The organism is Streptomyces sp. NPDC050121, assembly GCF_044460385.1.
In the GTDB taxonomy this organism is placed as follows: domain Bacteria; phylum Actinomycetota; class Actinomycetes; order Streptomycetales; family Streptomycetaceae; genus Streptomyces; species Streptomyces soliscabiei.
Genome location: NZ_JBITJV010000003.1, coordinates 57,672 through 115,342, shown reverse-complemented (window position 1 = coordinate 115,342; position 57,671 = coordinate 57,672). Strand labels below are relative to the sequence as shown.

The 57,671-nt window shown below is 71.3% G+C and carries 52 protein-coding genes (2 of these 52 cut by a window edge); 15 read left to right on the top strand and 37 right to left on the bottom strand.

Features of this window, described 5'->3' with window-relative positions; all coding sequences use genetic code 11:
- Together ACIBTS_RS05365 and ACIBTS_RS05360 are read left to right on the top strand one after the other, a co-directional pair.
- Positions 1–37: the end of a hypothetical protein gene (locus ACIBTS_RS05365; protein WP_399316753.1), read on the top strand. 1,280 nt of this gene lie to the left of the window's left edge; only the last 37 of its 1,317 coding nucleotides appear in the window; its start codon lies off the left edge, out of view; its stop codon occupies positions 35–37.
- 23 nt (positions 38–60) lie between these two features.
- Entirely contained in the window at positions 61–708 is a 648-nt protein-coding gene (locus tag ACIBTS_RS05360; protein ID WP_399316751.1) for a hypothetical protein, read from the top strand.
- Positions 709–725: 17 nt separating this feature from the next.
- Here ACIBTS_RS05360 and era read toward each other — a convergent pair whose 3' ends face one another.
- Positions 726–1,679, bottom strand: coding sequence for a GTPase Era (gene era / locus ACIBTS_RS05355; protein ID WP_319336798.1), 954 nt, complete (start codon positions 1,677–1,679; stop codon positions 726–728).
- Positions 1,680–1,852: 173 nt separating this feature from the next.
- Here era and ACIBTS_RS05350 point away from each other — a divergent pair, with 173 nt between their 5' ends.
- Together ACIBTS_RS05350 and ACIBTS_RS05345 are read left to right on the top strand one after the other, a co-directional pair.
- A complete protein-coding gene (locus ACIBTS_RS05350) occupies positions 1,853–3,163 on the top strand; it encodes an ammonium transporter (RefSeq protein ID WP_399316749.1) in 1,311 nt (436 codons plus the stop codon).
- The gene (locus tag ACIBTS_RS05345; protein WP_319672179.1) at positions 3,160–3,498 is read left to right on the top strand and encodes a P-II family nitrogen regulator; all 339 of its coding nucleotides are present in this window, start codon (positions 3,160–3,162) and stop codon (positions 3,496–3,498) included. The genes ACIBTS_RS05350 and ACIBTS_RS05345 overlap by 4 nt, the downstream gene beginning before the upstream one ends.
- A gap of 2 nt (positions 3,499–3,500) precedes the next feature.
- Here ACIBTS_RS05345 and ACIBTS_RS05340 read toward each other — a convergent pair whose 3' ends face one another.
- The 5 genes from ACIBTS_RS05340 to ACIBTS_RS05320 form a co-directional block, all read right to left on the bottom strand.
- Complete coding sequence (locus ACIBTS_RS05340) at positions 3,501–4,529, bottom strand: WxL protein peptidoglycan domain-containing protein (RefSeq protein ID WP_399317189.1); 1,029 nt, start codon at positions 4,527–4,529, stop codon at positions 3,501–3,503.
- Between the two features lie 106 nt (positions 4,530–4,635).
- On the bottom strand, positions 4,636–5,976 hold the full coding sequence (locus ACIBTS_RS05335; RefSeq protein WP_399316746.1) for a beta-xylosidase: 1,341 nt from the start codon (positions 5,974–5,976) through the stop codon (positions 4,636–4,638).
- Positions 5,977–6,148: 172 nt separating this feature from the next.
- Positions 6,149–6,625 carry a hypothetical protein gene (locus ACIBTS_RS05330; protein ID WP_399316744.1) on the bottom strand — a complete coding sequence of 159 codons (477 nt, stop codon included), beginning with the start codon at positions 6,623–6,625 and terminating at the stop codon, positions 6,149–6,151.
- A 248-nt stretch (positions 6,626–6,873) separates the two neighbouring features.
- Positions 6,874–7,227, bottom strand: a complete 354-nt coding sequence (locus ACIBTS_RS05325; protein WP_079662368.1) for a cytidine deaminase — start codon at positions 7,225–7,227, stop codon at positions 6,874–6,876.
- Between the two features lie 45 nt (positions 7,228–7,272).
- Positions 7,273–7,596 (bottom strand): hypothetical protein, encoded by a 324-nt coding sequence (locus tag ACIBTS_RS05320; RefSeq protein WP_399316742.1) that lies wholly within the window; start codon positions 7,594–7,596, stop codon positions 7,273–7,275.
- A gap of 77 nt (positions 7,597–7,673) precedes the next feature.
- Between ACIBTS_RS05320 and ACIBTS_RS05315 the strand changes: the two genes are divergently transcribed.
- Positions 7,674–8,153 carry a hypothetical protein gene (locus ACIBTS_RS05315; protein WP_399316741.1) on the top strand — a complete coding sequence of 160 codons (480 nt, stop codon included), beginning with the start codon at positions 7,674–7,676 and terminating at the stop codon, positions 8,151–8,153.
- Positions 8,154–8,156: 3 nt separating this feature from the next.
- Here ACIBTS_RS05315 and ACIBTS_RS05310 read toward each other — a convergent pair whose 3' ends face one another.
- The 7 genes from ACIBTS_RS05310 to ACIBTS_RS05280 form a co-directional block, all read right to left on the bottom strand.
- Positions 8,157–8,516: an MmcQ/YjbR family DNA-binding protein gene (locus ACIBTS_RS05310; RefSeq protein WP_079662366.1), complete on the bottom strand. Its 360-nt coding sequence runs from the start codon at positions 8,514–8,516 to the stop codon at positions 8,157–8,159.
- Entirely contained in the window at positions 8,513–9,817 is a 1,305-nt protein-coding gene (locus ACIBTS_RS05305) for a hemolysin family protein (RefSeq protein ID WP_399316738.1), read from the bottom strand. Before ACIBTS_RS05305 ends, ACIBTS_RS05310 begins: the two co-directional genes overlap by 4 nt.
- Entirely contained in the window at positions 9,814–10,311 is a 498-nt protein-coding gene (gene ybeY / locus ACIBTS_RS05300; protein WP_319672172.1) for an rRNA maturation RNase YbeY, read from the bottom strand. The genes ACIBTS_RS05305 and ybeY overlap by 4 nt, the downstream gene beginning before the upstream one ends.
- A 13-nt stretch (positions 10,312–10,324) precedes the next feature.
- Complete coding sequence (locus ACIBTS_RS05295) at positions 10,325–11,383, bottom strand: PhoH family protein (protein WP_399316737.1); 1,059 nt, start codon at positions 11,381–11,383, stop codon at positions 10,325–10,327.
- Between the two features lie 147 nt (positions 11,384–11,530).
- On the bottom strand, positions 11,531–12,673 hold the full coding sequence (locus ACIBTS_RS05290; protein WP_399317187.1) for a carbohydrate kinase family protein: 1,143 nt from the start codon (positions 12,671–12,673) through the stop codon (positions 11,531–11,533).
- A gap of 168 nt (positions 12,674–12,841) precedes the next feature.
- A complete protein-coding gene (locus ACIBTS_RS05285) occupies positions 12,842–14,137 on the bottom strand; it encodes a glucarate dehydratase family protein (RefSeq protein ID WP_399316735.1) in 1,296 nt (431 codons plus the stop codon).
- Positions 14,134–15,024, bottom strand: coding sequence for a 5-dehydro-4-deoxyglucarate dehydratase (locus tag ACIBTS_RS05280; RefSeq protein ID WP_399317186.1), 891 nt, complete (start codon positions 15,022–15,024; stop codon positions 14,134–14,136). Before ACIBTS_RS05280 ends, ACIBTS_RS05285 begins: the two co-directional genes overlap by 4 nt.
- Positions 15,025–15,200: 176 nt before the next feature.
- Between ACIBTS_RS05280 and ACIBTS_RS05275 the strand changes: the two genes are divergently transcribed.
- Together ACIBTS_RS05275 and ACIBTS_RS05270 are read left to right on the top strand one after the other, a co-directional pair.
- Positions 15,201–15,992 carry an IclR family transcriptional regulator gene (locus ACIBTS_RS05275; protein ID WP_399316733.1) on the top strand — a complete coding sequence of 264 codons (792 nt, stop codon included), beginning with the start codon at positions 15,201–15,203 and terminating at the stop codon, positions 15,990–15,992.
- A 208-nt stretch (positions 15,993–16,200) separates the two neighbouring features.
- The gene (locus ACIBTS_RS05270; RefSeq protein ID WP_399316731.1) at positions 16,201–17,487 is read left to right on the top strand and encodes an MFS transporter; all 1,287 of its coding nucleotides are present in this window, start codon (positions 16,201–16,203) and stop codon (positions 17,485–17,487) included.
- Positions 17,488–17,517: 30 nt separating this feature from the next.
- On the opposite strand, the gene ACIBTS_RS05265 is transcribed toward ACIBTS_RS05270, so the two are convergent.
- On the bottom strand, positions 17,518–18,204 hold the full coding sequence (locus ACIBTS_RS05265) for a glycoside hydrolase family 75 protein (protein ID WP_399316729.1): 687 nt from the start codon (positions 18,202–18,204) through the stop codon (positions 17,518–17,520).
- 247 nt (positions 18,205–18,451) lie between these two features.
- Here ACIBTS_RS05265 and ACIBTS_RS05260 point away from each other — a divergent pair, with 247 nt between their 5' ends.
- The 5 genes from ACIBTS_RS05260 (at position 18,452) to ACIBTS_RS05240 (ending at position 25,098) form a co-directional block, all read left to right on the top strand.
- Positions 18,452–19,651, top strand: a complete 1,200-nt coding sequence (locus ACIBTS_RS05260; protein ID WP_399316728.1) for a glycoside hydrolase family 105 protein — start codon at positions 18,452–18,454, stop codon at positions 19,649–19,651.
- A gap of 71 nt (positions 19,652–19,722) precedes the next feature.
- Entirely contained in the window at positions 19,723–20,511 is a 789-nt protein-coding gene (locus tag ACIBTS_RS05255; RefSeq protein ID WP_399316725.1) for a Tat pathway signal sequence domain protein, read from the top strand.
- A 12-nt stretch (positions 20,512–20,523) separates the two neighbouring features.
- Positions 20,524–20,817 (top strand): hypothetical protein, encoded by a 294-nt coding sequence (locus tag ACIBTS_RS05250; RefSeq protein ID WP_399316724.1) that lies wholly within the window; start codon positions 20,524–20,526, stop codon positions 20,815–20,817.
- Positions 20,814–23,060, top strand: a complete 2,247-nt coding sequence (locus ACIBTS_RS05245) for an alpha-galactosidase (protein WP_399316722.1) — start codon at positions 20,814–20,816, stop codon at positions 23,058–23,060. Before ACIBTS_RS05250 ends, ACIBTS_RS05245 begins: the two co-directional genes overlap by 4 nt.
- A gap of 10 nt (positions 23,061–23,070) precedes the next feature.
- A complete protein-coding gene (locus ACIBTS_RS05240) occupies positions 23,071–25,098 on the top strand; it encodes a PQQ-dependent sugar dehydrogenase (protein WP_399316720.1) in 2,028 nt (675 codons plus the stop codon).
- Between the two features lie 24 nt (positions 25,099–25,122).
- On the opposite strand, the gene ACIBTS_RS05235 is transcribed toward ACIBTS_RS05240, so the two are convergent.
- The 10 genes from ACIBTS_RS05235 to hrcA form a co-directional block, all read right to left on the bottom strand.
- The gene (locus ACIBTS_RS05235; protein WP_319675241.1) at positions 25,123–26,112 is read right to left on the bottom strand and encodes an adenosine deaminase; all 990 of its coding nucleotides are present in this window, start codon (positions 26,110–26,112) and stop codon (positions 25,123–25,125) included.
- 20 nt (positions 26,113–26,132) lie between these two features.
- Positions 26,133–27,038, bottom strand: a complete 906-nt coding sequence (locus ACIBTS_RS05230) for a ribonuclease Z (protein ID WP_319675240.1) — start codon at positions 27,036–27,038, stop codon at positions 26,133–26,135.
- A 6-nt stretch (positions 27,039–27,044) separates the two neighbouring features.
- Positions 27,045–27,398 carry a histidine triad nucleotide-binding protein gene (locus ACIBTS_RS05225; protein WP_399316718.1) on the bottom strand — a complete coding sequence of 118 codons (354 nt, stop codon included), beginning with the start codon at positions 27,396–27,398 and terminating at the stop codon, positions 27,045–27,047.
- A 126-nt stretch (positions 27,399–27,524) separates the two neighbouring features.
- On the bottom strand, positions 27,525–30,731 hold the full coding sequence (locus ACIBTS_RS05220) for a S41 family peptidase (protein ID WP_399316717.1): 3,207 nt from the start codon (positions 30,729–30,731) through the stop codon (positions 27,525–27,527).
- A 45-nt stretch (positions 30,732–30,776) separates the two neighbouring features.
- Complete coding sequence (locus ACIBTS_RS05215; RefSeq protein WP_399316715.1) at positions 30,777–31,274, bottom strand: hypothetical protein; 498 nt, start codon at positions 31,272–31,274, stop codon at positions 30,777–30,779.
- 73 nt (positions 31,275–31,347) lie between these two features.
- Positions 31,348–31,740, bottom strand: coding sequence for a VOC family protein (locus tag ACIBTS_RS05210; protein WP_399316713.1), 393 nt, complete (start codon positions 31,738–31,740; stop codon positions 31,348–31,350).
- A gap of 16 nt (positions 31,741–31,756) precedes the next feature.
- Entirely contained in the window at positions 31,757–32,527 is a 771-nt protein-coding gene (locus ACIBTS_RS05205; RefSeq protein ID WP_399316712.1) for a 16S rRNA (uracil(1498)-N(3))-methyltransferase, read from the bottom strand.
- Positions 32,524–33,651: a nitronate monooxygenase gene (locus ACIBTS_RS05200; protein WP_399316710.1), complete on the bottom strand. Its 1,128-nt coding sequence runs from the start codon at positions 33,649–33,651 to the stop codon at positions 32,524–32,526. The genes ACIBTS_RS05205 and ACIBTS_RS05200 overlap by 4 nt, the downstream gene beginning before the upstream one ends.
- A gap of 131 nt (positions 33,652–33,782) precedes the next feature.
- Complete coding sequence (dnaJ, locus tag ACIBTS_RS05195; protein WP_079662344.1) at positions 33,783–34,919, bottom strand: molecular chaperone DnaJ; 1,137 nt, start codon at positions 34,917–34,919, stop codon at positions 33,783–33,785.
- Positions 34,920–35,936 (bottom strand): heat-inducible transcriptional repressor HrcA, encoded by a 1,017-nt coding sequence (hrcA, locus tag ACIBTS_RS05190; protein WP_319336734.1) that lies wholly within the window; start codon positions 35,934–35,936, stop codon positions 34,920–34,922.
- Positions 35,937–36,095: 159 nt separating this feature from the next.
- Between hrcA and ACIBTS_RS05185 the strand changes: the two genes are divergently transcribed.
- Both ACIBTS_RS05185 and ACIBTS_RS05180 read left to right on the top strand, forming a co-directional pair.
- Positions 36,096–36,812, top strand: coding sequence for an MBL fold metallo-hydrolase (locus ACIBTS_RS05185; RefSeq protein ID WP_399316708.1), 717 nt, complete (start codon positions 36,096–36,098; stop codon positions 36,810–36,812).
- 33 nt (positions 36,813–36,845) lie between these two features.
- Positions 36,846–37,667, top strand: a complete 822-nt coding sequence (locus ACIBTS_RS05180; protein ID WP_319676218.1) for a DUF3097 domain-containing protein — start codon at positions 36,846–36,848, stop codon at positions 37,665–37,667.
- Between the two features lie 83 nt (positions 37,668–37,750).
- Here ACIBTS_RS05180 and hemW read toward each other — a convergent pair whose 3' ends face one another.
- From hemW to lepA, 4 genes are all read right to left on the bottom strand, one after another.
- Positions 37,751–38,983: a radical SAM family heme chaperone HemW gene (gene hemW / locus ACIBTS_RS05175; protein ID WP_399316706.1), complete on the bottom strand. Its 1,233-nt coding sequence runs from the start codon at positions 38,981–38,983 to the stop codon at positions 37,751–37,753.
- Positions 38,984–39,119: 136 nt separating this feature from the next.
- Positions 39,120–41,198 carry a SpoIIE family protein phosphatase gene (locus ACIBTS_RS05170; RefSeq protein ID WP_399316703.1) on the bottom strand — a complete coding sequence of 693 codons (2,079 nt, stop codon included), beginning with the start codon at positions 41,196–41,198 and terminating at the stop codon, positions 39,120–39,122.
- 201 nt (positions 41,199–41,399) lie between these two features.
- On the bottom strand, positions 41,400–43,277 hold the full coding sequence (locus ACIBTS_RS05165) for an AMP-dependent synthetase/ligase (protein WP_399316701.1): 1,878 nt from the start codon (positions 43,275–43,277) through the stop codon (positions 41,400–41,402).
- 205 nt (positions 43,278–43,482) lie between these two features.
- Positions 43,483–45,351, bottom strand: coding sequence for a translation elongation factor 4 (lepA, locus tag ACIBTS_RS05160; protein WP_319676435.1), 1,869 nt, complete (start codon positions 45,349–45,351; stop codon positions 43,483–43,485).
- Positions 45,352–45,547: 196 nt separating this feature from the next.
- Here lepA and rpsT point away from each other — a divergent pair, with 196 nt between their 5' ends.
- A complete protein-coding gene (rpsT, locus tag ACIBTS_RS05155; protein ID WP_020127768.1) occupies positions 45,548–45,814 on the top strand; it encodes a 30S ribosomal protein S20 in 267 nt (88 codons plus the stop codon).
- 198 nt (positions 45,815–46,012) lie between these two features.
- Here rpsT and ACIBTS_RS05150 read toward each other — a convergent pair whose 3' ends face one another.
- The 9 genes from ACIBTS_RS05150 to leuS all read right to left on the bottom strand — a co-directional run.
- Positions 46,013–46,411, bottom strand: a complete 399-nt coding sequence (locus ACIBTS_RS05150; protein ID WP_399316698.1) for a nuclear transport factor 2 family protein — start codon at positions 46,409–46,411, stop codon at positions 46,013–46,015.
- Positions 46,412–46,478: 67 nt separating this feature from the next.
- Positions 46,479–47,465 carry a DNA polymerase III subunit delta gene (gene holA / locus ACIBTS_RS05145; protein WP_319676437.1) on the bottom strand — a complete coding sequence of 329 codons (987 nt, stop codon included), beginning with the start codon at positions 47,463–47,465 and terminating at the stop codon, positions 46,479–46,481.
- A 51-nt stretch (positions 47,466–47,516) separates the two neighbouring features.
- Positions 47,517–47,762: a hypothetical protein gene (locus tag ACIBTS_RS05140; protein WP_079662337.1), complete on the bottom strand. Its 246-nt coding sequence runs from the start codon at positions 47,760–47,762 to the stop codon at positions 47,517–47,519.
- Between the two features lie 428 nt (positions 47,763–48,190).
- Entirely contained in the window at positions 48,191–49,072 is an 882-nt protein-coding gene (locus tag ACIBTS_RS05135) for a YceI family protein (RefSeq protein ID WP_319676439.1), read from the bottom strand.
- Positions 49,073–49,421: 349 nt separating this feature from the next.
- Positions 49,422–52,253: a ComEC/Rec2 family competence protein gene (locus ACIBTS_RS05130; RefSeq protein ID WP_399317184.1), complete on the bottom strand. Its 2,832-nt coding sequence runs from the start codon at positions 52,251–52,253 to the stop codon at positions 49,422–49,424.
- A 101-nt stretch (positions 52,254–52,354) separates the two neighbouring features.
- Positions 52,355–53,491, bottom strand: coding sequence for a helix-hairpin-helix domain-containing protein (locus ACIBTS_RS05125; RefSeq protein ID WP_399317183.1), 1,137 nt, complete (start codon positions 53,489–53,491; stop codon positions 52,355–52,357).
- A 381-nt stretch (positions 53,492–53,872) separates the two neighbouring features.
- A complete protein-coding gene (locus ACIBTS_RS05120) occupies positions 53,873–54,718 on the bottom strand; it encodes a DegV family protein (RefSeq protein ID WP_319672231.1) in 846 nt (281 codons plus the stop codon).
- Positions 54,719–54,881: 163 nt separating this feature from the next.
- A complete protein-coding gene (locus tag ACIBTS_RS05115) occupies positions 54,882–55,628 on the bottom strand; it encodes a hypothetical protein (protein ID WP_399316694.1) in 747 nt (248 codons plus the stop codon).
- A 225-nt stretch (positions 55,629–55,853) separates the two neighbouring features.
- On the bottom strand, positions 55,854–57,671 hold the 3' portion of the coding sequence (gene leuS / locus ACIBTS_RS05110; RefSeq protein WP_399316692.1) for a leucine--tRNA ligase. It continues 1,068 nt past the right edge of the window; 1,818 of the gene's 2,886 nt are visible here — the last part of the coding sequence; its start codon lies off the right edge, out of view; the stop codon is at positions 55,854–55,856.

Here is a 57,671-nt window from a genome sequence, read left to right as displayed (position 1 = left end):
ACGGGCCTGCCGCGCCGTTCCCGCTCCGCCGCGGTGAACGGCGCCGACGAAGTGAGGCGTGTGTTCTCGTACACCCCGGCGTCACCGGGACTGCGTGCGCTCATCGGCTACGCCCGAAGCCGAGGGGTGCCTCGCGCGGCGTTGGTCACGCTGGCCGTCGCCATCGCCGCCACGGTGTACGCCGGGCAGCAGCTGCCGCTGCCGCAGCTGCGCCATCTGACGGACTACAGCGTGCCGTTGGCGGCCGTCGTGCCCGTTGTGCACGCGGTGGTGCTCGCCACAACGACGTTCTCGCCGATGGCCGACCTGGAGCACACGGCGGCGCAGCCGATGCACCGGCACCGTGCGGTGCACATGACCGCCGTGCTGCTATACGCGACGCTGCTGGCCGTGCTGCCGATGGCGGCGGGCGCGTCCGCGGGGGTCACCGTGGCCGCCGTCCGCAACGTCGCGGGCTATCTCGGGCTGGCCATGATCGGTGCCCGGCTGTTCGGCAGCGGGCTCGCCTGGTTACCGCCGCTGGCGATGTTCGGGCCCACGCTGCTGGCCGGTGTGCGCTGGGACAACACGCCGGAGCCGTGGGCATGGTCCATCCACGGCCCGCACAGCGTCCCGGCCGCCGTGACGGCGACCGTGCTGTGCGCGGTGGGCCTGGTACTGGCGGCCACGACAACCCCACGCCGCGCGGAACGCGACGAACAGGGCTGACGGCCGGGCGACGCGTCTCAGAACCCCAGCTTGCGCAACTGCTTCGGGTCGCGCTGCCAGTCCTTGGCGACCTTCACATGCAGGTCGAGGAAGACGGGGGTGCCGAGCAGTGCCTCGATCTGCTTGCGGGACTTGATGCCGACGTCCTTGAGGCGCTTGCCCTTGGGGCCGATGATGATGCCCTTCTGGCTGGGGCGCTCGATGTAGATGTTCGCGTGGATGTCGAGCAGCGGCTTCTCCGCCGGACGGTCCGCGCGCGGGAGCATCTCCTCGACGACCACCGCGATGGAGTGCGGCAGCTCGTCCCGGACGCCCTCCAGCGCCGCCTCGCGGATCAGCTCGGCGACCATCACCTGCTCGGGCTCGTCCGTCAGGTCGCCCTCGGGGTACAGCGGCGGGCTCTGAGGCAGCATCGGGATCAGCAGGTCGGCCAGCAGCTCGACCTGCTGGTCACCGACGGCCGAGACCGGCACGATCTCCGCCCACTCGATGCCCAGCTCCTTGCCGAGCTGGTCGATCGCGATGAGCTGCTCGGCGAGCGTCTTGGAGTCCACCAGGTCGGTCTTCGTCACGACGGCGACCTTCGGCGTCCGCTTGATCCCGGCCAGCTCCTTGGCGATGAAGCGGTCGCCGGGGCCCAGCTTCTCGTTCGCCGGCAGACAGAAACCGATGACGTCGACCTCGGCCCAGGTGGTGCGCACGACGTCGTTCAGCCGCTCGCCGAGCAGGGTGCGCGGCTTGTGCAGGCCCGGCGTGTCGACCAGGATCAGCTGGGCGTCGGGGCGGTGCACGATGCCCCTGACCGTGTGCCTCGTCGTCTGGGGCTGGTTGGCGGTGATCGCCACCTTCTTCCCGACCAGAGCGTTCGTGAGGGTGGACTTGCCCGCGTTGGGGCGGCCCACGAAGCAGGCGAAGCCGGCACGGTGTACGGACTCGGCCGACTGCTCGGATGACTGGTTACGAACGCTCATGGCCCCCATTCTCCCTGATCCACGAAGCCCCGCCGTACACACGAGCGGCAGTGGCCCGCGCCGTGAGCTCCCGGAAACCTCCACGCAACGAAACGTCACGGAAACACATCCGTGCATTACCGGAAACGCGGGGCGGTGAACCTCTGACGAGCCCCCGCATCGTTGGAGACCCCGTGACTCTGGCCGCCGCCCAAGCGAACACCGGCGACACCGCCTGGCTGCTCGCCGCCACCGCCCTCGTCCTGCTGATGACGCCGGGCCTGGCCCTCTTCTACGGCGGCATGGTCCGCACGAAGAGCGTCCTGAACATGCTCATGATGAGCTTCGTGTCGATCGCGCTGGTCACGGTGGTGTGGCTGGCCGCCGGCTACTCGCTCGCCTTCGGCGACGACATCGGCGGCGGGCTGATCGGCGGCCTGAAGCACGCGGGGATGGCCGGTCTCGGTCCGGACAGCGTCCAGGGGACCGTCCCGACCCTGCTGTTCGCCACCTTCCAGCTCACCTTCGCGATCATCACGGCCGCGCTGATCAGCGGCGCGATCGCCGACCGGGCGAAGTTCGGCGCCTGGCTGGTCTTCGTCCCGGTCTGGGCGCTCCTCGTATACGTTCCCGTCGCCCACTGGGTGTGGGGGCCGGGCGGCTGGATCCTGGACCGGCTCGGCGCCCTGGACTTCGCCGGCGGTCTCCCCGTCGAGATCACCTCCGGCGCCTCCGGACTGGCGTTGTGCCTGGTCCTGGGCCCGCGCCTGGGCTTCAAGAAGGACGCGATGCGTCCGCACAACCTGCCCATGGTGATGCTGGGCGCGGGACTGCTCTGGTTCGGCTGGTTCGGATTCAACGCCGGTTCCGCCCTGGGCGCGAACGGCCTGGCGGCCGCCGCGTTCCTCAACACCCTCGCCGCCGGCTGCACCGGTCTGCTGGGCTGGCTCTTCGTCGAACAGAAGCGCGACGGCCATCCGACGACGCTGGGCGCGGCCTCGGGCGCCGTGGCCGGTCTGGTGGCGATCACCCCGTCCTGCGGCTCGGTCTCCCTGCTCGGCGCGCTGGTCGTGGGCCTGGCCGCCGGCGTCGTCTGCTCCTACGCGGTGGGCTGGAAGTTCAAGCTGAACTACGACGACTCCCTCGACGTGGTCGGCGTCCACCTGGTCGGCGGCGTCATCGGCACCCTCCTCATCGGCGTCTTCGCCGTGGACACCATGACCGGCGGCACCGAGGGCCTCCTGTACGGCGGCGGGCTCGCCCAGCTCGGCAAGCAGCTGGTCGCGGTGATCGTCGTGGCCGCGTACGCCTTCACCGTCACGTACGGCCTCGGCAAGCTGCTCGACAAAACGATCGGCTTCCGTGCGGACGAGGACCACGAGCACACCGGCCTGGACCTTACGGTGCACGCCGAGACCGCATACGATCACGGCGTCCTGGGCCATGGCGCCCCGGTCGGCTCGCACTCCGTCCTCTCCCCCCAGAAGGTCAAGTCACAGGAATGAAGCTCATCACCGCGATCGTCAAGCCGTACCGCCTCGACGAGGTCAAGACGGCACTCCAGGAGCTCGGCGTGCACGGCCTGACCGTGACCGAGGCCAGCGGGTACGGCCGCCAGCGCGGTCACACCGAGGTGTACCGGGGCGCCGAGTACCAGGTCGACCTCGTGCCCAAGGTGCGGATCGAGGTCGTCGTCGACGACGCGGACTCCGACGCCGTGATCGACGCGGTGGTGCTGGCCGCACGGACCGGGAAGATCGGGGATGGCAAAGTGTGGGCGCTGCCTGTTGAAACGGTCGTGCGGGTGCGGACCGGGGAGCGCGGGCCGGACGCGCTTTAGTTCTAGCCTCCGGCGGGGTGGCCGATTTTATTTGGCTGCGGGTGCGTTGTGGCTGGTCGCGCAGTTCCCCGCGCCCCTTTGGTACGTTTCCGCAGCCTGAGTAGCAGCCATACCCCTGCTGCCGTCATCGTCACCACAATCGCCACTACCAGCCAGGGCACCGCCACGAAGGACGCTGTCGCCGACTCGGTCGTGTCCTTGGCGCTGGCCGTCAGTTTCACGTCCGTCCAGTCGAGCTGGGGGGCGTGGCTCCAGCGTTCGGTGAGGTGGACTCGTTGGCCGGGGAGGAGCTGGGACGGGAGCTTCTTCAAGTCTCGGGTGAGGAGTGTGCGGCCGAACAGGCCGCTCGCGGTCAGCTCCACCTTGGGTTCCAGGGTGACGTTTCCTGTGTTGTGCAAGGTGTAGGAGATCGTCGCCGTGCTGTCGCCGAGGCCGGGGATCAGGGGCTGGTGGTGGCTGATGTGGACGTTCTCGACGGCGAGTGCGGGCAGGGTGGGGCCGCCGACCTGGAGGTAGACCCGGGCGCCGACGGCCCGCTGGACGCCGAGCGCGACCCCGCCGTCGCCCTTGTCGACCCGTTCGTCGAGCGCGACGATCGCGCCGGGATGGTCGCCGGGTTCGGCGCCCTCGGGGACCTTGATGCTGAACGGCACGGTGACGGTCTTGCCGGCGGGCACGGTGACCCGGTCCTTGGGGAGCTGGGCCCACGCGCCCACGCCCCGCATCTTCTCCCCGAGCGACTTCACGGCGAAACCGCCGTCGCGGGCGGTGTTGTAGGCGTCGGCCGCGTACAGCCGGAAGGTGAGGGGCTCGTCCGTCTTGTTGGCGACGACGACGTCGTCCTGGATCGTCTGCCCGGGATCGGCCGAGACATAGAAGTAGGGGCGCGCGGCGACGGCCGAGGAGACGGGGTAGACGGACCAGCTGCCGTTGTCGGCGGCGTGGACCGGTGCGGCGAAGAGCAGACAGAGCAGGAGTGGCAGGAGAAACGGCAGCAGGAACGGTTGGAGGAGGACGGGCGGTTTGCGCATGGGCATGGGTGCGGACCCCCCACGGGCGGGCTGCGACGGTTGGTGGACGGGCGGGTGCGGACCTGTGGGGCGGGCGCCCGGCCACCGGTGGACGTGATGCGTACGCTCAGGTGAGCGTGAGGGTCAGGACGCCGGCGTAGCTGCCCGGAGGCGTGAACGCCGGTACGTCTAGGGAGAGTTGGGCGTTGGCGGTGAACTCGCCGCCGGTGGCCGTGCCGTCGGGCGTGGACGCCAGGGTCGCCCCCGAGGCGCCGACCGAGCCCGCCGAACCGGCCTGACAGGTGCTCGGGCTGCCCGCCTTGGTCGTGCAGGCGGGCGTCCAGCTCAGCTTGCCGGCGTCGATCTTGGCGCCGGGGCCGGTGAAGTCGGTGACCTTGCCGGTCAGGGACCAGCCCGCGGGTCCGCCGCGGAAGTCCTTGACCGTCACCGCGTTGAGGTTCCCGGTCGAGGCCTGGCCGGACCCGAAGTCGACCGCGGACATCGCCACGGCGTCCCCGGCCTGGGACATCGACAGTGTGCCGGCCTTCACGGTGGTCGTCAGCTTCTGGCTGCCCGCGGGTACGGGCGTGTCGTCGATGACGACGTACGCGGCGGGCGGGGTGCCCAGGCCGGCGCTCCAGGTGGTGCCCTCGTACGCCACGATCCCGGTGGTGGTGAGGTCGTTGACGACGAGTGAGCCGGAGATGGCGCCCTGCCCGTCGGCGGTCAGGGTCGTCCTGTCCCCGGTCTCGCCGGATCCGGACCGGCCGGCGACGGTGACCGCGGCGCCCGCCGTGAAGCCGCTGCCGGTGACAGTGACGCTCGCGCCGGGGCTGCCGGATGCCGAACCCAGGTTGATGTTGCGGGTGTTGGCCGGGGGGTTGTCGGCGGCGGTGACGGTCTCCGACACCGGGGCGGGCGGGTTGGTCACCGTGCAGGGGGTGTCCAGTTCGAGGATGTAGCTGGTGTGGATGTTGTAGTCGCCGGGCGAGAGGGTGATCGCGCCGGGTGCGGTGACCGTGAACGCGCCGGTCATGGAGAACGACGGGAAGACGCCGCGGCCGGGCACCGGGTCGTTCTTCTTCGGGCCCGCGACGGTGACGGCGCCGGTCTGCGCGCCGCCGAGCGTGATCTTCCCGGTCGGCGTCATGATGTCGGCCGGCAGGGCCAGGTCGGTGGGGTTGTTGGCGGCGGGCGTGACCACCGTGTAGGTCACGTTGACGGTGTCGCCGACCTTCGGGCTGGGGTTGTCCACCGTGACCTTGGCGGTGGTGGTGCCGTCGATCGGCGGGAGGCCGGCGATCGCCGGCGGGATGCAGTGCGTGGGGAAGTCCACGTTGGTCGCGGCGCCGGCGGGACACGCCAGCGCGCCGCCCGCGGTGACCGCGAGCGCGGTCGCCCCGAGCAGTGACGCCCAGTGCCGTCTTCGGGAACCTCGGGAACTTCCGGAACTTCGGGGTGAACCCATGATTGCCCCCTCCTCCGGGGTGCGGGCGCAGCGGCTCTTCTGCGCCGACAGGGGGCATTGAGGTGCGGATCGCACAAGAAGTCAATGCACGCGACGAGGTCAACTGATGGACCGTCAGCTTCCTTGTCCCGCAGGGAAACTGACGGTCCGTCTGCTCAGTTTTCAACCGCTATCAGTCGAACACGAACGGCCCCGGCGACTGGGCGGCGGACGTCGTACAGGTGACCGTGATCCCGAAGACGACCATCTTCAGGGAGCCCTTGTAGAAGTCCAGCTTGTCACCGGAGGCCACGGTGCCGTTGAGCGGACCGACCGTGATCGGGTCGCCGACGGCCATGGCGGGGTTCACCGTGCCGGCGAAGACACGGGCGGCACCGGTCGAGTTCGCCATCGTGAGGGTGGAGGCGATGGTGTTGGCGTTGATCGCGATCGGTGCGGTGATCGCGGTGGACGTGAGTTTGATGGTGGCGGCCGTGCCCGTCTGGGTGGCCGTGAGGGTGGCGGCGCCGCCCCCGAAGAGACCGCAGCTGGCGGTCACGGTGGCCGTCGTCGGGGTGACGGCGGCGGCTGAGGGTGCGAGTGCCAGCCCGGTGACCGCGAGGGTCCCTGCCAGCAGTGCCGCACCTGATCCGATTCGCTTGCCTCTCATGGCGTTTCCGGCTCCTTCCCGGATGTGGGGAGACGGACGGCCGTGGCGGGACGGGTGGGTGCGGACACCGGTGCCGGTGGGGGGTGAATCTGACGGTCCGTCGGAAATTACGGTTCCATTGACGCGTCAGGGACAAGCGAAGGGCAAGGCTGAATTCCGGCCTTAGTCGGGCCGGTGAATTCCGATCCGGCCGAGAGGGGCGGGACGCCGGGGACGGCGGGGTCCAGGGGGCGGAGCCCCCTGGTGCGTCAGCCGGCGGAGACGGTGAGCCGCACGCTCCCGTCCGGGCCCGCCACGAGCACCGGCGTCCCCGCCCCGCCCAGATCGGCGACGGCGGCGCGGTCCGCGTCGGAGGCGCCCTCCGCCTCGGTGACCACGGCCGCCGCCTCCAGCGACTTCGCCCCCGAGGCCACCGCCATCGCCACCGCAGTCCGCAGCGCGCTCAGCCGCAGCGACGGCAGATCCACGGTCCCGGCGACATAGGTACGTCCTGTCTCGTCCCGCACGGCAGCCCCCTCGGGCACACCGTTGCGGGCCCGCGCGGAACGGGCCAGGGTGACGATCTTGCGGTCCTCGGGGTCGAGCCCGTTGCTGTCGGTCATGCCCCGAGCATACGAAGAACCGCCCGCGAGGACGGAGCGCCCCCCTCAGACGCAGTCGTCGATGATGACGTTTCCCAGCGAGAGCGGACCCCGGCCGTTGATGACGAGACTCATCGTGTAGTTGCCTGCGGGCAGATTGAAGGTCGTCGACCGGGCCACCGACTCCCCCGCCCCCAGGGCCGAACACGAGACCGACCGACTGTCACCGGAGCCCTGGTCGCCCATGTCGAAGATGTCCTGGTAGTCGGCGGACGACTCGTCGCCGACGTTCTTCTCCTGCCAGGTGACGGTGAAGTCGGTCCCCGAACACGGGTTCACCGGGTCCGTGACGAAGCTGACCTGGTCGTCCAGAGTGATGTTCGCCGGCATGATGTCCTCCACGAGCTGGGCATTTTGCCGTATTTACCCCTTTTTCTTGTGCGGGAAACGATGAAAGGCTGCGGCGCATGGACTGGATGCCCCTGCTCTCCACACTGGCCGGCGCCGTCATCGGCATCACCGCCACACTGATCGCCGATCGCAACCGGTGGCGGCGCGAGGAGTCCCGGCACGCGCTCCAGATGCGACGCGAGGTGTACACGGAGTTCGTCTCCGCGCTCAAGACAGCCAGTGAGGAGATACGCGCCGTCGCGCTGGGCGATCACATGTCAGGAGCGGCGCGTGACGCGGCCGTCCGGGAAGCCTTCCGTGGCACCGGCCTGTACACGGCGAGCGAACGTCTCTGGCTCGTGGGCCCGCAACAGGTCGTGACCGCCGGGAACGAGGCGTTCCACAGTCTGCGCCAACTGCGCGACGCCTACGCCCGGGGCGTCACCGTCGGCTCCGTCGAGGACGCGCCCCTGATCGCACAGCGGCGGACGGCCATGGCCCGGATGCGCGACCTCATGCGCGAGGACCTGGGCATCGGGCCCCTCGGCATCGAATGACCGTCAGGGCCGGTCGAGCCGGAGCCGCTCCGCGCGCGGCAGACCGGCGACCACCAGGTCGTAGGAGTCCTCCACCAGCTCCCGGACCAGCCGGTCGGGGAGCTCGCCGTCGACCGTCACCGTGTTCCAGTGGCGCTTGTTCATGTGGTAGCCGGGGGCGATCAGCCCCGGGTGCTCGGTGCGCAGCCGCACCGCGTCGTCCGGGTCGCACTTGAGGTTCACGGTCAGGGGCCGTGCGTCCAGCGTCGTCAGGGCGAAGAGCTTCCCGCCGACCTTGAAGACCGAGATCTCCGGGCGGAACGGAAAGTCCTCCACGACCGCGTTGAAGGACAGACAGAAGGCGCGCAGCTCCTGGGGCGTCACTCGGGTTTCTCCTCCTCGGGCGGGTCCGCCGGATCCACCGGCTCCACCAGCACCGTCACGATCTTGTTCCGGCGGCCGGCCGCAGCCTCCGCCGTCAGCCGCAGGGCCCGGCCGTCCGGGAGGTCGACCGTGCTCGACGCGCCCGCGATGGGGACCCGGCCCAGGGCCTTGGCCAGCAGCCCGCCCACCGTCTCCACGTCCTCGTCGTCGTACTCCTCCAGGCCGTACAGCTCGCCGAGGTCGGTGATGTCGAGGCGCGCGGTGACCCGGTGACGGTCGTCGCCGAGATCCTCCACGGGCGGGAGTTCACGGTCGTACTCGTCGGTGATCTCGCCGACGATCTCCTCGAGGATGTCCTCGATGGTGACGATGCCGGCCGTGCCGCCGTACTCGTCGATGACGACGGCGACGTGGTTGCGGTCCTGCTGCATCTCGCGCAGCAGATCGCCGGCGTTCTTGGTGTCGGGGACGAACGCGGCCGGCCGCATGGCCGTCGAGACCAGCTCGCCCTCGGCGTCCCTGCTGATGTGCGTCTTGCGGACCAGGTCCTTCAGATACACGATCCCGACGATGTCGTCCTCGTTCTCACCGGTCACGGGTATGCGGGAGAACCCGGAGCGCAGCGCGAGGGTCAGGGCCTGACGGATCGTCTTGTAGCGCTCGATGACGACGAGGTCGGTCCTGGGGACCATGACCTCCCGCACGAGGGTGTCGCCCAGCTCGAAGACCGAGTGCACCATGCGGCGCTCGTCGTCCTCGATCAGGGACTCCTTCTCGGCGAGGTCGACCAGCGCGCGCAGCTCCGCCTCGGAGGCGAACGGGCCCCGGCGGAAGCCCTTGCCTGGGGTCAGCGCGTTGCCGATGAGGATGAGGAGGGACGGGATCGGGCCCATGATCCGCGCCAGCGGGAGCAGGACGTACGCCGCCGCCGTCGCCGTGTTCAGGGGGTGCTGGCGGCCGATGGTGCGCGGGGAGACGCCCACCGCGACATACGACACCAGGACCATGACGCCGATCGCGGCGAGCAGGGCCGGGGCCGTGCCGTCGATCTCCTTCAGGCAGGCGTAGGTGACCAGCGCGGCGGCGGCCATCTCACAGGCGACGCGGACCAGCAGCGCCACGTTCAGATAGCGGGTGGGGTCGGCGGCGATCTGCGCCAGCTTGGCGCTGCCGCGCCGGCCGCCGCGCACGGCCTCCTCGGCGCGGAAGCTGGAGACGCGCGCGAGGCCCGCCTCCGCGCAGGCGGCGAGCCAGGCGACGACGACCAGGGCGATCGCGCCGGAGACGAGGCCGAGGCTCATGACACGGTCGGGGCCGGCGAGGGGCCGGTCAGGCCCTTCTCCGCACGCCACCCGTCCACGATGGCCGCCTGCAGGCCGAACATCTCGGCCTTCTCGTCGGGCTCCTCGTGGTCGTAGCCGAGCAGGTGCAGCACTCCGTGGACGGTGAGCAGCTGGAGCTCCTCGTCCATGGAGTGCTGGGTGTCCGCTTCCCTGCCCTGCTTCTCGGCGACCTCGGGGCACAGCACGATGTCGCCGAGGAGGCCCTGCGGAGGCTCATCGTCGTCCTTGGACGGCGGACGCAGCTCGTCCATCGGGAAGGACATGACGTCCGTCGGCCCCGGCAGGTCCATCCACTGCATGTGCAGCTGCTCCATGGCGTCGGCGTCCACGACGATCACCGAGAGCTCGGAGAGCGGGTGGATGCGCATCCGCGCGAGCGCGTAGCGGGCGATGTCGAGGATCGCCTGCTCGTCGACCTCGGTTCCGGACTCGTTGTTGACGTCGATCGACATGGTGCTGGCTTGTCTACTTCCGCTTGTTACGGCCGCCCTTGTGGGTGCCGTTCTCCGTACCGTTGTGGCTGTCGTACTTCTCGTACGCGTCGACGATACGGCCGACCAGCTTGTGCCGGACGACATCCTGGGACGACAGGCGGGAGAAGTGGACGTCGTCCAGCCCCTCCAGGATGTCCTGGACCTGCCGCAGACCCGACTTGGTTCCGTTCGGCAGGTCGACCTGCGTCACGTCACCCGTGATCACGATCTTCGAGTCGAAGCCGAGGCGGGTGAGGAACATCTTCATCTGCTCGGGCGACGTGTTCTGCGCCTCGTCGAGAATGATGAAGGCGTCATTGAGCGTACGGCCCCTCATGTACGCCAGTGGGGCCACCTCGATCGTGCCCGAGGCCATCAGCTTGGGGATCGAGTCCGGGTCCAGCATGTCGTGCAGCGCGTCGTACAGCGGGCGCAGGTAGGGGTCGATCTTCTCGTAGAGCGTGCCGGGCAGGAAGCCCAGGCGCTCGCCGGCCTCGACCGCCGGACGGGTCAGGATGATGCGGTTGACCTGCTTGGACTGCAGGGCCTGGACCGCCTTGGCCATGGCCAGGTAGGTCTTGCCGGTACCGGCGGGGCCGATGCCGAAGACGATCGTGTGCTTGTCGATCGCGTCGACGTACCGCTTCTGGTTGAGGGTCTTGGGTCTGATGGTGCGGCCGCGCGAGGACAGGATGTTCTGAGTCAGTACCTCGGCCGGGGTCTCCTGGCCGTCACTCGTCCCGTTCTCACTCGCCCGCAGCATGGCGATCGAGCGTTCCACTGCGTCCTCCGTCATCGGCTGCCCGGTGCGGAGCACCAGCATCATCTCGTCGAACAGGCGCTGGATGAGGGCGACTTCCCGTGGATCGCCGACCGCGCTGATCTCATTGCCCCGGACGTGGATGTCGGCCGCCGGGAAGGCCGTCTCTATCACGCGCAGAAGGGAGTCTCCGGACCCCAGCACCGTCACCATGGGGTGCTGGGCGGGAACCGTGAACTGTGCTCTCGCCTTGCCCTGCGCGGGCGTGTGAGCTGTGGGTGTCTGAGTCATAGGCCGGCCCGAAGGCCTCTGCGTCCTCCCGGATGCGTCTCGCCTGCCACGAGGGCGGCCTGGCGAGTTCAAGGGTACGCCAGGGGGCTGACAACGCCGTAGGGCTTTTACCGGGGCCGGGGCCCCGGCTGCGGTGCCCATGTCGGACTATGCCGAGCGGCCGAAACCGATCGTCGGGACCGCTCTGCGCAGCGGCCACGGGGCGGCCTCCTCCTCCGCCAGGAGCGGCGCCGGGAGCAGGCCGTCCAGGAACGCGTACCGGCGCAGTGCCTCGGGGTCCTGGCCCTCGACCGACTGGACCTTGCGCCACCAGGCCGCGATCTCGGACCAGCCGGGGGCGGAGAGGGAGCCGCCGAACTCCTGGACGGAGAGGGCGGCGGTGAGGCCGGCGAAGGCGAGGCGGTCGGCGAGCGGCCAGTCGGCGAGGGTGCCGGTGACGAAGCCGGCCACGAAGACGTCCCCGGCGCCGGTGGGGTCGAGGGCCTCGACGGCGATGGCCGGGACCTCGGCGCTCTCGCCGGTCCGGCGGTCCACGGCGACAGCGCCCTCCGCACCGAGCGTGACGACCGCGAGCGGTACGTGCGCGGTGAGGGCGTGGGCGGCGGCGCGGGGGCAGGTGGCGCCGGTGTAGCGCATGGCCTCCTCCGCGTTCGGCAGGAAGGCCTCGCAGTGCCGCAGGTCGGTGAGGCCGGCGAGGTTCCAGGCGCCGGTGTCGTCCCAGCCGACGTCGGCGAAGATGCGGGTGCCGCGGGCGGCGGCCTGCTCGATCCAGGGGTCGCGTTTGCCGGGGGTGAGGGAGGCGACGGCGGCGCGGGCGGGCGGCGGGCAGGTGGGGGCGGGCTCCTGCGGGGGCGGCTCGTGGCCGTGCGAGACCATCGTGCGCTCCCCCTCGTAGGCCATGGAGACGGTGACGGAGGAGTGCCAGCCGGGGACCGTGCGGGAGGTGCTGAGGTCGATGCCCTCGCCCCGTTCGAGGGCGTCCCAGCAGTACTCGCCGTAGTGGTCGTCGCCGAAGGCCGCGGCGAGGGACGTGCGCAGGCCGAGGCGGGCGAGTGCGGTGGCCATGTTGGCGACGCCGCCGGGGCTCGATCCCATGCCGCGCGCCCAGGACTCCGTCCCGCGCACCGGGGCGGAGTCGAGGCCGGTGAAGATGATGTCGAGGAAGACGGGGCCGGTGAGGTAGACGTCCCACGGCGGATCGTCGGGGGCGCGGTGGGCGGCCAGCGGGTCGACCCCGGCGGCCGGGCAGCCGCGGCCGCTCTGCCCGGCCGGACCGTTCGGACTGCTCAGGCCGGTCTGACGGGTCTGGTGGTGGTGTCCCTCTCCGGTGGACGCGGTCACGGTGCGCTCCCTGACGTGGTGCCGATCTGGCCAGTGTGCACCACGTCACCGACAACACGCGGGTCGCGCGAGCGACCGTCACCCGCGCCGGGGGATGCCGGTGCGGGCGACGGCCGTCTACCAGCGGGGGACGGCCGGGGTGATCCACTGCGGGTCGGCTGCGCGCATCGCCGCTGCGTCGTCGCGGTCGCGCAGGGCGCCGTCGTCGTCGAGCCAGCGTCGGTGGAGGAACGCCAGCTTGTCGCGGTCGAGTTCGACGCCGAGGCCGGGCGCGTCGGAGACGGTGACCTTGGCGTCGGTGAAGGTGAGGCGCTCGGTGAGGACGTCCTCCGGCTGCCAGGGGTAGTGGGAGTCGCAGGCGTGGTGCAGGTTGGGCACGGTCGAGGCGACGTGGGTCATCGCGGCCAGGCTGATCCCGAGGTGGGTGTTGGAGTGCATGGAGACGCCGATGCCGAACGTGCGGCAGATCGCGGCGAGTTGCTGGGTGTTGCGCAGTCCGCCCCAGTAGTGGTGGTCGGAGAGGACGACCTGGACGGCGTCCCGGGTGAACGCCTCCTTGATCTCGGCGAACGTCGTCACGCACATGTTGGTGGCGAGCGGCACGTCGGTCCTCGCGGCGACCTCGGCCATGGCCGGGGTGCCGAGGGCCGGGTCCTCCAGGTATTCGAGGAGGCCGCCGATCTCCTCGGCGACCTCGAGCGAGGTGGGAACGGACCAGGCGCCGTTGGGGTCGAGGCGCAGGGGGTGGCCGGGGAACGCCTCGGCCAGGGCGCGGACGGCGGCGATCTCCTCGTCCGGCGGGAAGACGCCGCCCTTGAGTTTGAAGGAGGTGAAGCCGTAGCGCTCCTTGAAGCGGCGGGCCTGCTCGACGACTCCGGCCGGGTCGACGGCGGCGCCCCAGTCGTCCTTCTCCGCAGCGACGCCCTCGGGGTGGTCGGCCCACCTGTAGAAGAGGTAGGCGCTGTACTCGACCGCGTCGCGCACCTTCCCGCCGAGCAGCGCGTGCACGGGCAGGCCGAGCGCCTTGCCGAGGGCGTCGAGGCAGGCGACCTCGAAGGCGGAGACGACGGACAGGCGCAGCTTGTCGGCGGTCTGGACGCCGCGTAGCCCGCCGACGTCGACCTGCCCGCAGACCCGGGAGCTGTCGACGGCCACCTCGTCGGCGACGGTGAACAGGCCGTTCAGATCGCTCACTTGACGGCCGATCAGCTTCTTGGCGAAGGGGCGGGCCAGTTCGAGGTACTTGGTGTCGCCGTAGGTCTCGCCGACGCCGGTGATCCCGTCGGCCGTGACGACCTCGACGATCAGCCGGGGGGTGTAGGGCTGGTGCACGCCCTGGGTGTTGAGCAGGGGCGGGTCGGCGACCAGGATCGGGGTCAGGCGGACGTCCGTGATCGTGAGGTCGGGGCTCACAGGGCGGCTCCCACGAGGTCGAGGCCGGCGCTCACGAGGGCCGTGAGGTCGGCCAGGTCGGCGGGAGAGGGGTCGGTGAGCGGGGCGCGGACGGGTCCGACGGGGCGTCCGCGCAGCCGGGCCGCGGCCTTCACCAGGGACACCGCGTACCCGGGCACCCGGTCGCGGAGCTCGACGAGCGGGACGTAGAAGTCGCGCAGCAGCCGCTCCACGGTCTTGTCGTCTCCGTCCCGCAACGCGCCGAAGAAGGCGTTCGCGATCTCGGGCGCGAAGGCGTGGACGGCGGAGGAGTAGGCGGGGACGGTGGCGTAGGCGCGGGCCTGGATCTCGGCGGTGGCGGCGCCGTTGAAGAAGAGGAAGTCCTCGGGTGCGGCGAGGGTGAGCCGCTGGAGGCGGTCGAGGTCACTGTGGCCGTCCTTGAGGCCGATGACGGTCGGCAGGGCGGCGATGCGGCGCAACGAGGTTGCCGTGAAAGCGACTTGACCGCGCTGGTAGGCGATGAGCGGCAGCCGGGTGCGGGCGGCGATCTGCTCCAGCTGGGCGACGAGGCCGTCCTGCGGGGCGGCGACGAGGTAGTGCGGGAGGACGAGGAGGGCGTCGGCGCCGGCCTCCTCGGCGATGCGCGCGAACCGCACGGCCTGGGCCCAGCCGTAGCCGACGCCGGCGACGACGGGCAGGCGGCCGGCCGCCTCCTCGACGGCGACGGTCACCACCTGCCGGTACTCGTCCTCGTCGAGGGAGAAGAACTCGCCGGTGCCGCAGGCGGGGAAGACCGCGCCCGGGGCGGTCGCGATCTGCGCCGCGACATGCGCGCGGAAGCCGTCCGGGTCGAGGGCGCCGTCGTCGTGGAAACTCGTGAGCGGGAACGACAGCACGCCGTCCGCCATCCCGGCCCGCAGCCTGCGCACCACGGTCTCCGGGTCCGTACCGCCGCCACTCACCTTGACTATCTCCCTATGTAGACGTAATCCACGTATGAAGATGGAGATTAGATACGTACACACCGGTCGTCAATGGGACGTCCCGAGCCAATGGGACGCCCCGACCCGCCTACGATCGGCTCATGGCGGAGACAGGTGGCGGGGGCGGCGTCCGCGAGGTCAAGTCGGCGGCGCGCACGGTCGAGCTGCTGGAGCTGCTCGCGGCGCGCGGTGACCGGCCGGCGCGGCTGCAGGAGCTGGCGGACGAGCTGGATGTGCCGCGCAGCTCGATGTACGCGCTGCTGCAGACCCTGATCAGCCGGGGCTGGGTGCGCACGGACGTCACCGGCTCCCTCTACGGCATCGGCATCCACGCCCTGCTGACCGGCACCAGCTACCTCGACTCCGACCCGCGCGTCCGGCTGGTGCGGCCCTGTCTCGACGAGGCGTCGGAGGCGCTGGGCGAGACCATCCACCTGGGCCGGCTGGACGGCCGGGGCGTCGCGTATCTGGCGACCCGCGAGTCGCACGAATATCTGCGCACCATCAGCCGGGTCGGACGACGGCTGCCCGCGCACGTCGGCGCGCTGGGCAAGGCGCTGCTCGCGCAGCGGCCGGACGAGGAGCTGCCCGAGGGGCCGTACGAGGCGCTGACCCCGCACTCCCACACCGACCGGGAGTCGCTGCTCGCCGACCTCGCGGGGGTGCGGGCGCGCGGGTACTCCGTGGACCGCGAGGAGGGCGTCCTCGGCATCGTCGGCTTCGGCTTCGCCCTGCGCTACGACATCCCCGCCCAGGACGCGATCAGTTGCTCGGTACCGGTGGCCCGGCTGACGCCGGAGCACGAGGAGCGGATCGTGACGGTGATGCGGGAGATCAGGGCGAAGATCGAGGCGACGGCGCCGGGTTCCGCCGGGGCCGCCCACTGGCGCTAGCGGACCACCCGCCGACGCGAGGCGTCACAGTTACCCCGGCTCCCCCGCCTCAAACGCAGCGCAAACGTAAAGTGATCCACATCACCCACCCCGCCCTTCTTCCGCAACCGCGTGCTTGATACAAATTGCCCGCGCGTTCCTGTCCGTCGACGGTCGGCGCCCAACCTCCTTTTCCTGAGCCGTCCCTTTCGCATGCCCTGGAACGCCCGTGTTCGCCCCTCGCACCACCGTGCCCTGGCCCATCGTCGCCCTTTTCACGGCCGGGTACCTCGCCCCCTACCTGCTGCCGACCGTCGTCGGCCGCCTCGACGCCGGGCTGCCGCTGTCCGCCACCGAGGCGGGCGCCGTCGGCAGTGCCCTGCTGCTGAGTTCGGCCGCCGCCGGGTTCCTGCTCGCCTCCCGCGTGGAGCGGGTCGGGGCGCGGACCCTCGCCCGCATCGGACTGACCCTCGCCGTCCTCGGCTACGGCGGAGCCGCCCTCGCCGGTGACGTGCCGGCCGTCGTCGCGGGCGCGGTCCTCGGCGGCTTCGGATCCGGTACGGCCACGACGGTGGCCGCCACCCGCGTCGCCGCCCAGCCCGACCCGCACCGCGCCTCCACGCTGGGCCTGCTCGCGGTCTCCGCGCTCGCGGGCGCCGTCTATCTGACGGTGCCGCACCTCGGCGCGGGACACGGGCAGCCGCTCGCCGCGATCGCGCTCACCGCGCTGGCCGTGTGGCCGCTGACCGGACGGCTGCCCGACCGGACGGCGCCCGCCCGCACCCGCCCCGAGGACCGCCCCGGCCGCCTCCCCCACCTGCGCTCCGGCCTCGTCCTGGCCGCCGCGATGCCCTGCTGGTCGCTGGTGCAGAACTCCCTGTGGGGCGTCAGCGGACGCATCGGCCTGACGCAGGCTCACCTCTCCGAGGCCGCCGTCGGCGTCGTCTTCGCGGTGGCGCTGGGCGCCGGGCTCATGGGCGTGCTCGGCGCGAGCGCGCTCGGGACGCGGCTGGGGCGGGCGGCGCCGATCGGCGCCGGGACCGTTCTCATCGCCGGCTGTGTCGTCGCCAGCGCGTCCGCGACCGGGCCGGTGAGCTTCGCGGCCGGCGAGATCGCCTGGAACGTCTTCTACCCGATCGTGCTGTCGTACCTGATCGGGCTCGCCGCCTCGCTCGACCCGCGCGGACGCTGGGCGGTCCTCGTCGGGTCGGCGGGCTCGCTGGGGACGGCGGCCGGGCCGCTCACCGGGAGCGTGCTGTCGGCGCAGGCCGGGTTCTCGGTGATGGGGCTGGTGCTGGGCGCCGGACTGCTCGTCGTCGCCGTCCCGATGACCGCCGTGGCCCTGCACACGGGCGGACGTCCGGTGCTCGCGGGCGGGGTCCTGCGGCGGGGCGGCGGCAGCCCGGAGCAGCCGGTGGTGGAGATCGCGGTGGAGACCCCGGCCGTGCCCGACCGGGACGCGTACGACACGGCCGGACCCCGGCCGGCGGGCGCCGCACCGGGGTCAGCGGCCTGACAGTCCCGGGCCGGCGGCCCGGACGCCTGGCTAGTTGTTGCGGATGAACGTCTTGGCCAGTTGGTCGCCGAGGGTCACCGCCGCGCTGTGGCTCTCGATGGGGGACACCTTGGAGTTCTTGAAGAGGATGTAGGTGACGCCGGAGTCCGTGCCGCCGTTCTCCGGGTCCGGGTCGATGCCGAGCGCCTTGGCCGTCGCGTACGAGGCCTCGCCGATGATCTTCGTGGGGCCGGTGTCGCCGACGACCGCGTACTCCACCTTGTTCTGGTAGATCACGGCGACGACCCCGCCGCCCTTGATGCCCGCGGAGCCGTAGTTCCAGAGGGAGCTGGAGCTGGGCACGACGACGTAGGGCAGCGAGTCGGCGCGCAGCGGCTTGCCGTCCGACTGGTGGAAGGCCGTGTCGTCCTGGTACCAGGGGTCGGTGTTCTCGCTGCACTTGGCGGTGCGCTGGCCGTCGCAGTCGACGTCCATGTCGGCCTTCCAGAAGACGGCGCCGTTCTTGCCGCAGACCGGGACGGAGGCCGATGTCTCGTCGTCGGTCTTGTACTTGCCGTTGGAGATCTGCGAGCAGGACGTCACCTTGGCGAGCAGGTCGGCCGCGCTGACCGAGCCCTCCTGTGTCGAGTCGGGGCCTGCGGAGGCGGTCGCCGGGAGGGCGGCGACGAGGAGGGCGGCCGCCGCGGCCGCGGTGAGGGGCAAGGTTCGAGAACGCACTGTGGGGGGACCCTTCTTCTGATAGGAAAGTTTCCTTACCGAGTGCGCTACAAGGTGGACCCGCCCCACGGGCCCCGTCAACCCCCTTAGCCCGAGGGGATATTGGCCGGAAAAGAGCCTGAGCCGATCGGTCCGGACCATTGACCGCGCCCGGTCCGGCCTGGACTCTGTTCCCCATCCCTCAGCCCAGTGCGTGAACCTCATACACACACGTGAACGACGGTCGACTCCTGAAGGCGGGAAAGACATGAGACGTTTCCGTGCCACGCCGGCCCTGCGTCCCGCGCTCACGGCGGGAGCGCTCGCCGCGGCGGGTCTGCTGACGGTCTCGGCCGCGGCCCCGCCCACCGCCGCGCAGCCCCCGTCCATCACCCGTCCGGCAGCCGCCACCGACTGGTCCGTGGCCATGGTCGACTCGACCACGGCCCGCTTCACCCCGAGCACCATCGGCGGCTGGTCGTACCCCGTCGGCCTGTATCTCTACGGCCAGTACCTCACCTACCGGCGCACGCACGAGCCGCGGCACCTCTCGTACATCCGGACCTACGTGGACCGCTTCGTGCACGCCGACGGCAGCATCGACCAGAGGTTCAACAGTCTCGACAGCATGCAGGCCGGCCGGCTGCTGGTGATCCTGCACCACGAGACCGGCGACGACCGCTACCGCATCGCGGCCCGCACGATCCGCGACCGGCTGGACAGCTACCCGCGCACCTCCGACGGCGGCTTCTGGCACGCCGACACCAGCAGTCGCGCCCACCAACTCTGGTCGGACGGCGTCTACATGGTGAACCCGTTCCTCGTCGAGTACGGCAAGGAGTTCGGCGACTCGGCATACGCCGACGACGAGGCGGCCCGGCAACTGGCCGTCTACGGCAGCCATCTCCAGGTCTCAGGCGGCCTGCTACGGCACGCCTACGACGAGTCGAAGACCGTCAGTTGGGCGGATCCGGCGACCGGGCTCGCCCCGGAGCACTGGTGCCGGGCCGTCGGCTGGTACTCGATGGCGATGGTGAACGTCCTCGACGCCATCCCGGCGCGGCAGGCCCGCCGTCCGCAGCTCCTGCGCATCTTCCGGCAGTTGGCCGCCGCTCTGGAGCGCTACCAGGACCCGGCGACCGGCCGCTGGTTCCAGGTGATCGACAAGGGCGGACAGAGCGACAACTGGACCGAGACCTCCTGCTCCAGCATGTTCACCTACGCCCTCTCGCGCGGCGCCCAGCAGGGATACATCGACAGGCACTACCAGGCCGTCGCACAGCGCGGCTACGAGGGCGTACTCGCCCGGATCTCACTCGGCGTGGACGGCCGCACCAGCCTCACCGACATCTCCATCGGCACCAACGTCGGCGACTACGCCTTCTACATCGCGCGGCCCCGGGAGACCAACGACTTCCACGGTCTCGGTTCCTTCCTGATCATGAACGAGCAGCTCAGGTCCCGGTAGTCCACAGCTGACAGCCCACAGCCCACAGCCCACGGGCCGAACCCACCCCCCACCACAATGAGGTAAGTGTCATGAGCACATCACGCAGGACCTTGCTCGGCGCGGCGATCGGCGGCGCCGCGACGGCCACCGTCGGCGGTCTGCCCGGCACCGCGCACGCCGCCTCCTGGCAGCAGAAGTGGGCGCCGTCCGCGAGCAGCGACGGCCTCGGCGCCTTCGAGACCGTCGAGGACGACCGCGCCGACTCCCACCCCGCGGCCAAGCCGCACATCTTCGCCACCGGCAACAACTGGCGCTTCAACATGCACACGGTCGACCGGGACACCTCCACCGACCGCCAGCGCCAGGAGGTCACCGGGCTGCGCAACGGCAGCGGCAGCAACTACCTCAAGTGGACCTCGGGCCAGACCTGGCGGCTGACGTACTCGATGTACATCCCCAGCTCCCTGAAGGCGACCACCACCTTCACCCACATCATGCAGATGAAGCAGCCCGGCGCCGGCAGTTCGCCGATCGTCGTGCAGTCGCTGCGCCGGGTGAACGGGGTGCAGACCATCGAGCTGAAGGTCATCGAGGGCGATGTCCTAGTCGGCCGCACCAACCTCGATCCCCTGCACGACAAATGGACCGACGTCGACTTCCAGATCAAGATCGGCAACGGCTCGTCCGGCACGGTGCGCTGGATCCTCAAGAGCGGTTCCACCACCGTCATCGACGCCTCCAAGACCGGTGTCGACACCTTCCTCGCCGACCGGGTCCGCCCGAAGTGGGGCATCTACCGCTCCCTGGGCGACACCTCCGGGTCCCTTCAGAACTGCTACCTGCTGCTCACCAATCTGCGCGGCTACCAACTCCTCTGATCGGACGGTCCCATGCAGCAGCGCACGCCATGGGCGACGACCGTCCTCCTGGCCTTCGCCGTCGTGCTCGGCCTGAGCCATCCGCCGGCCCTCGCGGCCGGGCAACAGCCTTACCGCGCAGCCGAGTTCGGCGTACGCGACTACGGCGCCAAGGGCACTGGCTCGGCCAACGACACCCCGGCCGTCATCGCCGACGCGGCGAGCGGCATCCGGTGGGCCGCGTCCACCGACTCCACCCGCTACAGGCGGCTGCAGGTCGACGAGGCCTGGATCGGTACTTCCTATGTGATCGAGGGACGCTCATGACACGGATCAGATCGCTGGTGCTCACCCTGGCGGGGCTGCTGCTGGTGTCCGCGATTCCGCTGCTCGGCGGCGCGCGCCCGGCCGCCGCCTCCGACAACGGCCTCTCGCTGCGCCCCGCCATGGGCTGGAGCAGCTGGAGCCTGGTACGCCGCACGCCGACCGAGGCGAAGCTCAAGGCGCAGGCCGACGCGATGGTGTCGAGCGGCCTGAAGAACCACGGCTTCGTCTACGTCAACCTCGACGACTTCTACCAGAAGTGCGACGCAGGCGGCTTCGTCGTCGACTCCTACGGCCGCTGGGCGGTCGATCCGGCCAAGTTCCCCTCGGGCATCAAGGCGCTCGCCGACTACATCCATTCCAAGGGCCTGAAGTTCGGCTTCTACGTCACCCCGGGCATCGCCAAGAACGCGGTCACCGCGAACACTCCGATCGAGGGGACGCCGTACCACGCCAAGGACATCGCGGACACCTCGAAGACCGAGAAGAACTACAACTGCAAGAACATGTACTACATCGACTACTCCAAGCCGGGCGCGCAGGAGTTCGTGAACTCGTGGGCCCGGCAGTACGCCTCCTGGGGTGTCGACTACCTGAAGATCGACGGTGTGGGCAGCCAGGACGTCCCCGACGTCGAGGCCTGGGACAAGGCGCTGCGGGCCGGCGGACGGCCCATCAACTTCGCGCTCTCCAACAGCCTGCCGATCGCCCAGGGCGGCACCTGGCGGCAACTGGCGAACAGCTGGCGCACCCAGGGTGACGTCGAGTGCTACTGCGGCCCGGGGGACAACGGCAGCGGCTACCCCCTCACCGACTGGTCGCACGTCTCCTCCCGCTTCGACTCGGCCGCCTCCTGGCAGCAGTACGCCGGTCCCGGCGGCTGGAACGACCTCGACTCGCTGGAGATCGGCAACGGCGACCAGGTGGGACTCACCGCCGACCAGCGCCGCTCGCACTTCACCCTGTGGGCCATGGCGGGGGCTCCGCTGCTGCTGGGCACCGATCTGACGAACCTCGACCCGGTCGACAAGGCGATGCTGACCAACGACCGGCTGATCGGCGTCGACCAGGACGGGGTCGCGGCGAAACGCCTCGTGAAGAGCGGGGTCCAGCAGGTCTGGAGCAAGCGGGAGAGCAACGGCGACTACGTCGTCGCCCTCTTCAACACGGGTACGTCCGGGAACTCGACGGTCAGTGTGACCTGGTCGCAGGTCGGCTTCACCGGCACCGGCGATGTGACGGATCTCTGGTCGGGCTCGCACAAGGGCGAGATCGCCAACTCGTACAGTGCGACGCTTCGACCGGGGGAGACCCGGCTGATCCGGGTGAAGCCCGTCGCCGGCGCCGCTCCGCAGGCCTCTCCCGGTATGGCGGTGGCCCCCTACGAGTATCTCGGCTGGGGCAGCCCGCAGAACCCCACGGCGGTCATGTCGGCGACCGGCGTCAGGTGGTTCACGCTCGCCTTCATCCTGTCCGACGGCGGCTGCAACCCGAAGTGGGACGGTTCCCGCCCGCTGACCGGCGGCAACGACCAGTCGAAGATCAACGCCATCAGAGCGGCCGGCGGTGATGTCATGGTCTCCGTGGGCGGCTGGAGCGGCGCCAAACTCGGCGAGAAGTGCTCCAGTGCCGCAGCGCTGGCCGGCGCCTACCAGAAGGTGATCGACGCCTACGGACTCAAGGCCATCGACATCGACATCGAGAACACCGAGTGGTCCAACGCCACGGTCCGCCAGCGGGTCGTCGACGCGCTGAAGACCGTGAAGGCGAACAACGCCGGGCTGAAGACCGTCATCACCTTCGGCACCACCACCAGCGGCCCGGACTCCACCGGCGTCGACATGATCAAGCGTGCCGCCAACTCAGGGCTCGCCAACGACGTCTGGTGCGTCATGCCGTTCGACTTCGGCGGCGGCACCACGAACATGGGCACCCTCACCACGCAGGCCATGGAGGGCCTCAAGGCCCGCGTCAAGTCGGCCTACAGCTACAGCGATGCGACGGCCTACGCCCACATCGGCCTGTCGTCGATGAACGGCAAGACCGACGACTCCGGCGAGCTGGTCCGCGTCGCGGACTTCAAGACCATGCTCGCCTACGCCCAGCAGCACCACATCGGGCGCCTCACCTACTGGTCCGTCAACCGCGACCGGGCCTGCGGTTCCGGCTCCGCCGGCGACGCATGCAGCGGCGTGACACAGCAGCCGTACGACTACCTCAAGGTCTTCGCCCGGTACACGGGCTGAGAGGGCGAACATGAAACCCGGAAGAATCCCCCTGCTGAGCACGGCCCTGGCCCTCGCGGTCCCGCTGCTCGGTCTGAGCGCGGCGACCGCCCGGGCGGCCACCGACCACCAGGCCGAGAACGCCGTCGTCTCCCAGGGCACGGTGGCCACCAACCACACCGGCTACACGGGCACCGGCTTCGTCGACTACACCAACATCAAGGGCTCGTACGTGGAGTTCACGGTGAGCGCGGCGGCGGCCGGCACCTCCTCGCTGACGCTCCGCTACGCCAACGGCACGGCCGTCGACCGGCCCATGGACGTCTCCGTGGGCGGCACGGTCGTAGCCTCCGGCGTGTCCTTCCCGGCCACCGCCGACTGGAACACCTGGGCGAGCAAGAGCCTCGACATCCCCCTGACCGCCGGCACCAACAAGATCCGCGCCACCGCCACCACGGACAACGGCGGCCCCAACCTCGACCGGATCAGCATCGGCGCCGCGGCCGACACCCAGGCGCCGAGCCGCCCCGGCCCGCCCAGCTGCTCCGCGATCACCGAGAACGCCCTCACCCTCAGCTGGGGCGCCGCCACCGACAACGTGGGCGTGACGGCGTACGACCTCTACGAGCACGGAAACAAGCTCGGCGAGGCGGCCGGCAGCGCCACCTCCAAGGCGCTCACCGGGCTGAGCCCGGACACCACCTACAACCTCACCGTCATCGCCCGCGACGCCGCAGGCAACGCCTCGCCCGCCAGCCCTGTCGTGGACTGCACCACCGCGAAGAGCACCGACACCAGCGCGCCCAGCAGACCCGGCACGCTCAAGGCCACCGAGGTGACCGCGAACAGCGCCGCGCTGAGCTGGGGCGCCTCCACGGACGACCGGGCGGTGACCGCGTACGACATCCGCAGCGGTGACACCGTGTACAAAAGTGTCACGGGTACGTCCACGAAACTGACCGGGCTCGCCTGCGACAGCCCGTACTCGCTGAACGTGGTGGCACGGGACGCGGCCGGCAATGTGTCGGAGGCGAGCAACACCGTCGGCTTCACCACCAAGGCCTGCACGACGGACGGCGGGGTGCCCTCGTCGATCGCCACGGTCTCCACCGGCTGGACCATCCCCTGGGGCACCTACTGGATGCCCGACGGCCAGAGCGCGCTGGTCACCGAGCGGGACGACTTCCGGGTCTGGAAGGTGACCAAGGACGGCACGAAGACCCAGGTCGGCACCGTGCCCAACGCCGTCACCACCAACGGCGAGGGCGGACTGCTGGGCGTCGCCGTCGACCCCAAGTGGGAGACCAACCACTACGTGTACTTCATGCACACGGCGGACGAGGGCAACCGGGTCGTCCGTATGACGTACAGCGGCAGCTCACTGACCGGCTACACCGTCCTGCTCCAGGGCATCAAGAAGAACCGCTACCACAACGGCGGACGGCTGGCGTTCGGCCCCGACGGCTATCTGTACGTCTCCACCGGCGAGGCCCAGACGCCCGATCTCGCCCAGGACAAGAACTCCCTCAACGGCAAGATCCTGCGCATGACGACCGACGGGAAGCCGGCCCCCGGCAACCCCTTCGGCAACTACGTCTACAGCCTCGGCCACCGCAACCCGCAGGGCCTCGCCTTCGACCGCAACGGGCGGCTGTGGGAGGCCGAGTTCGGCAACAGCTCCAAGGACGAGCTGAACCTGATCAAGCCGGGCGCCAACTACGGCTGGCCGACCTGCGAGGGCGCCTGTGACGTCGCCGGCATGACCAACCCGAAGAAGACCTGGAACGTCTCCGAGGCCTCACCGAGCGGGATCGCCATCGTCCGCAACGTCGTCTACATGGCGTCGCTGCGCGGCGAGCGGCTGTGGCGGATCCCGATCAACGGCGACACGGAGAACGTCGGCACGGCGACCGCGTACTACGTGGGCACCTACGGGCGGCTGCGAACCGTCACCAAGGTACCGGGAGTCGACCAGCTCTGGCTGTCGACGACCAACTGCGACAACAACGGAGGAGCGGCGGACGGATCGGACAAGATCTTCCGCCTCGGCATCGATTAGAAGACCGAATCCGAACGACAGGCCCTAGAAGACGTACGCGTCGACCTCGGCGAGACACCGGGCCCGCCGCTCCTCGTCGTCCTCCAGGAAGGAGGCGACGAAGGAGTTGCGGGCCAGCTCGCGCAGCCGTTCCTCGCTCAGGCCGAGGGTGGTGCGTACGGCGTCGAAGTTATCGCCGGCGTAGCCGCCGAAGTAGGCGGGGTCGTCGGAGTTGACCGTGCAGACCAGGCCCGCGTCGAGCATCGCGGGCAGCGGGTGGTCGGCGAGGGCGTCGACGGCGCGCAGCCGTACGTTGGACAGCGGGCACAGCGTCAGCGGGATCCGCTCCCGCACCAGCCGCTCCACGAGGGCAGCGTCCTCCATGCAGCGCAGCCCGTGGTCGACGCGCTCCACGCCGAGGACGTCGAGGGCCTCGGTGATGTACTCCGGCGGCCCCTCCTCACCAGCGTGCGCGACGCGCCGCAGCCCCAGCGCGGCGGCGGCCTCGTACACCTCGCGGAACTTCACCGGCGGATGCCCGACCTCGGCGGAGTCCAGCCCGATGCCGACGATCCGGTCGAGGTAGGGCTTGGCCGCGTCCAGCGTCGCGAGGGCCGACTCGGCGGACTCGTCGCGCAGGAAGCAGAGGATGAGCCGGGTGGAGACGCCGTGCTCGGCCTCGCTGCTGCCGAGGGCCCGCCACAGGCCCTCCACCACCGTGCCCATGTCGATCCCGCGCGCGAGGTGGGCCTGCGGGTCGAAGAAGATCTCCGCGTGCCGCACGCCCTGCGCGGCGGCGCGGGCCAGGTAGGCGTTCGCGAGGTCCTCGAAGTCCCGCTCGGTGCGCAGGACCGCCATCAGCTCGTAGTACAGGTTCAGGAAGGACTGCAGATCCTCGAACCGGTACTTCTCGCGGAGCTCTTCGGTGTCGGCGTACGGCAGCGCGACGCCGTTGCGGGCGGCAAGCTCGAACGCCAGCTCCGGCTCCAGGGTGCCTTCGATGTGCAGGTGCAGTTCAGCTTTGGGGAGGGGCATCAAAGCATCGTACGGCCGATTCATCTCCGTTTCGGAACCGGCACTCTCAGGAGGTCGTGCGCCACGGTCAGCTCGCCCTCGAACCCGGCGGCCCGCGCCTGCCGCTCGAACTCCTCCGGCTCGGAGTAGCGCTGGCTGAAGTGGGTGAGGACGAGGTGGCGGACCCCTGCGTCCCGGGCGGCGCGGGCGGCCTGGCCGGCGGTCAGATGCCCGTGGTCGACGGCGAGCGGCTCGTCCTCGTCGAGGAAGGTCGACTCGATGACGAGCAGGTCCGCGCCCTCGGCGAGGGCGTGCACCCCGTCGCACAGCCGGGTGTCCATGACGAACGCGAACCGCTGTCCGCGGCGCGGTTCGCTGACGTCGTCGAGAACGACGCCTGCGATGGATCCCTCCCGCTGGATCCGGCCGACGTCGGGGCCCTTGATGCCGTGCGCGGCGAGACGGTCGGGCAGCATGCGGCGGCCGTCGGGTTCGACGAGCCGGTAGCCGTAGGACTCGACGGGGTGGGAGAGCTTGACGGCTTCGAGGGTGTAGGAGGCGGTGGTGGCGAGGGGGCCGTCCGCGTCGACCGGGGCCTCGGTGACGCCGACGGTCTCGCGGTAGGCGGTGGAGTAGCGCAGCCGGTCGAAGAAGCGCTGCCCGGAACGCGGGAAGTGCGCGGTGACCGGGTGCGGGACCTGGTCCAGGTTGATGCGCTGGATGACTCCGGCGAGACCGAGGCAGTGGTCGCCGTGGAAGTGCGTGACGCAGATCCGGTTGAGGTCGTGCGCGGCTACGCCGGCGCGCAGCAGCTGCCGCTGGGTGCCCTCGCCCGGGTCGAAGAGGATGCCCTCGCCGTCCCAGCGCAGGAGGTAGCCGTTGTGGTTGCGGTGTCTGGTCGGGACCTGGCTGGCGGTCCCGAGGACCACGAGTTCGCGTACGGACACGGCGACTTACCCGGGGGGCCAGTGCAGGCCGCGGCCGCCGAGGACGTGCGCGTGGGCGTGGAACACGGTCTGTCCGGCGCCGGCGCCGGTGTTGAAGACGATGCGGTAGCTCTCCAGCTTGTCCTCGTCGGCGACGGCCTGCGCCTCGCGCAGCATGTCCGCGGCGATCGTGGGTTCGGCGGCGGCGAGTTCGGCGGCGTTCGCGTAGTGCACGCGGGGGATGACCAGGACGTGGGTGGGCGCCTGGGGGTTGATGTCCCTGAAGGCGATGGTCGTCTCCGTCTCACGCACGATCGTCGCCGGAATGTGCCCTTCGACGATCTTGCAGAACAGACAGTCGTCCTGCGGCTCCCCTGCCATATGGGTCTCCTTCGGGCCGGTGATCTCTTGCCGGGGCATCGTATCCGGGGGCTGCTGTCCCGGGTTTGCTCACCTTTCCCGCAAGCGAGTCGGGGGCGGGGTTCAGGGGGCGGAGCCCCCTGGGGGTCAGGGCAGCGGGGGCGGCGGCGTCTTGGCGGGGGTCGTCTCCAGGGCCGTCAACGCCAACCGCACCGCCTCGTCCAGTTGGACATCGCGGCCCGCGCCGTAGTCCTGGGGGCGGCAGACGACCTCGACGTCGGGGTCGACGCCGTGGTTCTCCACGCCCCACTCGTAACCCTCCAACCAGGTCGCGTACTTGGGCTGGGTGACGAGCGTCCCGTCGACGAGGTGGTACCGGCTGTCGATGCCGATCGTCCCGCCCCAGGTGCGGGTGCCCACCACCGGCCCGATCCCGAGCGCCTTGATCGCCGCGTTGACGATGTCCCCGTCGGAGCCGGAGAACTCGTTGGCGACGGCGACGACGGGCCCGCGGGGCGCGTCCTCCGGGTAGCTGGACGCCCGCATGCCGCGCGGCACGTCCCAGCCGACGATGCGCCGGGCGAGCTTCTCGACGACCAGCTGGGAGGTGTGCCCGCCCCGGTTCTCCCGGACGTCCACGATCAGCCCCTCCCGCGCGACCTCGACCCGCAGATCACGGTGGATCTGGGCCCAGCCGGGCGCCTGCATGTCGGGCACGTGGAGATACCCGAGCCGTCCGCCGGAGGCCTCGTGCACATACGCCCGCCGGTCCGCGACCCACGCGTGGTAGCGCAGCGCCTCCTCGTCGGCGACGGGGACGACGACCGCGTGTCGCGGCTCTCCCCCGCCGGACGGCGAGATCGTCAGCTCGACGACCTTGCCCGCCGTGCCGACGAGCAGCGGTGCGGGCCCGGTCACCGGGTCCACGGGATGGCCGCCGACGGCGACGATCGCGTCCCCCGCCCGCACCGCGACGCCCGGTGCGGCGAGCGGCGAGCGGGCGTCGGGGTCGGAGGTCTCCGAGGGCAGGACCCGGTCGATGCGCCAACTGCCGTCCTCGTGACGGGAGATGTCCGCGCCGAGCAGGCCCTGCCGGGCGCCGCCGCCCCCGCGGCCGCCGCGCGGCATGACGTAGGCGTGCGAGGTGCCGAGTTCGCCGTGCACCTCCCACAGCAGGTCGACGAGGTCGTCGTGGGTCGCGACGCGCTCCAGCACCGGCCGGTAACGGTCGAGGACGCCGTCCCAGTCGACGCCGCCGAGGTCCGCCCGCCAGAAGTTGTCCCGCATGATCCGGCCGGTCTCGTCGTACATCTGCCGCCACTCGGCGGTCGGGTCGACGGTGCGGCGGATCCGGCCGAGGTCGACGGTGACGTTGCTGTCGCTGTCCTCGTCGCCCGAGGCGCGCCGGTCGCTGGGGACGACCTTGAGCTTGCCGTCGGTCCACAGCAGCAGCCGCTTGCCGTCGCCGCTGACCTCGAAGCCGTCGGCGTCGGCGGCGAGGTGCTCGATGCGCTGCTGGGCGAGGTCGTAGCGCTCCAGCTCGGTGTCGGGATCGGGGTCGTCCGGGGTGGCGCGGGAGGCGCCGAGGACACCGCGCACCGGGTAGCGCAGCCACAGCACGCCGTCCTTCGCCGCGGCCAGGCCGGCGTAGAGGCCGGCCTCGACCGGGAAGGGCACGATCCGGTCGGCGAGGCCTTCGAGGTCGATACGGGTGGTCGGGGCGCCCTCGCTGTCGGGCGTCTCGTCCTTGTCGGGGGCCTCGAAGGGGCGGCCGTGGCGCTGCGGTCCGAACGGGGACGGGGTCGTCGCCGCGAGGGTGATGAGGTGCGGGCGGGCGCCGGCCACGAAGGACAGGTCGAAGGCGTGCTGGTCGTAGACCGGGTCGAAGGCGCGCGTGGAGAGGAACGCGAGGTGCTTGCCGTCGAGGGTGAAGACGGGCGCGTAGTCCCTGAAGCGCAGCGGGGTCGCCTCGGTGACGGACAGGTCTGTGACATTGGCGAGCTTGATCTGGGAGAGCGGGCGCGGGCCCGGGTGCGACCAGGCCAGCCAGGCCGAGTCCGGCGAGAAGGCCAGATCGCCGACCTCGCCGTCGGGGCTGCTGTCGACCTCGCGGACCTCGCCGGTCTCCCGCTCGACGAGCAGCAGCCGCCCGTCGTGGACGGCGACGGCGGCCCGGCTGCCGTCGGGCGCCATGGCGAGTTCGAGGACCCGGCCGAGCTGTCCGGCGGCGAGCCGGCGCGGGGTGGCGCCGGGGGCCGTGCCGGTGGCCGGGGCGAACTCCAGCGCGTCCTCGCCCTCCGCGTCCGTCACCCACACCACCCACTCCTCGCCCTCCGTGCGGAAGGTGCGCGGCAGACGGGCCCGTACGCCGGGTTCGGCGGCGAGCGCGCGGGCGGGCCCGGAACGGTGGGTGATCCAGTGGACGGCCCCGCGGATCTCCACGGCGCTGCCGCGCGCGGTGTGGTCGGGCGCGGCCCCGCCCAGCCAGCGGGCGGCGGTCACCTGGTAGGGGCGGCGGTCGGTGCGCTGGCCGCCGAGGCGGATGTCGAGCCGGCGCGGCTCGGCGCCGTCCAGGTCGTCCAACAGCCACAGTTCCCCGGCGGACATGTACACGATCCGTGTGCCGTCGCCGGCGGCCTGCCGGGCGTAGAAGCCTTCGAGGGGGGTGTGCCGGCGCAGATCGGAGCCGTCGGCGAGGGAGGAGTACAGGGCTCCCGTGCCCTCGTGGTCGGACAGGAACGCGAGCCGATCCCCCGCCCACACCGGGTACTCGATGTTGCCGTCCAGTTCCTCGTGCAGCCGGACGAACTCGCCCTGGCCCTCCCGGTCGATCCACAGTTTGCCGGCCGTGCCGCCCCGGTAGCGCTTCCAGTGGGCGGCCTCGCGGCCCATCGGCGCGGACAGCAGCACGGTGTGCGGGCCGTGGGCGACCGCGCCGACGGGCCCGTACGGCAGGGTGGTCGCGGGTCCGCCGTCGACGGGGACGGCGCGGGCCCAGCTGCGGCGCAGGGTCGCCTGGTCGTGGGTGCTGACGGCGAGGACCTGACCGTCGGGGGTCCAGCCGCGCACCCGGGTCTGCCAACTCCCCCAGTACGTCAGGCGGGTGGACGGTCCCCCGTCGACGGGGGCGATGTGCACCTCGGGGGCGCCGTCGCGGGTGGAGGTCCAGGCGACGGTGGTGCCGTCGGGCGAGATACGGGGCATGGAGACCGGCATGTTGTCGGCGCTGACCCGCCAGGCGCGACCCCCGTCGAGGGGGGCCAGCCAGACGTCGTCCTCGGCGGCGAAGGCCACCGACTCGCCGTGCAGGTGCGGGAATCGGAAGTATGCGGCAGGCGTCGCGGACTGTGTCACCAGATCACTGTATTCAGCTACGGCACCGCAGGTCAGGGGTTTCGATCACTTCCCTGCCCCGCCGCCGCCTCCGCCGCCGTCCACGGTCTCGGTGACGGTCACCGTGACCGTGACGGTCGGCCGGCCGCCGGGCTGCGCGGAACCGGACGGCTTGACCGGCGACGGCGTCGCCGACCTGCAGTCGCCGAGGCCGCTCACCCGGAACAGCTGCTTCTTGCCCACGACGGCGGTCAGGTCCCCGCGCACGCACGCACCGTCGACCGCCCGCGTGATCTTCCCGGTGACGGTGATGTCCTTCCCGTCACCGGTCTGCCCCTTGCAGTCGACGGAGGCGACCGCCTCCGCCTTCGCCCGGTCCTCGTACTGAGCCGTGCAGGTCAGCCAGCGCACCTTCACGTCCCGCCGCTCGATCTCCGCCGTCGCGGCCTGGTCGGTGGTGTACGCCACGGACATGGCGCTCAGCCCGCCCGGCTCGCACGCCACGGCGGCGCCCGCCACGACGACCACGACCGGGAGTAGCCAAATCCGCCTCAAAGCCCCCATGGAGGGCAGCGTGCCACTCGGGCAGGCCCCGCGGAAGACCTCATACAGCCGTTCTACGCCGACCCCATGGAACTCAGCCGCGCAGCAGCAGCCACTCCTGAAGTTCCACCAGGTTGCCCTCCGGGTCCTTCAGATGGGCGACGCGCATGCGGTCGGTCATCGGAGCCGGGCCGTGCAGCAGGGTCGCGCCGCGGGCGGTGAGCTGCGCGCAGTAGACGTCCAGATCGTCGACGCGCAGCACCACCAGCGAGCGGTGGCCCGCCGTCGCGTCGCCCAGTTCACCGAGGACCTCGGCCATCATCGCCCGGTCCTGAAGGGCGATCCCCGCCGAGCCGGTCGCGGGACTGAACTTCTCGTACGGCCCGTTCGCCGCCTCCGACTGCGGCCTGAGGCCGAGGACCTCGGCGTAGAACCGGTAGCACGCGGCGAAGTCGGTGACGAGGAGCCGCACTTGGGCGAGTTCCACGAAATCCCCCCGGTGTTCAGGACCAGCGGCCGGTGCGACCCAGCAGCAGGGCGGTCGCGGCCGTCCCGGCGGTCGACGTACGCAACACGGTACGACCCAGCCGGTACGCCTTCGCACCCGCCTCCTCGAACACGGCCAACTCCTGTGGCGAGACACCGCCTTCGGGGCCGACGACCAGCACGATCTCACCGGAGGACGGGAGTTCGGCCGTCGCGAGCGGCCCGCTGCCGTAGTCGCGGTCCTCGTGCAGGACGGCGGCGAAGTCGGCGCGGGCCACAAGCTCCGCCACCTGCCTGGTCGTCGCCGCCTCGGCGACCTCGGGGAAGCGGACCCGGCGGGACTGCTTGCCGGCCTCGCGGGCGGTGGCCCGCCACTTGGCGAGCGCCTTCGCTCCGCGGTCGCCCTTCCACTGTGTGATGCAGCGCGAGGCCGCCCACGGCACGATCGCGTCGACGCCGGTCTCGGTCATCGTCTCGACGGCCAGCTCACCGCGGTCGCCCTTGGGCAGGGCCTGCACGACGGTGATCCGGGGCTCCTCGGCGGGCTCCTCGGTCACCTCACCGAGGCTCACGACCAGCTGGTCCTTGCCCTCGGCGGCGACGACCTCGCCCGGCGCCCAGCGCCCGGCGCCGTCGGTGAGGACGATCTCCTCGCCGGCCCGCAGCCGCTTCACGGAGACGGCGTGCCGGCCTTCGGGACCGTCCAGGACGAACCGACCGCCCTGCCCACTTCGACCGCCCTGCCCGCCGCCCGGCAGTTCGTCGACGACGAAGACGGGCGCGGTCATGCCGCGCCGCCGTCCCCGAACTCCGACAACGCTGTCCGCGCCGCGGCGAGTTCGGCCGCCAGTACCTCCACCAGCCGCCCGGCGGGCAGCTCCCGGGCCAGCCGGTGGCCCTGTCCCGCCCACAGCGCCATGCCCTGCGCGTCGCCCGCCTTGGCGGCCGCCTTGCGCAGCGGCGAGGTGAGGTGGTGGACCTCCGGGTAGGCGGCGGGCGCGTACGGGCCGTGCTCGCGCAGGAAGCGGTTGACCAGGCCGCGGGCCGGGCGGCCGGAGAAGGCACGGGTCAGCTCGGTGCGCACGAAGAGGGGGTTGGTCAGCGCCTGCTTGTGCACGGCGTGCGCGCCGGACTCGGCGGTGGCGAGGAACGCGGTGCCCAGCTGGGCGGCGCTCGCGCCGGCCGCGAGGACCGCGGCGATCTGGCTGCCGCGCATGAGGCCGCCGGCGGCGACGATCGGCAGGCTCACGGACTCGCGGACCTGGGCGATCAGGGAGAGCAGCCCGATGCCAGAGCCGTCGTTCTCCGGGATGTCCCGGTGGGTGCCCTGGTGGCCGCCGGCCTCCACGCCCTGCACGATCACCGCGTCTGCGCCGGCCCGCTCCACCGCGAGGGCCTCCTCGACGGTGGTCGCCGTGACGAGGGTGAAGGTTCCCGCGCGCCGCAGGGCCTGAAGTACCTCGGGTCCGGGCACGCCGAAGTGGAAGGACACCACCGGCACCGGGTTGTCCAGCAGCACGGCCAGCTTGGCGTCGTAGCCGTCGTCGCGTCCGCTGTCGGGGTCGCCGAGCTCCGTCTCGTACCAGGCGGCCTCGCCGGCCAGCTGGTGGGCGTAGACCTCGACGGCGCCGGCAGCAGGGGGCGCGGCGACAGCCGCTCCAGTGGAGCCGGTGCTTGCACCGGGATACTCGGGCTGCGGCATGAAGAGGTTCACGCCGAAGGGGCGGGCGGTGAGACTCCGCAGCTGCTTGATCTCCTGGTACACGCCGTCGGCCGTCTTGTACCCGGCGGCCAGGAAGCCGAGCCCGCCGGCCTCGGCCACGGCGGCGGCGAGCTTCGGGACGGAGACGCCGCCCGCCATGGGGGCCTGCACGATCGGGTGCGGGAAGAGATCGGTCAGTGCGGAGGACATGACGGCATGTTGTCACGTCCTTTGAACAAGTCCGAATCCGACCGCCGGTTGGCACAGGCCTCTGGCAGACATGCCGGAAGGACACCCGTGGAGGGTGCCCTTCCGGGACTGCTCAGCGTGCGCGCGGGGCCTCAGCGCCCGTTGAACGCGTCCTTCAGCCGCGAGAACAGACCCTGCTGACCGGGCTGGAACTGCCCGGTGGGCCGCTCCTCGCCGCGCAGCTTGGCCAGCTCGCGCAGCAGCCGCTCCTGCTCGGGATCCAGCTTCGTCGGCGTCTGCACCTCGACGTGGACGATCAGATCGCCGCGCCCGCCGCCCCGCAGATGCGTGACGCCCCGGCCGTGCAGCGGGATCGACTGCCCGGACTGGGTGCCGGGCCGGATGTCGACCTCCTCCAGCCCGTCCAGCGTCTCCAGCGGCACCTTCGTGCCGAGGGCCGCCGCCGTCATCGGGAGCGTCACCGTGCAGTGCAGGTCGTCGCCGCGCCGCTGGAACATGTTGTGCGGCAGCTCGTGGATCTCGACGTACAGGTCGCCGGCGGGACCGCCGCCGGGGCCGACCTCGCCCTCGCCCGCGAGCTGGATCCGGGTGCCGTTGTCGACACCGGCCGGGATCTTGACCGTCAGCGTGCGACGGGACCGCACGCGGCCGTCGCCCGCGCACTCCGGACAGGGAGTGGGGACCACGGTGCCGAAGCCCTGGCACTGCGGGCAGGGCCGGGACGTCATGACCTGGCCCAGGAAGGACCGTGTCACCTGCGACACCTCACCGCGACCGCGGCACATGTCACAAGTCTGGGCGGTGGTCCCCGGCGCCGCGCCCTCACCGCTGCAGGTGGCGCAGACGATCGCCGTGTCGACCTGGATGTCCTTCGTGGTGCCGAAGGCAGCCTCTTCCAGGTCCACCTCCAGCCGGATCATCGCGTCCTGACCGCGCCGCGTCCGCGACCTCGGGCCCCGCTGGGACGCCGTGCCGAAGAACGCGTCCATGATGTCGGAGAAGTTCCCGAAGCCACCGGCGCCGAAGCCGCCCGCGCCACCGCCGCCCGACTGGGACAGCGGGTCGCCGCCGAGGTCGTAGACCTGCTTCTTCTGCGGATCCGACAACACCTCGTAGGCGGCGTTGATCTCCTTGAACCGCTCCTGGGTCTTCGGATCCGGGTTGACGTCCGGGTGCAGCTCGCGCGCGAGCCGCCGGAAGGCCTTCTTGATCTCTTCCTGCGACGCATCGCGGCGCACGCCGAGGACGGCGTAGTAGTCCGTGGCCACTTACGACTCCGCCAGGATCTGTCCGACGTACCGTGCCACCGCTCGTACCGCTCCCATCGTTCCCGGGTAATCCATGCGGGTCGGTCCGACCACGCCGAGTTTGGCGACTGCCTCGCCGCCCGAACCGTAGCCGACCGACACCACCGAAGTGGAGTTGAGTCCCTCGTAGGCGTTCTCGTGACCGATGCGTACGGTCATGCCCGAATCCCCCGCCTCGCCAAGGAGTTTGAGGAGCACGACCTGCTCCTCCAGGGCCTCCAGGACGGGCCGGATGGTGAGGGGAAAGTCATGTCCGAAGCGGGTGAGATTGGCGGTCCCGCCGATCATCAGCCGCTCCTCGTTCTCCTCGACGAGCGTCTCCAGCAGGGTGGAGAGCACCGTCGTGACCGTACCGCGGTCGTCGGCCTCGAAGGCGTCCGGCAGGTCCTCCACCAGACGCGGCACGTCGGAGAACCGGCGGCCCGCGACCTTGCTGTTGAGCCGCGCGCGCAGATCCGCCAGCGAGGTCTCCCCGAAGGGCGCCGGGCAGTCCACCAGCCGCTGCTCGACCCGCCCGGTGTCCGTGATCAGCACGAGCATCAGACGCGCGGGTGCGAGCGAGAGAAGCTCCACGTGCCGCACGGTCGAACGGGTCAGGGACGGGTACTGCACAACGGCGACCTGCCGGGTGAGCTGCGCCAGCAGCCGCACCGTCCGCGCCACGACGTCGTCGAGATCGACGGCGCCGTCGAGGAAGTTCTGGATGGCCCGCCGCTCCGGACCGGTCATCGGCTTGACGCCGGCCAGCTTGTCGACGAACAGCCGGTAGCCCTTGTCCGTGGGGATGCGCCCCGCACTGGTGTGCGGCTGGGCGATGTACCCCTCGTCCTCCAGGGCGGCCATGTCGTTGCGGACCGTCGCCGGGGACACGCCGAGGCTGTGCCGCTCGGTGAGCGCCTTCGACCCCACGGGCTCCTCGGTGCCGACATAGTCCTGGACGATGGCGCGCAGCACCTGGAGCCTGCGTTCACTCAGCATTGCGCGCACACCTCCAGCAGTCGTCCCCCAGTCCCCTGGGCGCCTCGCCTGGCACTCTTCACATCCGAGTGCCAGCGTTCCCCGGCCCAGTGTACGGCTGTGGGGTACACCGGGGGCAAGGTCGGCCCCGGTGCAGCGTCGTAGGGCTAGCGTCGCGGTATGACGGTGACTTGGGAAGAGCTCGGGTGGGAGCGGGTCGCGGCCGGGGTCGGGCGGTGCCGGCTGCCGGGCTGGGACTGCACGGCGGGGCTGGTCGTGGGGGCGGGCGCGGCGCTGATGATCGACGCGGGATCCAGTCTCGCGGAGGGGGTGCGGCTGCGGGCGCAGGCCGAGGAGCTCACTGGCGGACGTGTGACCCATCTCGCGCTCACCCACCCCCACTTCGACCATGTCTTCGGCGCGGCGGCGTTCGCGGGCGCGGAGGTCTTCGGGGCGGTGGGCGTGGACACCGTGCCGGGTAAGGAGCTGCGGGCGGACGCACTGCGCAACGGCCTGGACGAGTCGGCGGCCGCGGAGGCCTCGGACGCGCTCGTGCGGCCCCGGCACCTCGTCTCCGGCGAGTGGACGCTCGACCTGGGCGGCGGCCGGCAGGTGCTGCTGGCGAACGTCGGGCCCGGCCACACCGCGCACGACCTGGCGGTCTTCGTCCCCGGCGAACCCGAGGTCGTCTTCTGCGGCGACCTGGTCGAGGAGTCCGGCGAGCCGCAGGCCGGGCCGGACGCCGTCCCCTCCCGCTGGCCCGACGCCCTCGACCGGCTGCTGCGGCTGGGTGGTGAGGACGCGCTGTACGTGCCCGGTCACGGGGCGGTGGTGGACGCGGCGTTCGTGCGGGCGCAGCGGGACGCGCTGGCGGCCCGGTTCGGCGTGTCGCCGTAAACCCGTCTCGCGGCTTCTCCTATCGTCATCCGAATGCGCCAGTACTCCGCCGACCTGACCCCTCCCTGGAAGAAGCCGAAGCCCGTCCCCGAGGTCCCGGCGGAGCCCGGCCTGGTGGTGGAGGAGCCCGGCACCGGGTTCTGCGGCGCGGTGATCCGCTGCGAGGCGGGCACGGTCACCCTGGAGGACCGCTTCGGCAAGCACCGGGTGTTCCCGCTGGAGCCGCGCGGCTTCCTGCTGGAGGGCCGGGTGGTGACCCTCGTGAGACCGCCGTCCTCCGGGCCCGTACGTCCCACCCGTACCGCCTCCGGTTCGGTCGCGGTACCGGGCGCACGCGCGCGGGTCGCCCGCGCCGGGCGCATCTACGTCGAGGGCCGGCACGACGCCGAGCTGGTCGAGAAGGTGTGGGGCGACGACCTGCGCGTCGAGGGCGTGGTCGTGGAGTACCTGGAGGGCGTGGACGACCTGCCGTCGATCGTCGCCGAGTTCGCCCCCGGCCCGGACGCCAGGCTGGGAGTCCTCGTGGACCACCTCGTGCCCGGCACGAAGGAGTGGCGCATCGCCCGGTCGGTCACGAGCGAACACGCCCTGGTCGTCGGCCACCCGTACATCGACGTCTGGGAGGCGGTGAAGCCGGCGTCCCTGGGCATCGCCGGCTGGCCACGGATCCCCCACGGCCAGGACTGGAAGACAGGCGTGTGCCGGGCCCTCGGCTGGCCGTCGGACAACACTGGGGCGGTGTGGCAGGCCATCCTGAAACGGGTGACCTCGTACAAGGACCTGGAACCGGAGCTGCTCGGCAGGGTGGAGGAACTGATCGATTTCGTCACGACCCCGGCCGAGCAGACCCCGTAACGGCCCCACCTCAACACCTCAACACATTTCGCAACCACCCCGGCCCAGAACAGGCGCGCAACCGCCCCGGTTCAGGGCGGGTGCTAGTCGACCAGGTCCCGTACCACCGCGTCCGCCAGCAACCGGCCCCGCAGGGTCAGTGCCGCCCGCCCCTCGTCGTACGGCCCCTGCTGCAGCAGGCCGTCCGTGAGCGCCCGGCCTGCGGCCGCGAGCCCGGCCTCCCGCAGCAGCGCCAGCGGAACCCCATCCCTCAGCCGCAGCTCCAGCAGGACCCGCTCCACGCGCCGGTCCTCGTCGGACAGAAGCTCACGTCCGGCGCCCGGCGAGCGGCCGCCCGCGAGAGCAGCCGCGTACGCCCCCGGATGCTTCACGTTCCACCAGCGGACCCCGCCGACGTGCGAGTGCGCCCCCGGCCCCGCCCCCCACCAGTCGGCGCCCCGCCAGTACAGCTCGTTGTGCAGACAGCGGCCCGCCTCGGAGGTGGCCCAGTTGGAGACCTCGTACCAGTCGTAGCCCGCGGCCGACATCACCTCGTCCGCGATCAGGTAGCGGTCGGCGTGTACGTCGTCGTCGGTCATCGGGACCTCGCCGCGGCGGATCCGACGGGCGAGCTGCGTGCCCTCCTCGACGATCAGCGCGTACGCCGAGACGTGGTCGGGGCCCGCGCCCAGCGCCGCGTCCAGCGAGGCCCGCCAGTCGTCGTCCGACTCGCCCGGGGTGCCATAGATCAGGTCCAGGTTGACATGGTCGAAGCCCGCGGCCCGCGCCTCCGCCACGCACGCCTCGGGCCGGCCGGGGGTGTGCGTGCGGTCGAGAACCTTCAGCACATGCTGCTTCGCGCTCTGCATCCCGAAGGAGATCCGGTTGAAACCGCCCTCGCGGAGAGTGGCGAGATAGGCGGGGTCGACGGACTCCGGGTTCGCCTCCGTCGTCACCTCCGCGTCCGCCGCGAGGCCGAACTCGTCGCGGATCGCGCCCAGCATCCGTACGAGGTCGGACGCGGCCAGCAGCGTCGGTGTGCCGCCGCCGACGAAGACCGTGCGGACCTCGCGCGGGTCGTCGCCGAGGACCTTGCGGGCGAGACGGACCTCGTCGATCAGGGTGTCGGCGTAGTTGTCGCGGGAGGCGAGGACACCGCCGGTGCCGCGCAGCTCGGTGGCGGTGTAGGTGTTGAAGTCGCAGTAGCCGCAGCGGGTCGCGCAGTAAGGGACGTGCAGATAGAACCCGAGGGGACGGTCGGCGGCGCCGGCGAGCGCGTGCGCCGGAAGCGCGCCGTCGCCGGGGACCGGTTCGCCATCGGGGAGTGCGGAAGGCATACGCCCATTGTCCCGCACCCCCACACAGACCCCGGACGCCTCCGCCCCCTCACCCACGCTCCCGTCACACTCCGCCTGCCGACCGGCCCCGCCCTGCTTCGCCCCCCCTGCCCCGCCCTGCCCCGCCCTGCCCCGCCTACTCGGCCTGGAGGACCAGTAGGGCCAGGTCGTCCTCCGGGGGTAGGTCCCCGAACTCGTGCACCAGTTGTCGGATACGTTCCGCGATCAGCTCGGCGTCCAGGCCGGCGCAGCCCGCGAGCGCGACGGCCAGTCCGTCCTCGTCGTCGAACTGGCGGGAGCCCGAGCGCCGCTCCGTCACCCCGTCGGTGACGCACAGCAGGCTGTCCCCGGTCCGCAGCTCCAGGCTGTCGCTGGTGTACGTGACGTCCTCGATGACCCCGAGCAGCGTCTGCGGGTGCGCGGCCGTGGCGACCGAGCCGTCCGGGCCCAGCAGCAGCGGCAGCGGGTGTCCGGCGGAGGCGAGGGTGCAGCGGACGCCGCCCTCGAAGGGGGCCAGTTCGCCGTAGAGGAGGGAGAGGAAGCGGGTCTGCGGGCCGTCGCCCGGTCCGGCGGGGCCGACGAAGGCGCGGGCGGCGGCGTCGGCGGCCTCCGTCGCGTCGTCGAGGAGGAGCTGGTTGAGGCGGTCCAGGACGTCGGCGACGCCGTACCCCTCGCGGGCCAGCAGCCGCAGCCAGGGCCGGGCCAGGCCGATGACGACGGCCGCCTCCGGGCCCTTGCCCTGGACGTCGCCGATCGCGAAGCACCAGCGGCCGTCGCCCGCCGGAAACAGGTCGTAGAAGTCGCCGCTCGGGCCGCCCTGTTCACGCGGCTCGTAGACCAGGGCACTGCGCACCCCGGGGATCTCCGCGACCGCGCCGGGCAGCAGCCCGCGCTGCAGTACGGCACTGATGGTGACCTGGCGGGCGTACTGGCGGGCCGCGCCGATGGCGAGCGCCACCCGCCGGCCCAGGTCCTCGACGAGCCCGGTGACCTCGTCGGGGAAGACGAGCAGCCCGGCCCGCCCGATGACCAGGGTGCCCAGCGGACGGCCGCCCGCGATCAGCCGGTACGCGAGGGCCGCGCCCGGGCCGCCGAGCGCCGCGCCGGGCCAGGGAAACAGTTCGGGTCCGGAGCGCGGGCCGCCGTCCGGCGGACACGGCGGACACGGCGGGTCCTTCTCCAGGGCCCGGCGCAGGTCCTCGATGAGGTTCTCGCTGCCGTGCCAGACGCGGGCCAGCCGCGGCCCCGGCCCGCCGGTCCACTCGCCGCGCCCGCTGACCTCGTCCTCCAGCCACACCGCGCACCAGTCGGCGAGCCGCGGCACGAGCAACTGTCCGGTCAGCGCGGCCACCAGGTCCTCGTCGAGCTGTCCGGCGAGCAGATCCGAGGCCTCGGCGAGGAAGGACAGCGCGCCCCGGTTGAGCCACTCCCGGTCCCGGCGGCCGACCGGCTTCCGCGGCTCGGGCGCGAGGGCTTCGAGGAGCCCCGGGACGGGGTCGCGAAAGCCGTCCGAGCGCTCGCCGCAGCGGTCGGAGTGATCCGGATGCTCCGTGCGGTTCGCGTGGTCCGTGCGGTTCGCGTGGTCCGTGCGGTTCGCGTTGTCTGTGCGGTTCGCGTGGTCCGTGCGGTTCGCGTGGTGCTCGTGGGCGTGGTTGGGGTCGAAGGGGTTGTCGCCGAGGGCTTCGAGGTCGATGTCGTAGGGCGCGGCGCTCGGCAGGAGGCGGGCCCAGACCGTCTTCGTCCCCCTGCGGTACGTCACCCCCCAGGCGTCGGCGAGCCCGGCGACTATGCGCAGCCCGCGGCCGTACTCCGGTGTCTCGTACGGCGGTTCCGGGGCGCCGTCGTCGCGTGGGGCGCGGGAGGGGTGGTGGTCGGAGACCTCGACGACGACCGCGAGCCGGCCGCCGGGCTGCCCGGGCTCCTCCTCCAGCCGGCACCCCAGCTCGACGTCGGTTCCGGCGTGCACGACGGCGTTGGTGACGAGTTCGCTGACGACGAGCGTGGCGTCCTGCGCGAGACGCTCGTCGAGTTCCTCGCCGCCAGGCAGACCGAGGCCGGCCCACTCCGTCAGCGCGGCGCGGACCAGGTCGCGGGCGGCGCCGGGCGCGAGGGGGCTGCCGGCCAGGTTCGCGCGGGTGTGCGGGAGGCCGCCCGGACGCGCGGGCGCGCCGCCGGCCCGGGAGGCTGTCTCCCGTTGCGTCGGAATGGCCCCCATGCGCAGCTCCCCGGACGGTTCGGATGCCCACAGGGTGACAGACCGATCTCGGCCATGAGCGCTGGGTTACCGAACTCGGCCGTCCTGGGCGAGAACCGTGCTACGCGTGTGTACACATGTGTACGCGCGTGCTCGAAGAGGGGTGGTTGAGGGGCGGAATCCGAGCATGCGCGCTCCGCCCCCCGATACCGCGCGCCCGCGCTACGCCTCGCGCGCTCCGGCGTACATGTCGTCGATGAGGTGCTTGTACTCCCGCTCCACGACGGGCCGCTTCAGCTTCAGGCTCGGGGTGATCTCGCCGTGCTCGACGTCGAGGTCCCGGGGCAGCAGCCGGAACTTCTTGATGGTCTGCCAGCGCTGGAGGCCCTCGTTGAGCTGCTTGACATAGCCGTCGATCAGCTCGACCGTCGCGGGCGCGGCGACGACGTCCGCGTACGACTTTCCGGCCAGCCCGTTCTCCCTCGCCCAGTCGAGGATCGACGGCTCGTCCAGCGCGATGAGCGCGGTGCAGAAGTTCCGGTCGGCGCCGTGCACGAGGATGTTGGAGACGTACGGGCACACCGCCTTGAACTGTCCCTCGACCTCCGCGGGCGCGATGTACTTGCCGCCGGACGTTTTGATGAGGTCCTTCTTGCGGTCGGTGATGCGCAGATAGCCGTCGGGCGAGAGCTCGCCGATGTCGCCGGTGTGGAACCAGCCGTCGGCCTCCAGGACCTCCACGGTCTTCTCGGGCAGCCCGTGGTAGCCCTCCATGATGCCGGGGCCGCGCAGCAGGATCTCGCCGTCGTCGGCGATGCGCACCTCGGTGCCGGGCAGCGGCTTGCCGACCGTGCCGGTGCGGTAGGCCTCGCCCGGGTTGACGAAGGAGGCGGCGGAGGACTCCGTCAGGCCGTAGCCCTCCAGGATGTGGATGCCGGCGCCGGAGAAGAAGTAGCCGATCTCCGGGGAGAGGGCCGCCGACCCGGAGACGCACGCGCGCAGCCTTCCGCCGAAGGCATGGCGGATCTTGGCGTAGACGAGCGCGTCGGCGACCTTGTGCTTGGCGCCCAGCCCGAAGGGGACGGAGGCCGTGCCGGTGCGCCGGAAGTTGTCCTGCGCCTCCTTGGCGTACTCCCGGGCGACCTCGGCGGCCCACTGGAAGATCTTGTACTTGGCCCCGCCGCCCGCGCGGGCCTTGGCGGCGACCCCGTTGTAGACCTTCTCGAAGATGCGCGGCACGGCGGCCATGTACGTCGGCTGGACCACCGGCAGGTTCTCGATGATCTTGTCGACGCGGCCGTCGACGGCGGTGACGTGACCGACCTCGATCTGGCCGGAGGTGAGGACCTTGCCGAAGACGTGCGCCAGCGGCAGCCACAGGTACTGCACGTCCTCGCCGCTGATCAGCCCGGTCGCGGCGATCGCCTTCGCCATGTACGACCAGTTGTCGTGCGGGAGGCGGACGCCCTTGGGCCGGCCGGTGGTGCCGGAGGTGTAGATGAGGGTGGCGAGCTGGTCGGAGGCGATCGCGGCCACCCGCTCCTTGATCAGCCCGGCCTCCTTCTCCAGCCGGGCCGCGCCGCGCTTCTCCAGCTCGTCGAGGGTGAGGATCCAGTCCTCGGCGGTCTCGACGCCCGCCGGGTCGAGCACGACCACATGGGTGAGGGCGGGCAGCTCGGCGCGCTTCTCGACGGCCTTGGCGAGCTGGGCGGCGTCCTCGGCGATCAGGACCCTGCTCTCGGAGTCCGAGAGGATGAACGCCGACTCGTCCGCGTTGGTCTGCGGATAGACGGTGGTCGTGGCGGCCCCGGCGCACATGATGCCGAGGTCGGCGAGGATCCACTCCAGCCGGGTGGAGGAGGCGAGCGCGACGCGCTGCTCCGGCTGTACGCCCAGTTCGATGAGGCCGGCCGCGATCGCGTAGACCCGCTCGGCGCTCTGCGCCCAGCTCAGCGACTTCCAGTCGTCGGGGCCCTCGCCGGACGCGGCCGGCACCGGGTACCGGTACGCCTCCGCGTCGGGCGTGCTCGCCACGCGCTCCAGGAAGAGGCCCGCGACGGACGGCGGACGGTTCTCGATCAGGGTCTGTGTGTCGCTCACGACATCCTCCGGGGCCCGCGGCGATGCGGCTGGCTTGGTTAAACGGCTGGCTTGTTTAACTCGCGAGTAACTATCGGGCAGGGACAGAGTAGAGGCCGACCGGCCCGGGCGTAAGGGGCCACAGAGGGTCACTTTCCCCTGGACACGGACACGGGGCCCGTCACGCTTTCGCGCGACGAGCCCCGGAAATCGGCGTCCATGGTGGCTATTTCTTGCCCTTGCCCGAGCTCGCGTTGTCGTCGCTGCTCAGGACGGCGATGAAGGCCTCCTGCGGAACCTCCACGGAACCCACCATCTTCATCCGCTTCTTGCCTTCCTTCTGCTTCTCCAGCAGCTTCCGCTTCCGGGAGATGTCACCGCCGTAGCACTTGGCGAGGACGTCCTTGCGGATGGCGCGGATGGTCTCGCGGGCGATGACCCGGGAGCCGATGGCCGCCTGGATGGGCACCTCGAAGGCCTGCCGCGGGATGAGCTCGCGCAGCTTGGCGACGAGCCGCACACCGTAGGCGTACGCGGCGTCCTTGTGGGTGATCGCGGAGAACGCGTCCACCTTGTCGCCGTGCAGCAGGATGTCGACCTTGACCAGGCTGGACGTCTGCTCGCCGGTGGGCTCGTAGTCCAGCGACGCGTAGCCGCGGGTCTTGGACTTCAGCTGGTCGAAGAAGTCGAAGACGATCTCCGCGAGGGGCAGCGTGTAGCGGATCTCGACGCGGTCCTCGGAGAGGTAGTCCATGCCGAGCAGGGTGCCGCGCCGGGTCTGGCACAGCTCCATGATCGAGCCGATGAACTCCGACGGCGCGAGGATCGTGGCGCGCACGACCGGCTCGTACACCTCCGAGATCTTCCCCTCGGGGAACTCGCTCGGGTTGGTGACGACGTGCTCGCTGCCGTCCTCCATGAGGACGCGGTAGACCACGTTCGGCGCGGTGGCGATGAGGTCGAGGCCGAACTCGCGCTCCAGCCGCTCACGGATCACGTCGAGGTGCAACAGGCCGAGGAAGCCGACGCGGAAACCGAAGCCGAGGGCGGCGGAGGTCTCCGGCTCGTAGACCAGCGCGGCATCGTTGAGCTGCAGTTTGTCGAGGGCCTCGCGCAGCTCGGGGTAGTCGGAGCCGTCCAGCGGATACAGACCGGAGAAGACCATCGGCTTCGGGTCCTTGTAGCCGCCGAGGGCCTCCGTCGCGCCCTTCGCCTGGCTGGTGACGGTGTCACCGACCTTCGACTGGCGGACGTCCTTCACACCGGTGATCAGATAGCCCACCTCGCCGACGCCGAGGCCGTCGGCCGAGAGCATCTCGGGCGAGTTGGTGCCGATCTCCAGCAGCTCGTGGGTCGCGCCGGTCGACATCATCCTGATGCGCTCGCGCTTGTTGAGCTGCCCGTCGATGACACGGACGTACGTCACGACACCGCGGTAGGAGTCATAGACCGAGTCGAAGATCATCGCGCGGGCGGGGGCGTCGGCGACACCGACCGGCGCGGGGATCTCCTTGACGACCTTGTCGAGCAGCGCGTCGACGCCGAGACCCGTCTTGGCGGACACCCGCAGCACGTCGCCCGGGTCGCAGCCAACGAGGTTCGCGAGCTCCTCGGCGAACTTCTCGGGCTGCGCGGCCGGCAGGTCGATCTTGTTCAGCACGGGGATGATCGTGAGGTCGTTCTCCATCGCCAGGTAGAGGTTGGCGAGGGTCTGGGCCTCGATGCCCTGGGCGGCGTCGACGAGGAGGACGGTCCCCTCGCAGGCCGCGAGCGACCGCGAGACCTCGTACGTGAAGTCGACGTGCCCCGGGGTGTCGATCATGTTGAGGATGTGCGTGTTGCCGGGCTCGTGGGTCGGAGCCCAGGGCAGACGCACCGCCTGGGACTTGATCGTGATGCCGCGCTCGCGCTCGATGTCCATCCGGTCGAGGTACTGAGCACGCATCTGCCGCTGCTCGACCACGCCGGTCAGCTGGAGCATCCGGTCGGCGAGCGTGGACTTGCCGTGGTCGATGTGCGCGATGATGCAGAAATTGCGGAGCAGAGCCGGGTCGGTACGGCTCGGCTCGGGCACATTCTTAGGGGTCGCGGGCACGCAGGGTCCTGATTCTTGAGATATCCGCAGGGTCAGCGGCTCGGGTCGGATCGATACGTAGGCTCCATGGTCCCACGGGCGGCGACCGGGGACCGGTTTGGGCCACTCACGGGGCCGCTGGTAGTCTGGGCAGCTGTGTCTCATGCCCTCTCAGCGCGGGGCACATCGGAAACCTGAAATAGAAGAGGCTTACTTCGTGGCGAACATCAAGTCCCAGATCAAGCGGATCAAGACCAACGAGAAGGCTCGGCTGCGCAACAAGGCCGTCAAGTCCTCCCTGAAGACCGCGATCCGCAAGGCCCGTGAGGCTGCTGCCGCGGGTGACGTCGAGAAGGCCACTGAGTACCAGCGCGCTGCCGCGCGTCAGCTCGACAAGGCCGTCTCGAAGGGCGTCATCCACAAGAACCAGGCCGCCAACAAGAAGTCGGCGCTTGCTTCCAAGGTCGAGACCCTCAAGGGCTGAACTCCTTATCTGATCTGATCGCCGGAAGGATCCAGAGCGGGCCCTCTCTCATCCGCTCCCGTCCGGCACCCCCGAGCCTGTACGCGGCCTGCGTTCGCCACGCGGGTACGGGCTCAACAGCTTGATCAGCGTGACCCGAAGGCCCCGGTCCCTCGCCCTTCCCCAGGGTGGAGCCGACCGGGGCCTTCGGCATGCCGGTCACGACCAGAAGTCGTTGGCCTTGTCCATGTCCTCCAGGCACTCGTCGAGGTCGCTGATCTTGTCCCCGACGATCCGGAAGACGATGCCGCCGTTCTCCTCTATGTGCTTGGAGCCCCGATCCGCGGTGAAGCGGTGCATGGACATGACGTGCCCACGGCCGTCGACGAACAGGTTGAGCAGCTCGACCCGGAACGAGCCGCCCGTCTCGGAGGAGAGCCGACCGTAGTAGTCGTTGAGGACCGAGTCGATCCCCTTGTAGTCCCCCGAGAGCGGGTGCGAGCCGGGTACGTGGTGCGTACAGTCTCCGGTCATCAGCCCGCGCAGCGTGTCCATGTCTCCCCGCTGGAAGGCCTCGTAGCCCTCGCGAACGAGCTTGGCGTGCGGGTGTTCAGCCACGGTGATCGCCACCTTTCCGTGTTCGGCGACAGACGGCCGATGCGCACGATTCTCCTCCCCGCGGTGTCTACCGTCCTCCGGAGCGGGCCGCGCGCGCGATCGCCACGACGGCCTTCTCCAGGGCGTACTCGGGATCATCGCCCCCGCCCTTGACTCCCGCGTCCGCCTCGGCCACCGCCCGCAGCGCGACGGACACCCCGTCCGGCGTCCACCCCCGCATCTGCTGGCGCACCCGGTCGATCTTCCACGGCGGCATGCCCAGCTCGCGCGCGAGGTCGGCCGGCCGGCCGCCGCGCGCGGACGACAGCTTCCCGATCGCCCGCACGCCCTGGGCGAGCGCGCTGGTGATCAGCACGGGTGCGACGCCGGTGGCCAGCGACCAGCGCAGCGCCTCCAGCGCCTCCGCCGCGCGGCCCTCCACCGCCCGGTCGGCGACGGTGAAGCTCGATGCCTCGGCCCGTCCGGTGTAGTAGCGCCCGACGATCGCCTCGTCGATGGTCCCCTCGACATCGGCGACCAGCTGGGACACCGCCGAGGCCAGCTCCCGCAGATCGCTGCCGATGGCGTCGACGAGCGCCTGGCAGGCCTCGGGCGTGGCCGACCTCCCGGTCGCCCGGAACTCCTGTCTGACGAAGGCCAGCCGGTCCGCCGGCTTGGTCATCTTCGGGCAGGCCACCTCGCGCGCCCCCGCCTTGCGCGCGGCGTCCAGCAGCCCCTTGCCCTTGACCCCGCCGGCGTGCAGCAGCACCAGCGTGATCTCCTCGGCGGGCGCTGCGAGGTACGCCTTGACGTCCTTGACCGTGTCGGCGGACAGGTCCTGCGCGTTGCGTACGACCACAACCTTGCGCTCCGCGAAGAGCGACGGGCTGGTCAGCTCGGCGAGGGTGCCGGGCTGCAGCTGGTCCGAGGTCAGGTCACGTACGTCCGTGTCGGCGTCGGCGGCCCGGGCGGCGGCCACCACCTCCTGCACGGCACGGTCGAGCAGGAGGTCCTCCTGGCCCACGGCGAGCGTCACCGAGGCGAGAGGGTCGTCATTCGCAGTCTTCCTGGCCATTGCGACAAGCATGGCACGGGCCACTGACAACGCGGCCCGCGAGCGTCTCCCCTACGGCTCCTCGCGCCAGCCCTCCCACTCGCCCGCGAACGCGTCCAGCTCCTCCGCGTCGAGCCGCCCGTCCTCGTCCCGTAGCACGACCAGCCACTGCGCGTCCTCCGCGTCGTCCTCTCCGGCCAGGGCGTCCCGGACGATCTGTGGCTCCTCGCGCACCCCGAACCGCTCGGCCAGCTCCTGAGCCGCCTCCTGCGCGGCATCACGATCGGGCAGCACCAACACATGTCTCACATCACTCACCAGCCCATTTTCCGGCACACGCGCAGGGGCTGACGGCCGGGTCGCCAGACAGGGCGCAGGGGGAACAGCGGTCCGCGCAGGCGGGCAGGGGGTGGCAGCGGGTCGGCGAGGTGCGGGCCGCGGGTACGCAGGCCGCGGGCATGCGGGCCGCGGGCATGCGGTCTGCCGGCTGCGGGCATGCGGGCTGCGGGCATGCGGTCTGCCGGCTGCGGGCATGCGGGCCGCGGGTACGCAGGCCGCGGGCATGCGGGCCGCGGGCATGCGGGCCGCAGGCTGCGGGCATGCGGGCCGCGGGCATGCGGTCTGCCGGCTGCGGGCATGCGGGCCGCAGGCGTGCGGGCTGCAGGCGTGCGGGCTGCCGGCTGCGGTACGCGGGCCGCGGGCATGCAGGCCGCGGGCTGTGGGTGTGCGGGTTGCCGGGCTGTGGGTCAGGTCTTGGGGACGATCTGCACGTCCAGTTCGATGCGAATGCTCGGTCCGACCACCGCGATGCCCCGCGCCAGCATCGACTGCCAACTGACGGTGAAGTCGTCCCGGTGCAGCTCGGTCCGCGCCCGGCAGGCCGCCCGCACCTCGCCGCCCATGCCGTTGCCGAGCCCGAGGTACTCCGCGTCCAGCGTGACCGTCCGCGTCACACCGTGCAGCGACAGCGCCCCGGTGACGGCCCACCGGCTGCCGCCCTTGTGCACGAACCGCTCGCTGTAGAACTCGAGCGTCGGAAACCGCTCGACGTCCAGAAAGTCCGCCGACCGCAGATGGTCGTCCCGCATCCTGACGTTCGTGTCGATGGACGCCGCGTCGATCACCACGTGCATCGCCGACTGCTCCACCCGCTCGGCGATCCGCACCGCCCCCGCGAACGCGTTGAACCGCCCGTGGATCCGGGCGAGCCCGATGTGCCGCGCCGTGAACCCGATCGAGGAATGCGTCGCCTCGATCTCCCAGTCCCCCGGCGCCGGCAACTCCGGCGGCCGCGCGACCTGCAGCGTCACATCACCGAGCTGGGCCAGCGCGTTCTCCCCCACCGTCGCGGTCGCCCGGTAGGGCGTGTATCCCTCGGCGGACACCGCGAGCCGGTACTCCCCCGCCGGCACCGTCGTCATGAACGCCCCGAAGGGGTCCATGCCGCCGCTGACGACCTTGCGTCCCATCGCGTCGCTCACCGCGAACTCCGCGTGTGGCACCGGCTCGTTGACCGGGTCGAGCACCCGGCAACTCAGCACCCCGGCGTTCGCCGGGGTGTGGACCGCAGCGAGAGGACTCGTCCGCTGCACCCGGTTCGTACGGTTTCCCAGCCAACGGCCCAACATCCACGACACCTCTGCGCGACTTGACACCACTTGTTGTCGAAGAGGTATTCGATCACTGATGCGGCTTTCGAGGCAAGACACGCCCACATCACGGGAAACCAGCAGATGTGCTGGTACTACGCACAAGTAGCCCCGCATGACCGGGAATCCACCCTCCGATCGCCGTCCCCGAACCATCGGCACCCGCTGCCCCGCGTCCCCCGCTCCCCGCCCCCACCAGCAGCGCGAGATGGTCTGACCTCGACGCCCAGCCCCGCGAGCAGCGCCCGAACGCCCCGTTCAGCTCGGTGTCGTTCTGAGCGGCGGGTGTCCGGGCGGCTCGCCCACGGTCTGGGCGGGATTCATGCCCTCAGTCTCGCGCCACCCGCACCTCCCCGCCCGCACCCCCGACGACCGCCAGCGCCCCGTCCCGGTCGGTCCGCATCACCACCGCCCCTCCCGCGCGCAGCGCCGCGACCGTACTGGGCGCCGGGTGCCCGTACGGATTGTCCGCACCGCACGAGATCAGCGCCAGCCGTGGGGACGCCGCGCGTATGAGGTCGGGGTCCTGGTAGGCCGAGCCGTGGTGGGCCACCTTCAGCACGTCCACTCCATGCAGCAACGCGGCCGCCGGGGAACGCAACAACGCCTGCTGGGCCGGTGGTTCGAGGTCGCCGAGCAGCAGCATCCGCAGCCCGGCCGACCGCACGAGCAGTGTCACGCTCGCGTCGTTCGGCCCGGCCGGTTCCGGAGCCGGGCGCGGTGGCGGCCACAGCACCTCCCAGTCGAGAGCACCGAGCCGACGCCGCTCCCCTGCCACGGCCCGCATCACGGGAACGTCCCGCGCCTCCGCCTCCTTCCGTACGAATTCCACCTGGTCCACGGGCTCCTCGAACCCCGTCGTCTCGATCGCTCCCACCGCCCGGCCCCGCAGCACCCCCGGTAGTCCGACCACGTGGTCGGCGTGGAAGTGGGTGAGGACGACGAGCGGCACCCGGGTGATCCCGAGCATGTGCAGGCAATGGTCGACGAGCGTCGGATCCGGCCCGGCGTCCACCACCACGCCGGTTCCCTCGCCCGCCGCGAGGACAGTCGCATCCCCCTGTCCGACATCGCACATCGCCAACCGCCAGCCCGGCGGCGGCCACCCCGTCAGCACCCGGGTCAGCGGCGGCGGCTGGACCACCGCGAGCAGAAGCAGCACCCCGCAGACCCCGCACAGCCACGGGTGCCGGAGCAGTCGCCGCCCGAGCAGCACGACCCCGGCGGTGACCAGGGCGAGCAACAGGGCACCACCCCAGCTCCCGGGCCAGTCCACTCCCCCGCCGGGCAGCGCCGCCCCGGTCCGCGCCACGCCCGCGATCCACCCGGCGGGCCAACTCGCGCACCACGCCAGCGCCTTGGCCACCGGCATCGCCACGGGCGCCGTCGCCAGCACCGCGAAGCCCAGCACCGTCGCCGGGGCGACCGCGAACTCCACAAGGAGATTGCAGGGCACCGCCACCAGGCTCACCCGCGCCGACAACACCGCGACCACCGGCGCACACAGCGCCTGCGCGGCTCCCGCGGCCGCCAGGGCCTCCGCGAGCCGCGGGGGCACCCGATGCCGTCGCAGCACGGCACTCCATCGCGGCGCCAGCGTCAGCAAGGCCCCGGTGGCCAGGACGGACAGCAGGAACCCGTAACTTCGGGCCAGCCAAGGGTCGTACAGCACGAGCAGCAGCACCGCTGTCGCCAACGCCGGGATGAGGGATCTGCGGCGGCCGGTCGCCAGGGCGAGCAGCACGATCGCGCCGCAGGCCGCGGCGCGCAGCACACTCGGGTCGGGACGGCACACGACAACGAATCCGAGCGTGAGCGCTCCGCCCAGCAGTGCCGTCGCTCGCAGGGGAACACCGAGGCGAGGCGCCAGACCGCGGCGTTCGACCTGCTGGGCCAGCCCGGGTGGGCCGAGGAGCAGGGCGAGGATGATCGTGAGGTTGCTCCCGGAAACGGCCAGGGTGTGGGCCAGATCCGTCTCCTTGAAGGCCTCGTCCAGTTCGGGCGTGATCCGTGAGGTGTCCCCGACGACCAGCCCCGGCAGCAACGCCCTGGCGTCCTCGGGCAGTCCTTCGGTGGCCGCCCGCAGTCCCGCCCGCAACCGCCCCGCCAGCCGCTGTACGGCCGACGGTTCACGCACGACGGACGGCACCGCACGATCCCGTACCCGCAGCACGGCCGCGATCCGGTCCCCGCCGGCCAACGCGGGCGCCAACCGCCCGGTCACCCGCACCCGGGTGGACGGCAACAGCCCAAGCCACGGCCCCGCCTCAGGCTTCACTCCGGAACCCCGCACACCGCCGGACGCGGCCCGGCCGCCGGCCCCCACACCCCCACCGTCGGACACCCCCGAGTCACTGGACGCCGCACGCCCGACACCGAACGCCGCACGCCCAACACCGGACGGCTCCCGCCCACCACCAACGCCGGACGGCTCCCGCCCACCACCACCGCCGGACGGCTCCCGCGCACCGAGCGCCGCAGGCTGCCCGCCCGCGCCCCAGCGCGATCCGACGTCCACGAGCACCAGTACCGGGGCCCGCGTCGCCAGCGTCGCCCGGACCGCTCCGGCGCCACTGGGCAGCACCTCTTCGACGCTGCGCACCTCCCCGTTGATCAGGACGGAGTCCGGAGTCAGATGGTCCCCTCTGACTCTGGGCCGGGTGAGCCGTGGGTCGGAGGTGATCTCCACCTCGGCGGTGACGGTCGCGTACTCCCGCGCCAACGCCGGCACCGGTCCTCGGCGTAGATCGGCCCCGTGCAGCCCGGCGGACGCGGCAGCCGCGGCCACGCAGAGCAGCGACGCGGCGACCGTGACACGAGGCCAGGCCGTCCGGCCGCCAACGGCCCGAACACCCGGAGGTCGCGGACCGCCCACGCCACGGCCCGTGCCCTGACCTACCGCACACCCCACCCCATGGCCTGCCCCACGTCGTACGGTCCACCGTTCGGTGCGCCCAGCTCCTCGCCGCGCCACGACGATAAGGACGCCGGCTGTCATGAGGCAGACGATCACGACGCCACCCACCAGTGCGGGTGGCGCGTCCAAGGTCAGCGCCGCCGTCGCCCAGGCCGCGAGCGCGGGTGGCACGAGCCGTAGATCCATCGGCCCTTCCTGACGCGGGTTGGCATCGCCCAGTCGCTTCCCTGAAGCTGCGTGCACGGCTTGGCGGGTGCGGGAGTCACGTCCGGCTCGGACACCGGTGACCTCGGCGTCCTCGCTGTGCCCCGCCCCGGGCGCGGTGCGCGCAGCGTCTTCTTCCCTCATGGCCGCACGAGGTTCCGCAGGTCGGCGAAGCGCCGCTCGCCGATGCCGTTGACCTCGCGCAGTTCGTCCACCGACCGGAAACCGCCGTGCTGGGCGCGGTAGTCGACGATGTGCTGCGCCAACACGGGTCCCACGCCGGGCAGGCTGTCGAGTTGGTCCACGGTCGCCGTGTTGAGGGAGACGGGGACCGAGGGCCCGGCTCCCATGCCGGTGCCTGCAGCACCCGCTGTTCCCGGCCCTGCCCCCGCTCCCGCCCCGGCGGCCCCGGCCGACGCGGGTCCGCCGACGACGACCTGCTCCCCGTCCACGAGGAAACGGGCGCGGTTGAGACCGTCGGTGTTGGTACCCGGTCGCACTCCACCGGCCGCACCCAACGCGTCGACCACCCGTGAACCGGCCGGAAGTCGGTGGATCCCGGGCTTCCGCACCTTGCCGCTGACGTCCACCACGATCTCCGTCCCGGCCGTACTCGCCGTACTCGCCATACCCGGCGAACCGACCGAACCGACGGAAGCGGCCGGCTCCGCAGCCGGGCTCTGCTCACCCGCCTCATGAGGGGCAGCGGCTCGCACCACCTCCGGAGCCCTTACCGGCTGAACCCGGCCGATCCAGAAGTGCTGTACGGCGAACGCGGCCACGGCGACCAGCAGCACCGTGAGCGCGAGCACGCTTTTGCGTTCCAGGCCGCAACGCGTCTGCAACCACACCGGCATCCGCTCCCGCAGAGCCGGCCCGGCCCGCTCCTGCCAGACCCGAGCTGCACGAGGAGGCACCCCCTCACGAGCCTCGTCAACACCGAGACCGGAACCGGAACAAGGGCCGGCATCGGGATCGAAGTCAGGGTCGGGGTCGGGGTCGGAATCAAGCCTGCGACCCCCACGCGTACGACCCCGACCGAGACCCCGATCGACGTCACCGTCGCCGTCGCACCCCCGCCCACGCCCCCGCCCGAGACCGAGCCCGAGCCCACGCCCACGCCCGACGTCACGGTCACCGTCGGCGTCCCGGTCACGGTCGACGTCCCGGTCACCGTCGACGTCACGATCACGGTCGTACGCGTGCGGGTCGTCGTCGGCAGCGACGACATGCCTCTCACCCTCACCCTCACCCCCACTCACACCGCCCTCCCCCACGCCGCCCTTCCCCACACCGGGCGCATCGGACGTCCTCAGCGCGCCCGGCGGCCCCATCCCCGACTCCCCTCGTTCCCGGGCCCGTTGGGCGAACAACGCCTGCGCCCGGCGGCGGTTCTGCTCCGCCGAGGCATGACGGTGTCCCGCCGGGCCGCCGCCGGATGGACGGAGACGATGGGAGCGGCCGTCGGAGCCGGGGACTCGGCCGGGACCGCTGGTCGCGTTCGTGCTGCGTGAGCGTGATCGAAGTGCCATGCGACGAGGATGGGACACTTCGCAGAACCGCGATGATCTTGCTCAATTTCCGGGGACAACTGCCCCGTTGTGGATAACTCCGCCACCCGCACGAGTGAGGGAAGCCGGGAACCCTCAGCCTCAGCCTCAGCGCGGCGAGACCACGACGCCCAGCAACCCCGGCCCGGTGTGCGCCCCGATCACCGCACCGACCTCGCTCACGTGCAGGTCGGCGAGCCCGGGCACGCGTGACCGCAGACGGTCCGCGAGGGCGGCCGCCCGGTCGGGAGCGGCGAGATGGTGCACGGCGATGTCGACCGGCGCGCTGCCCGCCCGGTCGGCCACGAGCTCCTCCAGGCGGGCGATGGCCTTCGACGCAGTCCGCACCTTCTCCAGAAGGTCGATGTGCCCGCCGTTCAACTGGAGCAGCGGCTTCACCGCGAGCGCCGAGCCCAACAGGGCCTGGGCAGCGCCGATCCGGCCGCCGCGGCGCAGGTAGTCAAGGGTGTCGACGTAGAAATAGGCGGAGGTGCCGGCGGCCCGCTTCTCCGCCGCGGTGACCGCCTCGTCGACCGTGCCGCCCGTCCCGGCGGCCTCGGCCGCCGAGAGCGCGCAGAAGCCCAACGCCATCGCGACCATGCCGGTGTCCACCACCCGCACCGGCACCGGCGCTTCACGCGCCGCGAGGACCGCCGCGTCGTACGTGCCGGACAACTCGGCGGAGAGATGGAGGGAGACAATGCCGGTGGCGCCGGAGTCGGCGACTCTGCGGTACGTCTCGGCGAAGAGCTGAGGGCTGGGGCGCGAGGTGGTGACGGGGCGTCGCTTCTGCAGCGCCTGGGCGAGGGAGCGGGTCGAGATCTCGTTGCCCTCTTCAAGAGCCTGGTCGCCGAGGACGACGGTCAGGGGCACCGAGGTGATGCCGTGACGCTCCATCGTCCGCTGCGGCAGGTAGGCCGTTGAATCCGTGACGATCGCGACATGGCGGGACATGACCTGGAGGTTACCTGCCGTAGCCTCCGTGCGGCAGCCCGGCCCCTCGAAGCCGCTGGCCCCTTGACCGAATCAAGTGCCACCGCCGAGCAGCACCTGACTTGGGACCCGATCACACCCGCAACCGGGACCTCGCCGGCATCAGCGGCGACGCCGTCCCACGTCAGGTGGTGCTCTCGGGGCGCGGCTTCTTCTGCCACGGGTAGGTGGGCCGCGGTGCGGGCGGAGTGATGGCGGGCCGGGCCGGCTCCTCCGGGGTGCGTGCGCCGGGCGTCTCCGGCCAGGTCTGTCCGGCCGCCGCACCGTCGGCGGCCGGAGCCTCGGGCCACGACGGCGGCGAAGGCGGCGATGCCTGGGTGGAGTCCGCTGTGGTCCAGTGCCGCAGGGCACCGGCCTCGACGTCTATCTGGGCGCTGAGGGTGTCGAGGTCGTCGTCCGCGAAGCGGCGGGCCCGGTCCCGGGCCGCCCAGCGCAGCGACTCCGCCGATGACGTGATGCGCTCGGTGCGCTCCCGCAGTGAGGGCAGCCGCTCGGTGAGCTTCGCCCGGTCCGGCTCGGACTCCAGGCGCTTGAGCTCGTCGTCCAGTTCGTGCCCGTGCGCGCTGAGCCTCTGGAAGAGACCGAGGGACTCCTTGAGGGACGCGTCCTCGGCGACGCCCGCCTGCAGCGCGTCCTGTGTGGCCCGCATCGACGTGCGCAGCTTGAGCCGCAGCTGGGCGATCTCGCCGGCCGGTCCGAGCTGGGCGAAGGACTTGGCCCGCAGCGTGTGGTCCTCGACCGTGCGGCGGGCCTGGGTGATGGTGCGGTCGACGCCTCGCTTGGCGGCGCCGATCACCTTCACCGTGGCGTAGGCGCCGAGCACGAGGAAGAGCACGAAGAGCAGGGCGACGACTGTGATCACTGCTTCCACCAGCTCCTCCTCCGGCCTGCCACAACACATCCGGCGCCACAGCTCGCGCGCCGCACTTAAAACCGTAAACGACGCGGGCAGGTTCGGAGTTCCAGAAGAACCCCGAACCTGCCCGTAGGGGACTACCCGGAGCCGTGCTCACGGCCCCTGATGGTCACGCCCTCGCCATGGTCACGACCTCGCCGGCCTCGCCATGGTCACGCCTCGTGACGGTCCCGGTGCTGTTCACGCCGGAACGATGTTCACCAGCTTCGGCGCCCGCACGATCACCTTGCGGATACCGGCCCCGCCCAGTGCGGCCACCACAGCCTCGTCGGCCAGCGCCGCCTTCTCCAGTTCCTCGTCGGAGATGGCCGGGGACACCTCCAGCCGCGCCTTGACCTTGCCCTTGATCTGCACGACGCAGGTCACGCTCTCGTCCACGACGTACGCCGGGTCGGCGACCGGCAGGTCCTGGTGGACGACCGAGTCGGTGTGGCCCAGCCGGCGCCACAGCTCCTCGGCGATGTGCGGGGCCAGCGGCGCGACCAGCAGCACCAGGGGCTCGGCGACGGAGCGCGGCAGGGCGCCGCCGGCCTTGGTCAGGTGGTTGTTCAGTTCGGTGATCTTGGCGATGGCCGTGTTGAAGCGCAGGCCCTCCAGGTCCTGGCGCACCCCGTCGATCGCCTTGTGCAGGGCCCGCAGGGTGTTCTCGTCGGGCTCGGCGTCGACGACGGTCAGCTCGCCGGTGTTCTCGTCGACGATGTTGCGCCACAGCCGCTGCAGCAGCCGGTACTGGCCGACCACCGCGCGCGTGTCCCACGGGCGCGAGACGTCCAGCGGGCCCATCGCCATCTCGTACAGGCGCAGGGTGTCGGCGCCGTACTCGGCGCAGATCGCCTCCGGAGTCACGGCGTTCTTCAGGGACTTGCCCATCTTGCCCAGCAGCCGGGAGACCTTCTCGCCCTGGTAGTAGTACGCGCCGTCGCGCTCCTCCACCTCGGCGGCCGGCACCGGGAAGCCGCGGCTGTCGCGGTAGACGTAGGCCTGGATCATGCCCTGGTTGAACAGCTTGTGGAACGGCTCCGCGGAGGAGACATGCCCCAGGTCGAACAGCACCTTCGACCAGAAACGGGCGTACAGCAGGTGCAGCACGGCGTGCTCGGCGCCGCCGACGTACAGGTCGACGCCGCCGTGCGGCTGGCCCGCGCGCGGGCCCATCCAGTACTGCTCGATCTCGGGGTCGACCAGCTTCTCGCTGTTGCGCGGATCCAGGTAGCGCAGTTCGTACCAGCAGGAACCGGCCCAGTTGGGCATGGTGTTGGTCTCGCGACGGTACTTCTGCGGACCGCGGCCGTCGCCCAGGTCCAGCGTCACATTGACCCAGTCCTCGTTGCGGGACAGCGGCGTCTCGGGGGACGTGTTCGCGTCGTCCGGGTCGAAGGTGCGCGGCGAGTAGTCCTCGACCTCCGGCAGCTCCAGGGGCAGCATCGACTCGGGCAGCGAGTGCGCGATGCCGTCCTCGTCGTAGACGATCGGGAAGGGCTCGCCCCAGTAGCGCTGGCGGCTGAACAGCCAGTCGCGCAGGCGGAAGTTGACGGTGCCCTTGCCGATGCCCTTGCGCTCCAGCCACTGCGTGATGCGCGCCTTGGCGTCGACGACACCCAGGCCGTCCAGGGAGATCTCCTCGTTGGAGGAGTTGATGATCTTCGCGTCGTACGACCCGAAGGCGTTCTCCCAGGTCGAGGTGTCGGTGCCGCGGTCGTCGGTCGGCTCGACGATGCAGTGGATCGGCAGCTCGAAGGCGCGCGCGAACTCGAAGTCGCGCTGGTCGCCCGCCGGGACGGCCATGATCGCACCGGTGCCGTAGCCCATCAGGACGTAGTCGGCGATGAAGACCGGGACCTGCTGGCCGTTGACCGGGTTGGTCGCGTACACGCCGGTGAAGACGCCGGTCTTGTCCTTGGCCTCGGCCTGGCGCTCGACGTCGGACTTCGAGGCGGCCTGCGCGCGGTACGCGGCGACGGCCTCGGCCGGGGTCGCGTGGCCGCCGGTCCAGACGTC

Coding starts and splice junctions, on each gene's coding strand:
- ACIBTS_RS05135 (WP_319676439.1), bottom strand. CDS start 49,072: ATGTTGGGCCGTTGGCTGGGAAACCGTACGAACCGGGTGCAGCGGACG.
- ACIBTS_RS05240 (WP_399316720.1), top strand. CDS start 23,071: ATGAAACCCGGAAGAATCCCCCTGCTGAGCACGGCCCTGGCCCTCGCG.
- ACIBTS_RS05250 (WP_399316724.1), top strand. CDS start 20,524: ATGCAGCAGCGCACGCCATGGGCGACGACCGTCCTCCTGGCCTTCGCC.
- ACIBTS_RS05225 (WP_399316718.1), bottom strand. CDS start 27,398: ATGGCAGGGGAGCCGCAGGACGACTGTCTGTTCTGCAAGATCGTCGAA.
- ACIBTS_RS05345 (WP_319672179.1), top strand. CDS start 3,160: ATGAAGCTCATCACCGCGATCGTCAAGCCGTACCGCCTCGACGAGGTC.
- ACIBTS_RS05170 (WP_399316703.1), bottom strand. CDS start 41,198: ATGGGGGCCATTCCGACGCAACGGGAGACAGCCTCCCGGGCCGGCGGC.
- ACIBTS_RS05320 (WP_399316742.1), bottom strand. CDS start 7,596: ATGCCGGCGAACATCACTCTGGACGACCAGGTCAGCTTCGTCACGGAC.
- ACIBTS_RS05205 (WP_399316712.1), bottom strand. CDS start 32,527: ATGACCGCGCCCGTCTTCGTCGTCGACGAACTGCCGGGCGGCGGGCAG.
- ACIBTS_RS05120 (WP_319672231.1), bottom strand. CDS start 54,718: ATGTCCCGCCATGTCGCGATCGTCACGGATTCAACGGCCTACCTGCCG.
- ACIBTS_RS05275 (WP_399316733.1), top strand. CDS start 15,201: ATGGCGGAGACAGGTGGCGGGGGCGGCGTCCGCGAGGTCAAGTCGGCG.
- era (WP_319336798.1), bottom strand. CDS start 1,679: ATGAGCGTTCGTAACCAGTCATCCGAGCAGTCGGCCGAGTCCGTACAC.
- ACIBTS_RS05180 (WP_319676218.1), top strand. CDS start 36,846: ATGCGCCAGTACTCCGCCGACCTGACCCCTCCCTGGAAGAAGCCGAAG.
- ACIBTS_RS05215 (WP_399316715.1), bottom strand. CDS start 31,274: ATGGGGGCTTTGAGGCGGATTTGGCTACTCCCGGTCGTGGTCGTCGTG.
- ACIBTS_RS05330 (WP_399316744.1), bottom strand. CDS start 6,625: ATGAGAGGCAAGCGAATCGGATCAGGTGCGGCACTGCTGGCAGGGACC.
- ACIBTS_RS05315 (WP_399316741.1), top strand. CDS start 7,674: ATGGACTGGATGCCCCTGCTCTCCACACTGGCCGGCGCCGTCATCGGC.
- ACIBTS_RS05255 (WP_399316725.1), top strand. CDS start 19,723: ATGAGCACATCACGCAGGACCTTGCTCGGCGCGGCGATCGGCGGCGCC.
- ACIBTS_RS05200 (WP_399316710.1), bottom strand. CDS start 33,651: ATGTCCTCCGCACTGACCGATCTCTTCCCGCACCCGATCGTGCAGGCC.
- ACIBTS_RS05295 (WP_399316737.1), bottom strand. CDS start 11,383: ATGACTCAGACACCCACAGCTCACACGCCCGCGCAGGGCAAGGCGAGA.
- ACIBTS_RS05335 (WP_399316746.1), bottom strand. CDS start 5,976: ATGGGTTCACCCCGAAGTTCCGGAAGTTCCCGAGGTTCCCGAAGACGG.
- ACIBTS_RS05305 (WP_399316738.1), bottom strand. CDS start 9,817: ATGAGCCTCGGCCTCGTCTCCGGCGCGATCGCCCTGGTCGTCGTCGCC.
- ACIBTS_RS05325 (WP_079662368.1), bottom strand. CDS start 7,227: ATGACCGACAGCAACGGGCTCGACCCCGAGGACCGCAAGATCGTCACC.
- ACIBTS_RS05260 (WP_399316728.1), top strand. CDS start 18,452: ATGAGACGTTTCCGTGCCACGCCGGCCCTGCGTCCCGCGCTCACGGCG.
- ACIBTS_RS05245 (WP_399316722.1), top strand. CDS start 20,814: ATGACACGGATCAGATCGCTGGTGCTCACCCTGGCGGGGCTGCTGCTG.
- ACIBTS_RS05235 (WP_319675241.1), bottom strand. CDS start 26,112: ATGCCCCTCCCCAAAGCTGAACTGCACCTGCACATCGAAGGCACCCTG.
- hemW (WP_399316706.1), bottom strand. CDS start 38,983: ATGCCTTCCGCACTCCCCGATGGCGAACCGGTCCCCGGCGACGGCGCG.
- ACIBTS_RS05185 (WP_399316708.1), top strand. CDS start 36,096: ATGACGGTGACTTGGGAAGAGCTCGGGTGGGAGCGGGTCGCGGCCGGG.
- ybeY (WP_319672172.1), bottom strand. CDS start 10,311: ATGTCGATCGACGTCAACAACGAGTCCGGAACCGAGGTCGACGAGCAG.
- hrcA (WP_319336734.1), bottom strand. CDS start 35,936: ATGCTGAGTGAACGCAGGCTCCAGGTGCTGCGCGCCATCGTCCAGGAC.
- ACIBTS_RS05340 (WP_399317189.1), bottom strand. CDS start 4,529: ATGCGCAAACCGCCCGTCCTCCTCCAACCGTTCCTGCTGCCGTTTCTC.
- ACIBTS_RS05280 (WP_399317186.1), bottom strand. CDS start 15,024: ATGGCGGACGGCGTGCTGTCGTTCCCGCTCACGAGTTTCCACGACGAC.
- holA (WP_319676437.1), bottom strand. CDS start 47,465: ATGGCCAGGAAGACTGCGAATGACGACCCTCTCGCCTCGGTGACGCTC.